Below are 57671 nucleotides of genomic sequence, written 5' to 3'. Positions count from 1 at the left end.
CGTCGAGTTGCATCACTATACGAGATGGCATCCCATTATGAGAAGCGGTTGCACGACGGTCCCTACCGGCGTGCATAGCCGCGGCCCTAGACGTACAGCGATGCGTTCGCGTAGCACTGATGCGCTCGCGTAGCACTATGGAGGTACCGGACGAGGGCAGTACCCCGCGCGGCTCACCCTTCCATCAGACCCGGCGAAAGCGAGACGGCGATGGAACAGCAGCCCACCCCTGGTGGCGAGCAGTCGGACCGGCCCGACGACATCTTCGAGGAGGCCCGCACCGCCAGGGCGACCGCCGACGAGCGAGGCCTCGTGACGCAGTGGAGCGAGGGTGCCCGGCGACTGCTGGGTTATCGGGCCGAGGAGATCATCGGCCGCCCCGCCGCTTGCCTGCTGGATGACGCCACCGCCCGCCCGCCGCGCGGGATCCAGGCGCTGCCACGATGGAACGGCAGGGTTCGGCTGCGACACCGGGACGGACACCCGGTGGACGCCGGGCTGCTCGCCCACCACCGCATGGGGGGCGACGCGAGCCCTGACTGGCTGCTGGTCTCCCCCCTCACCGATACTGCCGCCGTTCCCGGGGACGAGCCGTTGGCGCCGTGGAGCTTCCAGCAGTCGACTCGCTGCGGAATGGCCGTGTATGACGTGCGGCTGCGCCTGCGTCTGGCCAATCACTGCGCGGAAGACGCCCTGGGCCTCACCGAGGCCGAGATGCGGGGACTGCGGCACTCGGAGATTCTGGGGCCCGCCGGCGACAAGGTCGAGCGGGCCATGGTCCAGGTGCTGGAGACCGGTGAGCCGCAGTATCTGGAGAGCTACATGCCAGCCGCCGGCGACACCCGCCAGCCCGCCTGGTTGGTCTTCGCGTACCCACTTCGGGACGCCCACGGCGCCATACGCGGCGTGTGCGTGTGCGGTCACGACATGACTGAGCAGTTCTGGGCAGGCAAACGGCTGCAGTTGCTCAACGCAGCCGGCACCCGCATCGGCACCACCTTGGATGTGACGCGCACGGCCCAGGAACTCGCGGAAGTGGCCGTCCCGGAGTTCGCCGACTTCGCCACCGTGGACCTGCTCTGCGACCCGGACGCCGTCGCCTCCTCGACGGCCGCCGTGGCTTCCGTCCGGCTACGCCGCGTCGCCCACCAGTCGATACTCCCCGGAACACCGGAGGCGGTCGCCACCCCCGGCGAGGAGCACAGCTACGCCCCTGACTCCCCCATGGGCCAGTGCCTGGCCACGGGCCGGGCCGGACTACGAGCCGAGTACGATCCGCATGCCGCCGACTTCTCGTTGGGCGACCCGCAGCGGGACGCGTCGATCCGTGCGTTCGGCATCCACTCCCTCATCGCCGTGCCGCTGCGGGCTCGGGGCACCACCCTGGGGGTGGCCGTCTTCGCCCGCCATGAATGGCCGGAGTCCTTCGGCGCGGAGGACCTCCTGCTCGCCGAAGAGCTCACCGACAGGGCCGCGGTGTACATCGACAACGCCCGCCGCTTTACGCGCGAGCGGGAGACAGCGGTAGCGCTGCAGAAAGCCCTGCTGCCACAGCGGCTGCCACAGCAGGTCGCGGTGGAGGCGGCTTGGCGTTACCTGCCCACCGGCGCGCTGACCGGGGTGGGCGGCGACTGGTTCGACGTGATACCGCTGTCAGGTGCCCGCGTGGCCCTGGTGGTGGGGGACGTGGTCGGGCACGGCATCCAGGCGGCCGCCGCCATGGGGCGTCTTCGCACCGCCGTGCGCACCCTGGCCGACGTCGACCTGCCACCCGACGAACTGCTCACCCACCTGGATGACCTGGTCATCCGGCTGGCGGCAGACACCGACGACGACGCGACGCCCGACCAGGCCGCCGAAACCGCCGGGGGCCTGGGCGCCACCTGCCTGTACACCGTCTACGACCCGGTCTCCCGGGTATGCACACTGGCCCGCGCCGGCCACCCCGGGCCCGCGCTGATCAGCCCCGAAGGCACTGTCGACTTCCTCGACGTGCCCGCCGGCCCTCCACTGGGCCTGGGCGGCCTGCCCTTCGAGAACGTCGAGATCACCCTGCCCGAGGGCAGTGTGATCGCCCTCTACACCGACGGCCTCATCACCATGCGCGACCAGGACGCAGACCAGAGCCTCGCGCGGCTGCGCCAGGTGCTCGCCCGGCCCACCGCCCGCTTGGACGATCTGTGCGACGCGGTGCTCGCCACGCTGCCGCTCGAACATCGAACCGACGACATCGCCCTGCTCCTCGCCCGCACCCGCGCCCTCGACGCCCGGCAGGTTGCCACCTGGGACCTGCCGGCCGACCCGGCCATCGTGGCCCAGGCCCGCAAGCTCGTCCGGACACAGCTGAGTACGTGGAACCTGACGGAGGCGTGCTTCGTCACCGAACTGGTCGTCAGCGAACTGGTCACCAACGCGATCCGTTACGCCGAGCCGCCCATTCAACTGAGGCTGATCCACGACCGCCACCTCATCTGCGAGGTCTCCGACGCCAGCAGCACCGCCCCCCACCTTCGCCGCGCCCGGATCTACGACGAAGGCGGCAGGGGACTGCTGTTGGTCGCCCAGCTCACCCGCGGTTGGGGTACCCGCCACACCCGCAGCGGCAAGACCATTTGGGCTGAACAGGATCTGGGATCCGCCGAAGACAGCTGACCCACCTGATCGCACAACGGCCGGACAGAGGCAGAGGCCCCGCGGTCGACGCATACGGTCCCGCGTTCGCGAGTGCCGGACGGACACCCCCTCCTCCCCCAACGCACCTCACGAAGCTCGCCGGCCGTCAGAGGACCCAGCCTCGCAGGTGTCTCGCAGGCGTGACCACAGCGCCCAGGTGTCTCCGAAGAACCACGTTGACCTGCACTTTCACCAACCGGCTTCAGCGGTATGGGGAGATGTCCGCCGAGGGGCACTGCCCGGCTCTGCCCAGATCGACCCTCGACCGCCGTTTGCCATTCGAGATGGTCATCTCGCTAACCGCCCTCTGGACCCCGCTTGAGTGTCTAGGTCGAGAATCGCTGTGGGCAGGGAACATCCTCACCGAGGACCCCACGGAGGACCGCGAGGACCGGCCGAGACCGCGCGGACCGGCCGAGACCGCGCGGACCGGCCGAGACCGCGCGGACCGGCCGAGACCGCGCGGACGCCGGCGCGCCCGGCGCGCGGCGCCCGTGCCCGCCGCTCCGCCTCGTCACCGATGGGGCACCCGGAAGGGCTCACTGATGAGTGGTCCGTCGAGGCCCGGGAAAGAACCGGTTGGTGGCGCGCTGATAGCGGATGTAGTCGGGGCGTCGTTGCCGGCTGAAATACTCGGCGGGTACGGCCCCGGTGTAGTGCACGAGCATGTGGTACGTGGTCCAGGAGATCCAGGCCAGAGCGAGGGCCGTGAGCAGGCCGAAGACGATGTGATGGTGTGGCCAGCGGTCGATCAGCGCAGGCAGCGACAACAGGACGAGACCGTTCCACTGCATCCACTGACCGAAGTAGTTGGGGTGGCGGCTGTAGCGCCACAGCCCGGCGTCGCAGGTGCGGCGCACACCGTCTCGTCGGGTGCGGTCGGCGAAACGAGCCTTCTGCAGGTCCGCCACCGATTCGAAGACCCAGAACACCGCCCACAGCGCGATCGCCGCGACACTCACGGCATCGAGGCCGGCGGGGCGCACCGTGGCGAGCGCGGCCGGGACCGCGAGCACGGTGATGTTCGCGCCGCACTGGACCATGATCTCGACCTGGAGCGACACCTTCTCGTTGCGGAACCCGTCTCGCTCCCAGCGACGCCGCTGGTACTGGTACCGCGGCAACTCGCCGGGCAACCGCTTGAACACCATGAACCGCAGCGCCCAGGCGCCCATACGCATGCCCATCAGCAGGTAGATGGCCGCAGTCGCGACCGTCACGGGCGAATCCAGGCCGCCGAACGCCAGGACCTGCACCCCGATCAGGGCCAGCCCCCACGGCCAGGCCACATCCACGTAGGACATGAACCCTGTGCGGTGGGCCGGCAGACACGCACCCGCGGCGAAGACGGCCAGTTGCACAAGCAGGTTGCAGACCATGAACCCCGTGAGGTCGCTCTGAAGCGCAAGGGCCACGAACATCACGACGTAGATCACGAACGGCATTGTCCGCCTCAATGTGGCCACGGCGACTCCCCCCAAAAGTGAGACACCGATGCGCATGTGTCTCGTCAGATTGAGTGAGACACTAGGACGGTGATGTCTCAAATGCAAGAGGTTCCGCCTCCGCTGCCCGCGGACGAGCCGGTGCTGCGCGCCGCGGTCGCGATGTTCCTGCGGGACGGCTGGATCGACGCACGGGCGCTGGCCGCCGAGGCCGGCATCGGCCGCGCCACCCTGTACCGGCGTTACGGCGACCGCGACCGCCTGATCGGCGAGGCGATCTGGGCGATCGCCACAACCGAGTTCGCCCGGATCTCCCCCCGGAGCCGCGGGCAAGGCGCGGACAAGGTCGCCGACCTCGTTCACGCCATGCTGACCACCAGCGCACAACTGCCGGCCATGCGTCGCTTCGTCGCCGAGCACCCCGACACCGCACTACGGGTGATGACCTCGCGTGACGGCGTCATCCAGGACCGCATCGTCGAGACCGTCAGCCGGCTCATCCAGTCCGAGGTCGGCGAACCCGACGACATCGACGCCCCGACCCTCGCCTACGCCGTCGTCCGGGTCGCCGAGTCCTTCTATTACCGCGAGCTCCTCACCGGGCAGCCCACCGACATCAGCGCCGCCGCCACCATCATCCGCAGACTCCTGCGCTGACCGGCCGACCTGACGCTCGATCACGTCTGCGCCGTCGATGCCAGGCCGGATACGGACGGACCGGAAGTGACCGCCGTCTGTGGGCTGCGGTCACGGACAGCGGGAGGAGTCGTCCACCTGCGGGCACGGCGGCCGGCGGCTGGTCTGTCCGGTCCCGGGCTGCCGGAGGCAGACCTTCCCCGAGCAGATTCCCGGACTACGGGCGCGCCACCTCTTGCCTATGCAGGGGGGCATGGCCCCACCCTCATTTCGGCGGACGGGAGATCGTAGGCCGACCGGTCTGCGTCATCTCGGCGACCCGGGCCATCGTCTCCCGCAGCCACATGTGCGCCGCGTCGTGCATGTGGACCGGATGCCACCACAAGGCCTGCTGGATCGGCACGGCGTCATAGGGCGGTTCCATGATGCGGACGGGTGCGAATCCGTCCAGCTCGTCGGCGAGACGCCTCTGAAGGAGAGCTACCCGGCGGGTACCCGCGACCAGGAGTGGCATCAGCTGGAAACTGTCGACGGAGACCGCCACGCGCGGCTCGATGCCGAGCATGGCGATCTGCCGGGCGGCGGGGGCGTCGTAGGCCCGTTGGTACGTCACCCATGGCAGTCGGGCCAGGTCGTCGAGGGTGAGCTGCTCGCCGACCTCGGGGTTGTCGTCCGCGACGAGGAAGACCCAGCTGTCCTGGTAGAGCTCGACCGTGGGGAAGCCGCGAATGATGCCGTGGGGCAGCAGCAGCCCGTCCACGGTGCTGAGCAGCGACCCCGTGCTGTCGATGATTTCGTTCGGAACCTGTTTGAACCTGAGCCGGATGCCTGGTGCCTCGGCTTGGATGATGCGGGCGAGTTCGGTGCCGAATACGGCAACCGCGTAGTCCGAGGCGATCAGCGTGAACTCGTGTTCCTCGCGGGAGGGGTCGAATTCGGCCTGACTGGCGAAGACCCGCTCCAGCAGGTCACACGCGGTGGTGGTTCGGTCGAGGAGGGCCCGCCCGAGGGCGGTCAGTTCGTACCCCCCGCCCACCCGGGCGAGCAGGTCGTCGTCGAAATGGCGGCGCAGCCTGGCCAGGGCCGCGCTCATCGCGGGTTGACTGAGCCCGATGCGCTGGCCGGCCCTGGTGACGTTGCGCTCCTGCAGAAGGGCGCGCAGGGCAACGACGAGGTTGAGGTCCAGGCTGGCCAGATTCACGAAACGTCCCAATTCCGGAGCCGGCCCGATCGGTATTCACCGGCTGGATTCTCATATACAGGAAATCGATTTCCCTGATTGCAATCTACGGGCCAGATTAGTGGCACCGCAATCGGGAGGACATTCTCCGTGACATCCGCAGCCGCGTCGGCATCATTCACCCCCTTCTCCGGACCGTTCGCCATCGGCACCCTTTCGGCTCCGGCCGAGACCAGGTTCCCGAGCCTCGTGACGCCGGACGGCCGAGCGCTCGACCTGCGTACGGCACTGGACGAACCCGCGTTGACCGCGCTCACGCTTCTGGAGCGCTGGGACGAGGAGCTGCCCCGCCTGCACACCCTCGCCGGGGACCCGACGCGCGCCTGGCGCCCGCTGGCGGACCTGACGGTGCACGCGCCCGTCGAGCCCCGGCAGATCTTCCAGTCCGGTGCCAACTACCGGCAGCACGTGATCGACCTGGCGGTCGCGCACCGCGCCCCGGACGCCCCGGGCACCGTCGAGGAGGCCCGCGCCGAGGTCGCGGCGGTCATGGACAAGCGGGCCGCCGAGGACCTCCCGTACGTCTTCATCGGACTGCCGACCACGATCAGCGGCCCTTACGACGACGTGGTACTGCCCGCCTGGGCCGAGAAGCCCGACTGGGAGCTCGAGGTGGCCGCGGTGATCTCCCGCCCCGCCTACCGGGTCACCGTGGAGGAGGCGCTGGAGTGCGTCGCGGGCTACACCATCGCCAACGACCTCACCGACCGCGCGAGCGTCTTCCGCCGGGACATGCCCCCGATCGGCACCGACTGGCTGCGCGGCAAGAACGCCCCCGGTTTCACCCCGCTCGGCCCGTGGATCGTCCCGGCCGACTCCATCGCCGACCCCTCCGACCTACAGGTCACCCTGAAACTCAACGGGGAGACCATGCAGGACGAGTCCACCAAGGACATGATCTTCGGCGTCGCACGGCTGGTCTCCTACATCTCCCAGACCGCCCGACTGCTCCCCGGGGACCTGGTTCTGACCGGCAGCCCGGCCGGCAACGGCATCCACTGGGGCCGGCTGCTGCGCGACGGCGACGTGATGGACGGCTCGGTCACCGGGCTCGGCGCCCAGCGCACCCGCTGTGTCGCGGAGGCGGCCCGATGAGCGCCGACCGTATCGACCGTACGGATCCCGAGGCGGCGATCGCCGAGGCCGCGAAGGCGTATTCGAACTGGGGCCGCTGGGGCGAGGACGACGTGCTCGGCACGCTCAACTTCCTCGACGAGGCCAAGCGCCGCGAGGGCGCGGCCCTGATCCGCGACGGCGTCAGCTTCTCCTTGTCACAGGCCTTCGACATGGACGGCCCGCAGAAAGGCTGGCGGCGGCGTACGAACCCGGTGCACACGATGCTCGCCACCGGCACCGACGCCGCCCTGGGCGGCCAGGGCTTTCCGCACGGTTTCGGTGGCGCCGACGACGTGATCGCCATGCCCTTGCAGTGCTCCACCCAGTGGGACGGCCTCGGACACATCTTCGATCACGGCACCGCGTGGAACGGCCGCCCGGCGGAGAAGGTCGTCACCTCCGAAGGCGACCTGGTCACCGGCATCGAGCACATGGCACCGCACGTCGCCGGGCGGGGCGTCCTCCTCGACGTGGGCCTGGTCGTCGGCCAGGACGGCGAACTGCCCGACGGCTTCGCCATCACCGAGGAGCACCTGGCGGCAACCGCCGCGGCGCACGGCGTGTCCGTCGGTCGTGGCGACCTGGTCCTGGTGCGCACCGGGCGGCTGGCCCGCGCCCGTCACGAAGGCTGGGGCGACTACGCGGGCGGGCCGGCGCCGGGGCTGAGCTTCAGTACGGCCGGCTGGCTGCACCGGAGCGAGATCGCCGGGATCGCCACCGACACCTGGGGCTTCGAGGTGCGGCCCAACGAGTTCGACCACGCCTTCCAGCCGCTGCACCAGGTCGCCATCCCCCATATCGGCCTGCTCATCGGTGAGATGTGGGACCTCGACGCCCTCGCCTCACATTGCGCCGCCGACGGCCGGTACGAGTTCTGGCTCACCGCCGCGCCACTGCCGATCACCGGGTCCGTCGGCTCACCGGTGAATCCCATCGCCGTCAAGTAACGCCCTGGACTGCCGGGCGGGCCGTGTCCGGACGGCAACGCCACCTTCGCCCGCCCGGCCCGCAAGACCCCCTCTGCCGCTCGAAGTCGAGCGGCACCATCTCAGGGAGAACCCATGAACGACCCCCGTCCCCGCACCGTCCTCGTCATAGGCGGCGGCGCGTCCGGCAACGCCGTGACCGTGCTGCTGCGGCGGGCGGGCGTCGCCGTGGAACTGATCGAGGCCAAGCCCGACTGGAACGTGCTCGGCTCCGGCATCACCCTCCAGGGCAACGCGCTGCGCGTGCTGCGCGAAGTGGGCGTATGGGACAAGGTCCGGGAGAGCGGCTACGCCGTCGACGCCGTCGGCCTGGCCGCGCCCGACGGGACCGTGTTCCACGTCCAGCAGGACATCCGCACCGGCGGGGACGACCTGCCCCCGATCTTCGGCATGCGGCGGCCCCGGCTCCAGGAGATCCTGTGTGAGGCCGTTCTCGAGAGCGGCGCGACGGTACGCCTCGGCACCACCGCCGAGGAACTGGTCCAGGACGCGTCCGGCGTCACCGCCCGGTTCAGCGACGGCACCGAGGGCCGCTACGACCTTGTCATCGCCGCCGACGGCGTCGGCTCCCGCACGCGCGCGATGATCGGCGTCAGCGACAAGCCCGAACCGACCGGCATGGCCATCTGGCGCGTCCCCGTGCCCCGCCCCGAGAGCGTGGAGCGCATGACCCTGGCCTACGGCGGACCGTGCTGCATCGCCGGCTACTGCCCCACCAGCGGGAACACCATCTACGCCTACCTCGTCGAGGCCAACCGCGACCGCGCCTCCATCGACCCCGTCTCGTACGCGGACGAGATGCGGCGGCTGGCCGCGCCCTACGGGGGTGCGTGGCCGGAGATCGCCGCGAGCATCACCGACTCCGCCGAGGTCAACTACACCTGGTTCGAGCGGCTGCTCGTCGAGGGCTCCTGGCACCGCGGCCGGGTCGTCCTGATCGGTGACGCGGCCCACGTCTGTCCTCCCACGCTCGCCCAGGGCGCGGCCATGTCGCTGGAGGACGCCTTTGTACTGGCCGAGATGCTGAGCGAGGAGCAGGACTGGAGTTCCCTCGACGCCCTGCTGACCGGCTTCTACGAACGCCGGATCGACCGTGTCCGCATGGTGGTCGAAGCATCCGTGCAACTCGGTCAGTGGCAGCTGGACGGCGTCCGTGACGCCGACGCGCCCGGTCTGATGGGCCGCACGATGTCCGTCCTGAAGGAAACCCCGTGAACCCCGTGAACCCCGTGAACCCCGTGAACCCCGTGAACTCCGTGAACTCCGTGAACCCAGTGAACCCAGTGGGTCCCCGGAACAGCGCACCCACGATCGACGTCCACGCGCACGTCCTGCTCCCTCAGGTCGAGGACGCCGTCGCCGGACACCCCGGGCTGGCCGCGGCCCGCGATCTCGACGCCCGCCGCAACGGCCCCGAGGCAATCGCCGTCAGCGGCCCGATGTTCCGCGACCGCTTCCCGAAACTGACCGACGTCAAGGCCCGGCTCACCGCGATGGACGCTTCCGGGGTCGACGTCCAGCTGGTCTCGCCGTCTCCCTCGCACTACCACTACTGGGCCGACGAGGACCTGGCCCGCACGGTGTGGGAACTGGCCAACGAGGGCACCGCCGCGCACGTCGCCCAGGCCCCGCAGCGGCTGCACGGCCTGGGCCTCGTCCCGCTCCAGCACCCGGGCCTCGCCGTCGAAGCCCTTGAGCACGCCCTCGGCCTGGGCCTGCGCGGTGTCGAGATCTCAAGTCACGCGCCGGGACGCGAACTGTCGGACCCCGCGTACGAACCGTTCTGGACACGGGCCGCGGAAACCGGCGCGATCCTCTTCCTGCACCCCTTCGGCTGCACGCTCGACGAGCGCCTCAACCGGTGGTACCTGTCCAACACCGTCGGCCAGCCGACCGAGAACGCCGTCGCGCTGTCCCATCTGATCTTCTCCGGAGTCCTGGACCGGCACCCGGGGTTGCGCCTCGTCGCCGCCCACGGCGGCGGCTATCTGCCCAACCACATCGGCCGCTCCGACCACGCCTGGCTCGCCCGCACCGACACCCGAGGCTGCGCGCACCCGCCCAGCAGCTACCTCACGCAGCTGTACTTCGACTCCCTCGTCCACGACCCGGACGTCCTGCGCGAGCTGATCCGGGTGGCCGGCCCCGACCGGGTGCTGCTCGGCTCCGACTTCCCCTTCGACATGGGCACCGACGACCCGCTCGGTGCTCTGCGCGACGTCATCGACCTGCCTGCCCCCCACTTCCACGCCGTACGCGGCGGCAACGCGGCAGCACTGCTGCGTCTCACCTGAGGAGCCCGACATGACCAACCGTCTGCTCACCCACCTGCGACACGTCGACCTGGCCGTGCCGGACTACGACAGGCAACTCGACTTCTACGCCGGCGTCTGGGGCCTGACCAAGGTCGCCGAGGACTCCGGCATCTCCTTCCTGGCCGCCGAGGGCTCCCCCGAGCAGTACATCGTCCGGCTCCGCAAGGCCGAGGAGAAGCGCCTCGACCTCATCTCCTACGGCGCGGCGGAGCCCGCCGACGTGGACACGCTCGCCGAGCAACTCCTCGCGGGTGGAGTGCGGTTGATCTCCCAGCCAGGCAAGGTCGACACCCCCGGCGGCGGCTACGGCTTCCGCTTCTTCGACATCGACGGCCGCACCATCGAGGTCTCGGCCGACGTCGAGGCGCGCCGGCACCGTCGTATCGAGGAGAAGGAGTCCATCCCCGTCCGTCTCTCGCACGTCGTCCTGAACTCCCCCGACATCAACGCCACCCGCGCCTGGTACGAGCAGCACCTCGACTTCCGGCTGTCCGACACGATGACCTTGCCGCACATGGGCGACGTCATGCACTTCATGCGGATCAGCAACCAGCACCACTCCATGGCCATCGCCAGCGGTCCGCACACCTCCCTTCAGCACCTCTCCTTCGAGATGCGCGGCATCGACGAGTACATGCGCGGCTCGGGCCGCGTGATGCGCTCCGGCGCCCGCAAGATCTGGGGCCCCGGGCGGCACATGGCGGGTGACAACACCTTCACGTACTTCCTCGACCCGCACGGCAACACCGTGGAGTACACCACCGAGCTGGAAAAGCTGGACGAGGACACCTGGCACCCGCACATCTACGACCTGACGAAGCCCGAGAACGCCGACCAGTGGGGCACGTCCAACCCGATGAACGAGATGGTCGCCAAGGAGATGCTCAACGACGTCGACCGCGGCGTCTTCGTCGCTCCGCCGGTCTGACCCCTTGATCCCGGGGGCTCGGCGCACTCCCCCCGCCGTGGCATGCCGCCGCGCCCCCGGCCTGTGTCAACCCATCCAGCTCCCTAGGAATGCCATGCGTTTCGCCACGTACGAACAGCACGGCCGCACTCGTCTCGCCACCGTCGAGGACGACGGCACCCTCTCCCCCTGCCCCGGCACGGGGACGCTTCTCGACCTGGTCCAGGCCGGCCCCGAGGCACTGTGCGAGGCGGGCAACGCAAGTGTGGACGTGCCGCGCGGCCCGGACGTCACCCAGGTGCGACTGCTGCCGCCGCTCCAACCGCCGTCCGTACGCGACTTCGTCACGTTCGAGGAGCACGTCGAGGGCGTACGACGCATCATCGACGGAGTCCCGGGCGCCCCGGACGCCTGGTACGACGCGCCCACCTTCTACTTCACCAACCCCTACGCGGTCATCGGCGCTCACGACGACGTCCCGGTGCCACCCGGCAGCCAGGCACTGGACTTCGAACTCGAAGTAGCGGCCGTCATCGGCCGCGAGGGCCGTGACCTCACCCCCGAGCAGGCCCGCGACCACATCATCGGCTACACCATCTACAACGACTGGTCCGCCCGCGACCTCCAGTCCCGCGAGATGCAGGTCAGTCTCGGCCCCTGCAAGGGCAAGGACACCGCCACCACCCTCGGCCCCCACCTCGTCACCGCGGACGAGCTGGAGCCCTACCGCGACAGCGACGGATTCCTGCGTCTGGCGCTGACCGCCGAGATCAACGGCGAGGTCGTCGGCAAGGACCTGCTGTCCAACATGAGTTGGACCTTCGAGGAGATGACCGCATACGCCTCCCGCGGCACCTGGGTCCGCCCCGGCGACGTGCTCGGCTCCGGCACCTGCGGCAACGGCGGCTGCCTCGCCGAACTCTGGGGCGTACGCGGCCGCCAGGACCCGCCGCCGCTCCAGCCCGGCGACACCGTCACCCTCACCGTCGAGGGCATCGGCACCGTCTCCAACACCGTCGTACCCGGGGCCGAACCGGTGGCCGTCCCTCGCGCCCGTAGGCGCCCGCGAACGCGCCCGTGAACCGCGCGGCAAAGAGACCGAGGCTGGGACAGCCGGGACCCGCTCGACGTACACGGGCCACGCGCACACCCTGGGCCTCCTGGTCGGGCACCGACCTCGTAGGGGAGACGCCCGCCCTCACCATCTACCAGGTCAACGACGACCAAGGCTGAGGAACCCACCATGAAGAAGCTTCCCGCCCAGCGCGGCCGCGTCGCCGTCATCGGCGCCGGGCCCGGTGGTATGGCCGCCGCTCTCTCCGTCCACCAGGCCGGCCACGACGTCGTGCTGTTCGAGCGCTACCCGCACGCCAGACCGGCCGGCAACATCCTCAACCTGTGGCCGCCCCCCATCAAGGCACTCGGGCTGCTCGGCGTGAACACCGAGGACCTGGGTGCGCCCTGTACATCCGAGTTCCGCAACGCCCGCGGCCGCCGCCGGGTCCGCGCGGCCCTTCCGGAGCAGGTTGTCCGCGACTACGGCGGCGGCTTCGTCGGCCTGTTGCGCCCCGAGCTGTATGAGCGGCTGCTCGACGCGCTACCCGAGGGAGTCCTGCAGGTCAACCACACGGTGGAGCATGTCGAGCAGGACGAGAACGGTGTTCGACTGCACCTCGCGGACGGACGAGTCCACGAGGCGGACCTCGTGATCGGCGCGGACGGCATCGATTCCCTCGTCCGCCGCACTCTGTGGGGCGACAGCCCCAAGCGCGAGCACAACCTGCACATCTTCGGCGGCTACACCTTCGACGAGAGCGTCGAGACCGAGCCCGGGATGTGCGTCCTCTCCCACACCCGCACGGTGCAGGGGAGTTGGACCGCCATCCGCGACAAGGGACGTGACGGCCACCAGTGGTGGCTACTCGAAGCGTTCGACGCAAGCCGGGAATTCACCGGGGACCTGCACTCGAACGCGACCAGCCTCGGCCAGGCATTCGCCCTTCCGCTCCCCCAGCTGATCGCCGCGACCGACCCCGCGCACGTTCAGCGCTGGGTGATCCGCGACCGCAAGCCGCTGAAGCAGTGGTCCAAGGGCCGCGCCACTCTCGTCGGCGACGCCGCGCACCCCACCTCCCCGTACGCGGGGTACGGCGCCGGTATGGCCACCGAGGACGGCTACTTCATCGGCCGCCGCCTGGCAGGGGTGGACCTGAGCGACTACGCCGCTGTCCGCCAGGCACTCGACGCCTTCGAGGCCCCCCGCAAGCCGCACACCGCCCGGCAGTCCCGGCAGGCGTATGCCCTCGGACAGGTCTTCCATCACGCGCCGCGCGCTCTGCAACCGATCCGGGACGCGATCCTGGACCGCACCCCGCTGATGCAGAAGGTGGTCGGTGACTCCACCCCAAGTTCGATCCTCACTCAGCTCGGCGAGATCGACCGGGCCGAAGCCCGCTTCACCGCGGTCCTCGGCCTCGGCGAGTCGCACGACACCGCTCCCTGAACCATGTGGGAGTCCGCCGGGGCACCACCGCCACCCACCCTCACCCGGCGGTGACGGCTGCGCCCGCCGACAATGCGCGTCGAAGGCAACAGAGTTGGGCGCCGACAACCGACACATCGGCACCCGATCGGGAATCGCACTGTCACAAGACCAAATGGGAACGCTTGCGGAAGCGACGACGCACGACGAGTGGAAGGAGAGGCACGGCCACCACCACGGTCGCTGGAGCGCGTACTCGGCCGGGGGTTGTTCGATGCCGTTCACGACCGCGCGCACCGTGTAGTCGGCGGAGTTCGCGGCGCTGGCGTCCCAGTGGTTCGTCGAGGTGGTCAGGGGCGAGGGGTTGAGTCTGGTGAGGCCACGGTAGACGCTGCCACATGTCCGGTCCGTGGCCGGCCACCGCCACGACACCGGGTTCACGCCGCCGGTGTGGACGCCGGTCAGGCCCCGGTCGAGGCGTTCCACCTGCGCGTGGTCGCCGCCTGCGCGTTCTGCGGCAGGCCGGTGAGTGTGGAAAGAGACATTGTGGTGGCGGCCGTCAGACCGCCGGTCAACCGCGTACGTGGCGGCGTTGGAATCGCCATGGGCACGTTTCGCTGTGCGGACGCAGGTGCGAGTCGGTCACGATGACCTCCGGTGGGGGGAAGCGCGAGGGTGGCGGCCTGCCGACTGATCTGGGAACGCTCCCATTCGCTGCGAGGGTAGAAATCTGCCGATAGCCCGTCAAGGCTTCTGTTGAGCTTTTCTGTTTGAGCGCGTTCGGATGCGAGCGGGCGAGGTGTCCAGTGCGCAGCGGCGTCCATCGCCATCTCTCTCCGGAAATCGCACCTGAACTGGGCTGACTCCCGCAGATGCAGGCAGTTCCCGGCCAATGAGAGGCGGCGCTTGCCGCCCACAGGATCGAACTGCTTCCCGCGAATACTGGTGAGCAATGGTTGACAGGTTCGTGTCCGATCGAGAAGCTGCTGTTGCACGCCAAGCTCGTCGTGATGCGATTGCGCCCCTGGGTCGCAAGGTATCCGTGATCGTTCACAGTGCCGACCTGGAGGAGCGACCCCGGCAGGCCAAGGCCGCCTCCGTCGACATGCGTCGCCCGCAAGCTGCATTGCATCGCCCCTCGCCGCCTCGGGCCTTTGCATCTCCACATCAGTGGTGACAGGAGACATCTCCATGGGTGAGTTACGGCTGGTGGGCTCGACCTTCGCGGTGGTTCCGGACCACCGTGCGAGTTGGAGCCGCGTCGGTTCGCCCACTGGGGCCCGGTCTGCCTTGAGCACGACCGGTGCTCGCCCGAGGGCATCGTCAGCGTTCAACCAGAGCAGCCGTTCGCGATATCTGTTCGGTCACCGCCGGAGCGATCAGGGGGTTGGCCGCTCGCTCGGAAGGTGGTGCACACGCCCATGGCAGTGTCACGAAGACGGCTCCTGGTCCTGGGCGCCGGAGCGGCCGCAGGAGGGTTCTGGACGGCCGGCTGCGGGTCGCAGCGCTCGCTCGGCGACTCGGATGAGATCACGCTGTGGACCTGGGACCGGTCGGTGAGCGACGAGTTGGTCGCCCGGGCAGAGACGAAGGGCATTCCCGGGGCCGAGGGCTTCAGACTCAGCCGCACCAACATCGGCGGCCATTTCAACACCAAGGTGCGTACCGCGCTCGCCGGCAAGTCGCTGGTGCCGGACATCATCGGCATCAACTCCGACGTGGCCACCTACTTCCCCAACCAGGACGTGTTCGTCGACCTGAACGACTTCGGCGCGGCCGAGCTGAAGAGCCGGTACCTGGACTGGAAGTGGAAGGAGTGCATCACGCCCGAGGGCCGGATGATCGCGTTCCCCATGGACACCGGCCCCACCGGGCTGTTCTTCCGCACCGACCTGCTTCGGGAAGCCGGGATCACCACCGACCCGAAGGAGCTGGCCGCCCGGGCCCCGGACTGGGACGGCTTCATCGCCCTGGGCAAGGAGCTGCAGAAGTCCCGGAAGCGCGCGGTGATCTGCCCCAACATCCGCCACGTCTGGAGCATCCGGCTCGGCCAGCTGGCCAGGAAGTTCATGACCGAGGACGGCCGGTACGTCGGCGACCGGGACGAGCTGCGCGAGGCATTCGAACTGGCCTACCGGGTCGGCAGGGACGGCCTGTCGGCCGGCGCCCCGGAGGGCTCCACCGACTTGTACGGCGTGGTCACCAGCGGCCGCCAGCCGGTCGGCATCGGCGCGGTGTGGTGGGGCCTCGCCTTTCCGGAGTCGGCCGCGCCGAAGACCGAGGGCGAGTGGCGGGTGGCCGACCCGCCCGGCGGTGCCGGCAACGTCGGCGGCTCGTTCCTGGCGATCACCAAGTACTCCAAGAACCCCGAAGCGGCCTACCAGTTCATCACATGGCTGCAGTCTCCGGAGAACCAGGTCAAGGCCTTCACGGAGATGTCGCTGTTCCCGTCCTCCCCGCGTTCCTTCGCGAGGCCGGAGATGCGTGAGCCCCGGCCCTTCTACGGCGGGCAGCGCACCATCGAGGTGTTCGGCCCGTCGGCGCGGCAGGTCAAGACCGTCTACAAGAGTCCGTACGACCGGGTGATGGACCCCGTGTTCGCCGCCGAGCTCGCCAACGTGGAGTCCGGCAAGAACGTCGACACGGCATGGAGGGACGCCCAGGACACCATCGAGCGCGAGCTGACCCGCGAGGGGGTGATCTGAATGGGCCTCGCCGATGCGCCACCCGGGACGACCGTCAAGCGGCGCGGGAGCGCCGTGGGGCCGCCGCCGGACGGGTCCAGACCGCTGCCCGGCTGGCGCCGCTACTGGCCGATGTACACGGCGGTCTCCCCGTTCTTCATCCTCTTCGCCGTCTTCGGTATCTTCCCGGTCGGCTTCTCCGTCTACCTGTCGTTCATGTCGTGGGACGGCATCGGAGAGATGCGGTCGATCGGCTGGGAGAACTACGCGTACCTGCTGACCGACCCGCACTTCTGGCAGTCGATCGGCAACACCCTGATCATCTGGGTCCTGTCCACCGTCCCGATGATCTTCCTGGCGCTGGTCATCGCCTACGCGCTGCACACCGCCGTGCGGTTCAGGGCGTTCTACCGGGTGGCCTACTTCGTCCCGAACATCACCTCGATCGTGGCGATGACCCTGGTGCTCGGCTCGGTCTTCAGCGACAGCTCCGGGCTGCTCAACAGCGCGCTGCGGGCGATCCACGCCGGCGAGGTCGGCTGGCTGTCCGACCCGTGGGCGATGAAGCTCTCCGTGGCGGCGATCACCACCTGGCGGTGGGTCGGCTACAACGCCATCATCTGCCTGGCCGGTCTTCAGGCCATCTCCAGCGACGTGTTCGAGGCGGCCAAGGTCGACGGCGCCGGCAACCGCCAGACCTTCTTCCGGATCACCCTCCCCATGCTCCGTCCGGTGATCCTGTTCGTCACCGTCACCTCCACCATCGGCGGGCTGCAACTGTTCACCGAGCCGCAGGTGCTGTTCCCGCTGGACGACAACGGGAACGTCGGCGGGCCCGGCGGCGAGGCCACCACCATCGTGCTCTACCTGTACCAGCAAGCGTTCGTCTTCAACCGGTTCGGCTACGGCGCGGCCGTCGGCTGGGCGTTGTTCCTCCTGATCGCGGTGTTCTCCGTCATCAACTGGCGGCTGATCGGCGGCCACGACGAGGACGCGATCGGCACCGGCAAGCGGAAGGGGAAGTCCCGTGCGCGCTGAGACGGCCGCCAGGTCGCGGACGATCGTGGGCCACGCCGTACTCCTGCTGGGCGTGCTGATCACGATCTTCCCGTTCTACTGGATGTTCGTGATGGCCTCGAACAGCACCGGGGACATCTTCGCCTACCCGCCCAAGCTGGTCCCCGGTCCCCACCTGTGGGAGAACATGACCAAGGTGTTCGACGGGATCGACTTCTGGCAGTCGATGGGCATCACCGTCGTGGTCGCCACAGCCGTGACGTTCCTGGTGCTGCTCCTCGACTCGCTGGCTGCCTTCGCCTTCGCCAAGTACGACTTTCCCGGGCGGAGGGTGCTGTTCTGGATCGTGCTGGCCACCTTCATGATTCCGATGCAACTGGCGCTGGTGCCGCAGTTCGTCACCCTGGCCTGGCTCGGCTGGGTCGGCTCGCTCAAGGCGCTGATCATTCCCGGTGCGGCCAACGCGTTCGGGATCTTCTGGATGCGCCAGTACGCGCAGGGGGCGATCGCCGACGAGCTGATCCAGGCGTCGAGGGTCGACGGGGCCGGGTTCTTCCGCCAGTGGTGGACGGTGGGGTTGCCGGTGCTGCGCCCGGGGCTGGCGTTCCTGGGGATCTTCACCTTCTTCCACATCTGGAACGACTACCTGTGGCCACTGATCGTGATGACCGACCCGGGGAAGGTGACGCTGCAGGTGGCCGTGCAGCAGCTGAACGGCGTCTACACCACCGACCAGTCGATGGTCATCGCCGGAGCGCTCATGTCGGTGATCCCGCTGATCGGGGTCTTCCTGATCGGCTCACGCCACTTCATCGCCAATCTGGCCGCCGGCGCCATGAAGTTCTGAAGAAGCGAGCGTGTGGTCCGCGCCGCCCGAAAAGCAGTCTCCGCACCTGCGTCGAGTTCGTCAGGCAGGCATGAGCCCTGCCGCTGCGTGGGAAATCACCTGACTCGGGAGATGACGCTGTGAGAACCGCGAAGTTCGTCACCCCTGCCCTCCTGCTCTCGGTGGTCACGGCGAGTTCCGTCGCCATGGCCCCCGGCCCGGCGTCCGCGAGAGCCGCAGCGGCCGGAAACACCTACTATGTCGCTCCGAACGGGAACGACAGCGCAGCAGGTACGCAGGCCGCTCCGTGGGCATCGGTCGCCCGCGCGCAGGCCGTCGCCACGGCGGGTGACACGGTCTACTTCCGAGGCGGCACCTACGCCTACACCCGCGCGAACAGCGCCTGTTCGAGCCAGACCGCCAGAGTCGACGCGATCACCCTCAACAAGAGCGGCAGCTCGGGCAACCCGATCCGGTACGTGGCCCAGCCGGGCGAGAAACCGGTCTTCGACTTCTCGCGGATGACGGACAACTGCCGCATCAAGGGCTTCGACGTCACCGGCAGCTGGATCCACCTCAAGGGACTGGAAGTCAAGGGCGTTCCGCAGAACAACAACCGGAACGCCGAGTCCTGGGGGATCTGGGTCTCCGGCAGCAACAACGTCTTCGAGCAACTCAACATCCACCACCACATGGGCACCGGCCTGTTCATCAGTGGCGGTGGCGGCAACCTCGTCCTCAACTCGGACTCGCATGACAACTACGACCTGCGCAGCAACGACGGTCCTGGCGAGAACGCCGACGGGTTCGGTTCGCACTACACGCCGGCCGGCCGCACCGCGAACGTGTTCCGGGGCTGTCGCGCGTGGTGGAACGCCGATGACGGGTTCGACCTCATCTCCACCTACTCGCCCGTGATCATCGAGAACTCGTGGGCCTGGCGCAACGGGTACGTGCCGGGGACGACGACGCCGTCCGGCAACGGAGCCGGCTTCAAGTCGGGCGGCTACGGCGGCGACTACGAGGCGAACGCGCCCAAGCACACCGTCCGTTTCTCGGTGGCGTTCCTCAACAAGGCGGCCGGCTTCTACGCCAACCACCATCCGGTGGCCAACGACTTCTTCGACAACACCGGCTACGGAAACCACCCCAACTTCAACATGCGTGGCGTCGACTCGAGCGGCGCCGCCGTCGGCCGGGGCAACCTGCGCAACAACATCGCCTACACGGGAACGCCGACGTCGTACATGACCGGCACGAACGCGGCGTACAACTCCTGGAACCTCGGCGTCCCCCTGTCGGACTCCCAGTTCCAGAGTGTGTCGACATCGGGCTGGGACGCGCCCCGCCAGACCGACGGAAGCCTGCCCGTGCTGCCACACCTCCGTCTCGCGGCGAACAGCGCCCTGATCGACAGGGGCACCGACGTGGGACTGCCGTTCAGTGGAAACGCGCCGGATCTCGGCGCCTTTGAGAACGATGGAAGGTGACTCTATGAGGCAAAGATCGCGCGTCGTTTCGAAGTACTGGAAGGTGGCCGCCGCCACACTGTTGTCCGTGGCGTTGGCGGCACCGCTCTCGGCGAGCACCGCTGCGGCGGAGACACCCGCAACGACGACATCGGCCTCGAAAGCCTCGGCGACAGCGCTCCAGGACCAGGGTGCCGCTGCTGGACCGGTGGATCGCGGCCTCGAGTACCTGGTGTCCGACTACCAGACACGCACTCCGACGAAGTACACGGCTGACTCCTGGAAGCCCTTCGCCAAGGCGTTGACCGCCGCGGCCGATGTCGCCGGCGACACGTCGGCCACCACGTCGGACGTCGCCGACGCGAAGACGGCCCTGATGACCGCCGCCGCCGATCTGAAGGCCGCCGACGAGGGCACGTTCCAGACCATCACGAACAACACCTTCTGGAACGACACCAGCGGCAACCCCATCTACTCGCAGGGTGGTGGGGTCTTCAAGTTCGGCGACACCTACTACTGGTACGGCGTGCACTACACCGGCGCCGAGCTCTACCGGGCCAACCCGACGAGGAAGTACGACGGCAACGTCAGCTTCGCCTCGATCCCCGTGTACTCGTCCAAGGACCTGGTGAACTGGAAGTTCGAGAACCGCGTCGCGACGCGCTCCACCGGCGTGGGCAGCGGCGCCAACCTGGGTGGTGCCGGCTGGGTCGGGCGGCTCGGCGTCTCGTACAACGAGAACACCGGCAAGTACGTGCTCGCCGTGCAGATGTGGCACACGGGCAGGGGCGGGCACGGCGTTCTGCTGCTGCAGGGTGACTCCCCCACCGACACCTTCGACTACGGCTACTTCCAGACCCAGATCACCAACTCGCCCACGACCGGCACCGGGGATCAGACCGTCTTCACCGACGACGACGGCAAGGACTACCTGATCTTCTCCAACCGCGAAGGACGCTCTCGCGGCTTCGTGGCCAAGTTCCGGGAGTCCGACTCGCTGCGGATCGAGCCAGCCGTGCAGATCCGCAGCGGTGCCGGTCGCGAGGGCAACGCCATGTTCAAGCTCGACGGCAAGTACTACCACGCGGCGTCGGACCTGCACGGCTGGAACACCTCGGTCAACTACGTCAACGAGTCGACCGGCGGCAACGTCCAGGGCTCCTACAGCAGCGAGTACGTCCTTGCCGGCACCGAGATGGACTACAGCCACGTGACCCAGACCGGCTTCTTCGTGACGGTCAAGGGCACCAAGCAGAACACGGTGATCTACGCCGGCGACCGCTGGGCCGACTTCGCCTGGAACGGCATCGGGTACAACCAGTGGGTGCCGATCACCAAGACCGGCGCACGGCCACAGTTCCACTCGGTGAGCCAGTGGCAGTTCAACGCCACCACCGGGGAGTGGCGCGTCGGGCAGGCGAACAACCACATCCTCAACCCCGACATCCAGGCCGACCGCATCATCGTCTCCAGCGTGCGCGGATGGCGGAACCTCGGCGGTTCGGTGACCAACGTCAACGGTGGTGTGAACGGGTCTCGCTTCGCCCTCCAGGTGAGCAACAGCGGCGGCGTCGAGCAGCGGATCGAGTCGGTGCCCGCAGGCACCTACACCCTGTCCCTGCACGCTCGGGGTAGCGCCGGACAGGTCGTGATCACCGGCGCCAACGGCAGCCGCACCCTCAGCATCCCGGCGTCGAGCGGGTGGGCCAAGCGCGAACTCACCGGCATAGCGCTGCCCGGCGGGGCCGCCACCGTCACCGTACGGGCGTCGGGTTCGGGCGGCGTCATCGTCGACCAACTCTCACTGGTCAAGACCTCTGCCGACGCGCCATCGGGACAGCGTTACGAGGCGGAGACCGCACCGGCCCAGTGCCAGGGCACGATCGACTCGAACCAAGCGGGCTATTCCGGTAGCGGATTCTGCAACGGCACCGCCGCCGCGGGGGCCTTCGCGCAGTTCACGGTCACCTCGGCGGCCGCCGGCAGGGCGACGGTGGGGGTCAGGTTCGCCAATGGCGCCACTGACGCCGCGAGGCCGGCGAACCTGATCGTCAACGGATCCACGGTGGGGACGGTTTCGTTCGAGTCCACCGGTGCCTGGACGACGTGGTCGACCAAGACCGCGACCGTCCCGCTGAACGCCGGCAGCAACACCATCCGGTTGGATCCGACCACGGCAGCCGGACTGCCCAACGTCGACTACCTCGATGTCGGTGCCGCGACCGGCTGACCTCCCCCGCTCTGCCGGTCTTCTCGACCGGCAGAGCGTGCGGGGTCGCGTCCTTGCGACCACGACACCGTCACCTCGTCAGGAGAAGGAATGAGCATCAAGCGTCCGGCCCGGGTCATCGCGGGCACGACGACGTTGGTCACCATGGTGTCCGCGACGTTACTCATGGTGCCCGCGCCGGCCCATGCGACCTTCGGGACCGCGGACATCAAGCCGATCGAGAGCAACATCGCTGCCAAGGACTGGGCCTCGGCGACAGCCGGCAGCGGCGCGTCGAACGCCGGACTGGCCATCGACGGCGACCCGACGACGTCCTGGTACCCCGGTCGTGCCGGCGCCCGGCAGTGGCTCACCGTCGACCTCGGTGGAACCTACGACAACCTGCGCAAGGTCAAGGTGATGTTCCCGGACCGTGGCGTGGCCCACCGGTACGTCGTCGAGGCCTCATCCGACGGTCGCCGGTGGAAGACCATCGCCGACAGGTCCCACAACAGAGCCGTGTCGCGTGGGGAGGTGCACCTGTTCACCCGGCCGGGAACGCGCTTCGTCCGGCTGGTGTTCACCGGTGGGCCGGGTGGTGCGCGGGCCGGTGTCAGCGAGCTCCAGGTGTTCAACTACCTGCGCGACGACCTTACCATCGGCGCCGATCTGTCCTGGATGGACGACGTCCAGGACCAGCAGTACTGGGTCGACCCCCTGGCCCAGGACCGCGGCGCCGGGCCACACCTGCTCGACGTGGCCAAGGATCGTGGCATGCAGCACACCCGGCTGCGGATATTCAACGAACCGCGCAGCGAGAGCACCGGTCTGCCGACGCCGATACCGCGCCAGGGTCCGGAGCGCTCACTGGTCTCGGCGAAGGGGATCAAGCAGCGGGGCATGGGCCTGGGGATCGACTTCCACTACGCGGACTCATGGGCGGACCCGAGCAAGCAACCCAAACCGCGCGCCTGGGCCGAGCTGGAGTTCGCGGATCTGTCCCGGGCCGTGTACGACTACACCGCCGACTATCTGAAGCGGTTGGTCCGGCAGGGCACCACGCCGGAGAAGGTGGCCGTCGGCAACGAGATCATCAATGGCTTCATGTACGGCAGCGAGGCGGCCCACATCGGCACGACGAATCCGCCGTACTTCGTCGACCAGGCCGATGTCTACCAGTCGAAGCCCGGCGGCGGCCTGCTGTGGAAGTACTGGCGGTCAACCGACCCTGCGGAGCAGAAGCTCTACGACCAGTCGTGGGACCGGTTCACGACCCTGGCCGCAGCCGGGATCAAGGCCGTCCGCGACGCGTCACCGAAATCCAAGGTCGAGATACACGTGATCGTCGACAAGGACAAGCTCGCCAAAACCATGGAGTTCTGGCACCAGTTCCTCACCCGGGTGAAGGCAAAGGGCCAGAACCCTGACGTGCTGGCCATCTCGTACTACCCGGAGTGGCACGGTACGCCCGAGGCGCTGGATCGCAACCTGAACACCATGGCCACCACCCATCCCGGCTACGAGATCGACATCGCCGAAACCGCCTACCCCGCCTCGGGAGGCGACGGCTCACCGTTGCCCAACTCACCCTACCCGCGAACGATTCAGGGCCAGGCGGACGCCATCCGGAGGGTGTTCCAGGCCGCGAACGACGTCGTCGACAACCGAGGTTCAGGTGTGCTGGTGTGGGAGCCGGCCGGCTATCAGCCGATGTTCCGGGCCGTGCCCGGACTGGCGAACACCTGGGAGCCGCACGCGTCCATCAACGTCTTCAACGCCAGCCGCGCCAAGCACATCCTCCAGGACACCATCCACACCGCCACCGTGGTGGGAACCGCCCCGAAGCTGCCCTCCTCCATCCGCATGCTCACCACCGCCAACAACACGATCACCGGTGTCCCCGTCCGCTGGCAGTCGTTGCCACCTGGCGCGACCGACAGGCCGGGTGAGGTGACGGTCACCGGAATGACCGGCACAGGACCGGTCAAGGCGGTCATCGACGTCGTGCCCGGACACGGCGAACACGACTGACCACCTCAGACGGGCTTGCCGACGTCGAGGCTCTCCACGGCGGCGAGCTCGTCCGACCGTTCGCGCACCAGATGGGCCACCCGGTGCAGCACGCGGGCGCGAGGTTCGGCCTTGCCAGCTCGGCCTGCTGTCAAGTGGCGCGCCTTCGCGGTCCGTGCTCCCACCGGCCCGGCAGGTTTCCGTCCGATAGACCGAGGAGAGTCAGGACATTCGTCGCTGTGCACAGGTACTTGAACTCTCAAGAATTGGTCCAGGAGCCCAGCCGGACCGGCACGGCCCGTCTTGTTTTCCGTGGAAGGACGATCGATGACAGGTTCTCTCGCACGCAGGCAGCTTCTCGGCGCGGGCATCGCCCTGGGAACGACGGCCCTGATCGGTGGTACGGCACAGGCCGCCCCGGGCACCGCCAGATCCTGGCCCGGGGAGTTCTCCCTGCCCAACGGCTGGGGGCCGGAGGGAGTCGCGATCGGCTCCGCGCCGTACGCCTACTTCGGATCGATCGCCACCGGCGGCGTGTACCGGGTGAACCTCGCGAGCGGCAAGGGCAAGGTCGTCCACCGCGGCCTGGGGCGCATGACGGTCGGCCTGAAGGTCGACTCCTGGGGCCGGCTGTTCCTGGCGGGCGGCAGCAGTGGCGAACTGCGGGTCGTCGACGCCCACAGCGGCGCGCTGCTCGCCGACCACGTGGTCGCAGGGGAGGGCAGTTTCGTCAACGACGTCCTGCTCACCCGCGACGCCGCCTGGTTCACCGAGTCGTTCAGCGCACGGCTTTTCAAGCTGCCGCTCGGCAGGAAGGGGCGTATCGGCGCCCCGGAGAGCCTTACGCTGAGCGGTGACTGGGTGCAGTCCGGTTTCACGTCCAACGGAATCTCACTCACCCCCGACGGCAGCGCCCTGCTCGTCACCAACGCGGCCGTGGACGGCGGTTCGCTGATGCGCGTCAACCCCCGCACCGGCGTAGCCCGCAAGGTAGACCTGGGTGACACCACGCTGCCCAGCGGCGACGGGCTCGTACTCGTCGGCCGCACCCTCTACGTCGTCCAGCCCAACCCCAACCAGGTGGACGTGATCCGGCTCAACCGGTCGGGTACGCGGGGCACCGCGGTCGGGGTGATCAGGGACGACCGCTTCGACCTGCCCACCACGGCCGCCGCCTACCAGGGTCGGCTGTACCTCCCCAACTCCCGCTTCACCACCCCGGACCGGGATGAGAACACCCCTTACAACGCGGTGTCCGTGCCGTTGGTGTGACGTACGGCCGGAGCACGGCTGGACCCTGTCCGCTCGAAGCGGGCGGGGTCCAGCCGTGCTCGCAGTTTCTATGTTCCTCGGTGACGATCCGCTGGCCGGTGTCCGGGTCGAGGACGAGGATGGGGCGCAGACCTGAGCGGCCTGCCACTGCCCCTGTTACGGACCTGGGGGCCGTAAGAGGGGCCGCGTGCGTCAGGCCTCCTCAACGGCTTCCAGATCGAGGGGTGTGGGCCTGAAGTCCTGGAGTCGGTCCGCATAAGCGCCTGCGAAGAGTTCCGCGACCGATCCGGCGGTCCAGCCGTCCTGCCGGAACCGCTCCTCGACCTCACCGGGGTGCGTCCACAGGGCGATCCGGTCGCCTCCCGCCGCGATGGCCTGTCCGGTGACGTGGGCCGACTCCTTGGACGCGAGGTACACGATCACCGGTGCCACGTCTTCCGGCGATCCCAGCCCCTGCCGCCGGATGGCGTCGGGAACGGGCTCCCCGGCATCGACCTTCGCCACGAGGTCACCGACCCGGGGCATGGTCGCCACCATGCGGGTCAGCGCGGTCGGCACGATGGCGTTGACGGTGACATCGATCTTCGCGAGCTCGAGCGCCCAGGTGCGCGTCATCGCGACGATCGCGCCCTTGGACGCCGAGTACGCGGTCTGGCCGAAGCTGGCGCGCTGCCCAGCCGGTGATCCCACCAGGATGAGCCGACCGCCCTCGCCCTGTTCGCGGAAGCGGGCAGCCGCCGCGCGACCGCAGGTGAACGTGCCGCGCAGATGACTGTTGACGACGAGGTCGAAGTCGTCGTCGGTGGCGTTGCGCAGGGTCCGGTCGCGCAGCGCACCGGCGTTGGTGACCATCACGTCCAGTCGGCCGAACTCGTCGACCGCGCGCCGCACCAGCGCGTCGGCGAACTCGGAACCTCCGACCGCACCGACATGGGCGACGGCCGTTCCGCCCGCGTCCGTGATCAGGTCGACCGTCTCCGTGGCCACATCGGCGTCCAGGTCGTTCACGACGACGGCGGCACCCGCCGCGGCCATCGCGCGAGCATAGGCACGTCCCAGGCCTCGGCCCGAACCTGTGACGATGGCGACTTTGCCGTCGAGCATGCTGTCCTCCTGAACTGGGGGCGATAGGGCGTCTCCCCTGAGCGTAGGAACGCCTGGGCCCGTGAGGATCCCGCTGATGACGGCACCTGCGGCCGACCTGTGTCCCGGCCGGTCCGGGACATCCGTCGCGGTCGGCAGGGCGGTCAGCCCTTCGGGGGCACCAGTCCTTGCCGCACCGCGAGCAACGCGGCCTGGGTGCGGGAGGTGAGCCGGAGTTTGCGCAGAACGTTGCTCACGTGGGTGCGGGCGGTGCGCTCGCTGATCACCAACTCGTCGGCGATCTGCTGGTTCGACCGGCCCTCGGCGACGAGGACGAGGACGTCGCGTTCCCGGCTGGTGAGCGAGGCGATCCCGGTCGGCGGCGAAACGATCTCCTGGGTGAGTCCCCTGGCCACCGCGGGGTCGAGGAAGACCTCGCCCCGGGCGGCCGCGCGGATCGCGGCGACCACCTCACTTGCGTCGGCGTCCTTGAGCAGGTAGCCGGCGGCCCCCTGCGCGAGCGCCGCATGAACGCGTTCCATCTCGCCGAAGCTGGTGAGCACCACAAGTCGGAGACCAGGGTGGCGCTGCTTGATCGCTCCGATCGCCGTCGCCCCGTCCATCTTGGGCATGAGCAGGTCCATCAGGACCACGTCCGGCAGTTCCTGGTGAGCGGCCATCACGTCGAGCCTGGTGAGTGCCTCCTGGCCGTCGGCCGCCTCCGCGGCCACTTCCATGTCGTCCAGGACTTCGAGGTAGGCGCGGATTCCGCGGCGTACGACGGCGTGGTCGTCGACGATCAGGACCCGGACCGGGCGGGGTTCTCCGTTTCCCGGAGCGGAACCGCCGATGGGATGCTCCCTGATCCCTCCGAGCCCGGGGGCGACTCCGGCACTCGTACGGGAAGGGGTATGACGACCCGTACGGTCGTGCCGCTCCTCGCGCCGGATCTGATCCTCATGGTGCCGCCCCATCGCTCTGTCCTTTCCCGCATGGTCCTCAGTCCGTAGCCGTGGTGTCCGGTGGCAGTGGCCGCCTCGGCGTCCTCGTTCTCCTGTGCGGCCCGGCGCCCGCCGGATTCCGTGATCCCGCGGCCGTCGTCGCGGATGGTGGCGGTCAGGGTGTGGTCGTACACGGCGAGGCGGATGCTGACGGTGGTGGCCTCCGCGTGTTTGACCACGTTGTGGATGGCCTCCCCGACGATCCGGTACATGTCCTCGGCCAGTTCCGGTTCGACCGTGTCCACTTGTCGTCCGCACTCCAGCCGGATGCTGAGGCCCGTCCGGTTCTCGGTGCTTTTGACGAGCGTGGTCACCGCGTCCTCAAGGCCGAGCCGGAGGGAGGAGGCGGGACGTAGCTCGTGCACCATGGCCCTCAGGTCGGCGAGGACGGTTCGCGAGAGGGTCCCGACCTCGTCCGCGAAGGCCCGGACCGCTTCCGCCGACACCGCTTCGCCCCGCGCGCCCAGCACTCCCACGGCGTTGGCCTGCATGCCGATGGAGAACACCTGCTGCACGATCGAGTCGTGCAGGTCGCGGGCGAGGCGCTGACGCTCGTTGCGGCGGGCGCCCTCGCGCTCACGCTGAAGCAGCATGGCGTGGTCGACGGCGAGGGCGGCCTGTTCCGCCATGGCGGCGAGGAACTCCAGGGTCCGGCTCCCGATTTCCTGCCCGGGGGCGAAGTAGGCGTTCAGCACCCCCTCGGGACGACCGCGCGCCATCAACGGCACACTGACGAAGGAGTCCCAGTTCAGCTCCCCGAGGTAGGCGTGCAGCGGTTCCCAGGCCGGGTCCTCGAGGATCTGGGTCCACCGGTGCGGGACGACGATCGGCCTGCGCTCCCTCAGGGTGTCCAGCATGCACAGCCGGGCACCCCGGTCACGGCACTCCAGCAGACGGTCGAGGAACGCGTCCCAGTGGCGCAGTCCCGCGGAGCCCATCAGCCGCAGTTCCCGGCCGGTGCTGTCGAGGGTGAGGATCTGCACGCCGGCCAGGCCGTCCGCCTGGACGATCTGCTGGGCCACGGCGTCCAGTGTGGAGCCGAGCGAGCCCTCCGAGGCCAGTGCGATCGACGTCCGGGCGATCGCCGCGATCCTGCGCTGCCGGTGCCATTCGTCGGTGACGTCGCGGAACGACACCACCGTGAACTTCGGGTCGGCCGGCAGACTGCGGGCGCGGTAGGCGAACTCGCGTCGGGGCCCGCGGGCGGGCTCCCAGTGGGCCACCTGCTCGTCCGACCGGACCTCCAGCAGCCCCGCGCGGCACTCGGCGGCTCCCTCCACCAGGGTGAACGGGGACGGCGTACCGATGAGGTCGCCCTCTGTGTCCGCCCGAAGCAGCGCGGCCGCCGCCGGGTTCAGCCGTACGAACCGGCCCACGCAGTCCAGAACGGCGAGGCCGTCCGGCGCGACGGCGGCGATGTCGTCCCACCCCACGAGCGGCGACGCGGACATGACCGTTCTCCTCAACATCGACGAAGAACCCGCCCCGCAGACTGCTGTGCGATAGGGACGCGTTCGAAAACCGCGGGCCTGCGTCGTACGGGGGCCGGTTGGGGGACGACGGCGACTTGCGCCCGGCCACAGCATCGTAGCCCGGTGTATTCGAGGTGGTCCTACGTCATTCGACCTGTTCGTCGGCGGGTCGAAGCGCCGAGCCGCTTCAGTCATTGCTCGCGTTCCCCGCGGGGAGGGCGCCTGCCTAGGTTGAGAGGAAGCCCCGCGGATCGTTACTCCCCCCAAAGGATCCGCGGGGCCCTACGAGCGGCCTGCTCGGCCGTGCGCTCCGCGTAAGCCATCGAGGACGAGGAGGTCCGAGACGTGAACGTGTCCATCGGCACGATCTGGGAGGCGGTCTGCCGCGCGCTGCCCGATGCCGTCGCCATCACGGAACCCGGTCGTGAGACCACGTACCGGAAGTTCGACGAGCGCGCGTCACGGCTGGCCGCCGCACTGGAAGCCGCCGGGGTGGGCGAGGGCGACACCGTGGCCTGCTATCTGTACAACGGCGCCGCCTACCTGGAGACGGTCTTCGCCGCCTTCAAGCTGGGTGCCGTACCGGTGAACGCCAACTACCGCTACACCGGCGAGGAACTCTCCGAACTGCTGACCGACGCCGACGCCGCCGTGCTCGTCTTCAGCGGCGCCCTGGCCGACCGCGTCACGCATGCAGCGAAGCATGTGCGCACACTGAAGCTGCTGGTGAGGGTGGGTGAGCCGCCCGCCGACGGTCCGGGCGGGCCAGCGGTACCCGAACTGGAGGAGCTGCTGACCGCGCACGCGCCGCGCGAGCCTCGGCGACGGCCCGGAACGGACCAACTGTTCATGTACACCGGCGGGACCACGGGCAAGCCGAAGGGCGTCATATGGCAGCTGAGCGACCTGCTGCACGCCCACGTGGTCCCGTTCTACCACCCGCTCGGAGTCACCGAGCTCCCCGCAAGCCTCGACGAGGCCGTGGCCGTCGCCGTCGAGGCACGCCACGAAGGCCGCGCGCCGACCACGATGCCCGTCGTACCCCTGATGCACGCCACCGGGCTGTTCAACACCATGGGCGCCCTGATGACAGGGGGCCGGGCTGTCACCACACGAGCGGGCGGCCTCGGCCCGGAACATGTCTGGCACATGATCGCCGAGCAGCAGGTCGATACGGCCATCGTCGCGGGCAACGCCGTGTGCCGCCCGCTCGTCGACGAACTCCTGCGGGCTGAGAAGGCCGGGACGCCGCACGACCTGCGCTCGTTGCGCAGGATGATCAGCTCCGGCACCGCGCTCAGCGATCCGCTCAAGAAGGCACTGCACGAACGTGCCGACGTCACCATCACCGAAGCCATCGCATCGAGCGAAGGGGGCCCTTTCGCCTTCGCGATCACCTCCTCGGCAGAGGATCTGCCCTCGCGTTTCCACCCCGTTCCGGCGACGCGGGTGATCGGCCCCGACGACCGCTTTCTCGAACCAGGCAGCGAGGAGACGGGCGTCCTCGCCTATTGCGGGCCCATGCCGCTCGGCTACTACAAGGACACCGAGAAGAGCGCGAAGGCGTACCGCACCATCGAGGGGGTCCGGTACGCGATCCCCGGCGACCTGGCTCGACTTGAGGCCGACGGCGCGATCCGGTTCCTCGGACGTGGTTCGGGCGTGATCAACACGGGCGGGGAGAAGGTGCACCCGCAGGAGGTGGAGAACGTACTGCTGGGGCACCCCGAGGTGACGGACTGTGCCGTCGTCGGCGTCCCCGACGAGACCTGGGGCGAGCGTGTGGCGGCCGTCGTGGCGGTCCAACCGGGCAGTACCGTCACCGGTCACGAACTGCGCGACCTGGTCCGGCGGAGTCTCGCCGGGTACAAGGTGCCGCGTTCCATCGTCCTGACGGACAGACTGCCGCGGACCCCGACCGGCAAGCTCGAGACCGCCTGGGCCAGGAAGACGGCCCAGGAAGCCGGCTCGGGCGACGGAACGTGACCGTGACGTCTGCCTCGGCTCGCGCGGTGCCGACCTGCTTCGAGCATCCGGAGGGCCTCCACCGCAGTGGCGACATGGTCCCGCATGGCCGCTTCGGCCGTCGGGTCCTTGGCGGTGATCGCCTCGATGATCCGCTGGTGCTGAGGCAGCGACACACGGGCCCGCCCCGGCACCAGGGAGAGCACGAATCGGTACCGCACCACCTGGGCCCGCAGCCGTTCGAGAACCTGGTCGGCCGCCTTGAGGCCGGCGATGTCGCGCCCGTCATTCGGACGGCCTCGGCGAAGCTGTTCTCCCCGACGCGCGCTCCGCGGTCGCGCTCGATCTCGACCAGCGCCTCCGCCGCCGGCAGCCGGAGTGCCGACCTGACGCCGGCGCGGCCGGCGCCGAACCGACGGCACTGCGCACCACGCCGGTCACCCCACTCGATCCCAAGGAGTCCTGATGACCTCCCCCACCTCCACTCCGTCCGAAGGGGCGCTGCTGGTGATCAGCGCGCACGCGGGCGACTTCGTCTGGCGGGCCGGCGGACCTCGGCCTCTCGCACGGAACCATGGGAGAGGCGTACCTGCGGCTCTACCGCAGACGACGGGTGTTCTGGCGTGACGGCACAGGGCGGGACGGGTGTCCAGGGGGCTACGCACATCTGGGTTCCCTTCCGGGACACGTCCCTTTACGTGCAGTTCGCGGACGAACCCGACGCGGCGAACGGACCGGCCCCGACGTACGACCGCCGGAGCGTGTTGGCCGATGCCGTCGCCGAGGACGCGCTGACACGCGACGACCGCTACGGCGTACCGATGTGGCGCACCGACGTCCGACGGCTGCACGCCGTCGTGGAAGCCCTCTGGAACGAGGACGACCGCCAGGTGCGGATCCATCTCGACCAGGCTCCGCGGCCCGACGGGCTTGCCGGGACACCCGGCCCGCGCGACGGATGACGTAGTCGGGGCCACGACCATGCGCCGCCCCGATCCGGTCATTCGAGCGATGACCTGGGCGTTGTCCGGTGGCTAGCGTCGATCGTGGCGCCGCCGACCGCGGCCGGAGCGATCCCTGCCGACCGTACCGAGGAGATGACCAACGTGACGAGCCCCCCAACCACCGCCCCGGACACGCACACCCTCGGTTCCGCCGAGGCCGGAACACCGTCCGCCGCCCGGCGCGGCACCGATTTCGAAGGCACCGCCACCGTATTGGCCCGCCGGACGGTGGCGGACGGTGTCGTGTCGCTGGAACTCGCAGCGAGCTCCGGCGAACCGCTGCCGCCCTGGCAGCCGGGAGCACACATCGACGTCGTCCTGCCCACGGGCGTCACCCGGCAGTACTCGCTCTGCGGCCCGGTGAAAGACACGGCCCGCTGGCGCGTGGCGGTGCTCCGAGAGCCCGACGGACGCGGTGGATCGCAGTGGATCCACGACCACCTCGTGGAGGGCGGCGAACTCCGGGTGCGCGGCCCGCGCAACAACTTCCCGTTGCGGCCGGCGGCCCGGTACCTGTTCGTCGGCGGCGGCATCGGCATCACCCCCCTGCTCCCGATGATCGCCGAGGCCGAGGCGGCGGGCGCCGAGTGGTCCCTGCTCTACGGGGGCCGCACGCGCGCGTCCATGGCGTTCCTGCCCGAACTGGAGGGCTACGGCGAGCGCGTGACCGTACGTCCGCAGGACCAGTACGGTCTGCTCGACCTCGCCGGTTTCCTCGGCGATCCGGACCCGTCCGCCCTGGTGTACTGCTGCGGCCCCGCGGGGCTCATCGACGCGGTCGAGGCACACTGCGCCGGCCGGCCGACCGGAGCGCTGAACGTCGAGCGGTTCGCCGCGGCGGCCGTGCGACAGCCGGCGGACGACGAGGCAGAGCAGCCGATCGAGGTGGAACTGCGGGCGTCCGGGACGACGTTGACCGTGCCGCCCGGGCTGTCGGTCCTCAAGGCCGTGGAGCAGGCGGGCGTCCCCGTCCTGTCGTCCTGCGAGGAAGGCATCTGCGGCTCGTGCGAGACGCCCGTCCTGGAGGGCGAGGTCGACCACCGCGACTCACTGCTCACCGACGACGAGCGGGCAGCGAACGACACGATGCTGATCTGCGTCTCCCGCGCTCGGGGCCGACGCCTCGTCCTGGATCTCTGATACCTCGCCAATTCGACAGGTGGACCGCCCCGTTGGGCCGACGCCAAAGGAAGAACCGCCATGACACTGACACAGCACGTGCGCAACGGCTGGTACCTGGGAGCCTGGTCCGACGAGATCGGCCGAACCCTCAAGCAGCGCTGGATCACCGACATCCCGGTCTGCTTCTACCGGCTGCCCGACCAGACCGTCACGGCCGTCGAGGACCGCTGCCCCCACCGCAAGTACCCGCTGTCGCTGGGCCACCTCGACGACGACGGAACCCTCCAGTGCGACTACCACGGCTACCGCTTCGACGGCCAGGGCGTGTGCGTCGGGGTCGCCGAGCAGGCCGACAAGCCCAAGGCGGCACTGCGCCGGTTTCCCCTGGTCGAGCGGGACGGTGCCATATGGATCTGGCCCGGAGACCCCGAACTGGCCGACGAGAGCCTGCTGCCCGACACCTCGTGGCTGACCGACCCGAGCTGGACCCATGTGCACGGCGTCGTCCCGCTGAAGGCACGGCACATGCTGCTCCTGGAGAACCTGCTCGACCTCACCCACGAGACGTTCCTGCACCCGACCAGCATCGGCAACGCCGCCGTCGCCGCGACCCCGATCGACGTGACGGTGGACGGCGACCGGGTCGGCTTCAGCCGCCGCATGATCGGCATCGAGGCGCCGCCGTTCTACGAGAAGTCCTGCGGGCTGACCTCTCCGGTGGACCGCTGGCAGGACGGCGACTTCTACCCGCCGGGCATCTTCGTCCTCAACATCCGCGTCGCGGCCACCGGCACCGAGGAGCCGGACGGCTTCCACATGAAGGTGCTCTACGGGATGACGCCGGGGCGCGGCAACGAGACGCACGACTTCTACGCGCTCGGCCGCGACTACCTCATCGACGACGAGGAGCTCACGAGGTTCCAGCACGAGCAGCAACTGGCCGTGATGCAGGAGGACGTCGACGCCCTGGAGGCGCAGGAGATCATGTACGCCACCGATCCGGGCGGCACCGCCGAGTCCAGCATCAAGTCCGACCTCGCCGCACTCCGCGGACGCCGGGCGGTGGCGAAGATGCTCACCCGCGAGCAGCAGGCCGGCACCGCGCGTCCCCGGGCGTCCGCATGAGCGGCCGCCACGTCTTCGTACTGCTCCACGGAGCCTGGCACGGCGGCTGGGTGTGGCAGCGTGTCGCCCCGCTGCTGCGCGCGGCCGGACACGAGGTGCACACCCCCACGTTGACCGGGGTGAGCGACCGCGCCCATCTGCTGAGTCCGCGGATCGGACTCGGCACGCACGTCGAGGACGTGGTGGCGCTGATCGAGGCCCATGACGCCCGGGATGTCGTGCTCGTCGGCCACAGTTACGCGGGCCAGGTCGTCACCGGCGTCGCGGACCGGATCCCGGACCGGCTCGCGAAGCGGGTCCACCTCGACGCCTTCGTCGGCGACGACGGTGACGCGGCGATCGATCTGCTGCCCGACCGCATCGCCGGGCACTACCGGGAGTCCGTGGCCGGACCCGGGTTCGGCTGGCTCATCCCGGTGCGCTCGCTGAGCGTGCTCGGCGTCGAGGACCAGGCGGACCTCGACTGGCTCGGCCCGCGACTGACCCCGCACCCGTGGCTGACCTACACCGAGCCGCTGCGGCTGACCGGCAAGGCCGACCAGGTCCCCGGTGCCTTCGTCGAGTGCACCGACTGGATGCGGGTGTTCACCCCGCACGCCGAGCGCGCCGCCGCCCGCGGCTGGCCGGTCCACGAAATCGCCACCGGACACGAAGCGATGGTCACCGCCCCCGGCCGACTCGCCGAACTGTTGCTGGAGATCGCGGCAGCCTGACCCCGTGAAGGACATCCCCGTGGAATTCCTCGTACGCACCGAGAACACCCTGCCCCCGGACACCCCCGACGACGTACGCGAGGAGCTGCGCAAGGGCGAGCGGGAACGGGCCATGCAGCTCAGGGAGGCCGGCATCCTCAAGCGGCTGTGGCGGGTTCCTGGCCGCAACGCGACCATCGGCCTGTACGAGGCGGCCGACCCGGCACAGCTGCACGACGCGCTGGTCTCCCTGCCGATGTGGAAGTGGATGGACATCACCGTCGAGGCGCTCGCCACCCATCCGCAGGAGAAGGCACCATGACCGGCCCGGCGAACCGCAGCCCCCGGGTCGCCGTGGTCACGGGCGCCGCCGGCGGCCTGGGGCTCGCCATCGCCCGCAGACTGGCCGGGGACGGTTTCACGGTCGCCGCCCTCGACGTCGACGAACCCGACGACACCAGCTCGATCCCGGGCGGCCGGGCCTGGCGTTGCGACGTCGGGGACCCGGCCGCGACCCGCCAGGCCGTATCCGAGATCGCCGAGGCGTACGGCGGGGTCGACGTCCTCGTCAACAACGCCGGCCTGCTCTCCGACCGGGCGCCGCTGCTGGAGACGACCCCGGAGGAGATGCACCGCTTCTTCGCCGTCAACGCCGTCGGCCCGCTGCTCATGGTGCAGGCGTGCGTGCCCTGGCTGCGCGGCAGCCCGCACCGCGGGCGGGTGGTCAATGTCGCGTCCCGCACCTTCTTCACGGGGTCCCCGGGCCAGATCGCCTACGTCGCGAGCAAGGGCGCGCTCATCGGGATGACCCGGGTGATGGCACGCGAACTGGGCGAGCACCGGATCACGGTCAACGCGGTGGCGCCCGCGCAGGTGGCCACCCCGGGGACCCGGGCGCACTCCGGCGACGAGGTGTTCGCCGCGACCATGAGCCGGCAGGCGATCAAGGAGTTCGTCACCCCGGAGCAGTTCGCGGGGCTGGTCTCCTATCTCGCCTCACCGGGGGCGTCCATGGTCACCGGCCAGACGCTCGTCTGCGACGGCGGCGGGCTCCTGCACTGACCGTCATCAACACCGGAGAGGAGAAGAACGGCATGCCCAGCACCACACCCCGGGTCCCCGGCACCTACGTCTTCGACGCCGCGGAGAACCGCCGCGGCCGAGCGTTGAACCGGCTCTGCGGGTCACTCAAGGACGCCGGGAACCGGGAGAGGTTCAAAGCCGACGAAGCCGCGTACTGCGAGACGTACGGGCTCACGGCCGAGCAGCGGGACGCCGTTCTGCGGCGGGACTGGAACCGGATGATGGAGCTGGGCGGTTCCATCTTCTACGTCTTCAAGCTCGCCATGGTCGACCAGAAGTCCATGCAGTACCTCGGCGGGGTCTTCACCGGCATGACCACCGAGGAGTTCACGCAGGCGCTGAAGGCGGGAGGGCGGAACTTTGGCTGAGGTGATCTGGGGTCTGGCGACCTCGCACGTGCCGTCGATCGGTGCGGCCATGGACCACGGGAAGACACAAGACCCCTACTGGAAGCCGCTGTTCGACGGATACACACCGGCGCGGGAGTGGATGGCCCGCCACACCCCTGACGTCGCGGTCGTCATCTACAACGACCACGCCAACGCCGTCGACATGAGCGTCACCCCGGCCTTCGCGCTCGGGACGGCCGAGTCGTACCGGGTGGCCGACGAAGGATGGGGCAGCCGCCCGGTGCCCACGGTCACGGGCGCCCCCGAGCTCTCCGACCACCTCGTCAAGAGCCTGATCGACGCCTCCTTCGATCTGACCGTCTACCAGGAACTCGACGTCGACCACGGCCTGACCGTTCCGCTGTCGGTCTACTGCCCCGACCCCGGCGAACGCTGGCCCTGCGCGGTGGTCCCCCTCCTGGTCAACGTCATCCAGTACCCGCAGCCGACCGCCGCACGGTGCCTGGCCCTCGGCCGCGCGCTCGGCGAGGCCATCCGCTCCTTCCCCGAGGACCTCAAGGTCGCCGTCTTCGGCACCGGCGGCATGTCCCACCAGCTCGCCGGCGCTCGCGCGGGACTGATCAACCAGGACTTCGACCGGATGTTCCTCGACGCGATCGAGCACGACCCCGGGAAACTGGCCGCGCTGACGCGCGAGGAGTACATCCGCGAGGCCGGCTCCGAAGGCATCGAGCTCATCATGTGGCTGATCATGCGCGGCGCGCTGGGACCCCGGATCCGCCGGGTGTACGAGGCCTACCACGTTCCGGCGTCCAACACCGCGGCCGGGATGGTGCTGTTCGAGAACCTGAGCCGGTGATAGGCCGCCAGCCCGGCTGGGCCGGCGCCCGTGCCGCTCGGGTGATGTGGCACCCAGCCCCATGGTGCCCTCGTGTTGTATTTCTCTGAGTCGGTGTGGACCGCCGCAGGCGTGCCGGCCGGCGGGGCCGAGCCCGGACGTCCTCCCCGACCGGACGCATCAGCCGGGGCGGTGGCGGAGCCCGTCGAGCAGGAGGTCGAGCATGCGGCCCGCGCGGTCGCGCAGCCCTTTGTCGCTCGTGATCAGCAGGACACCCCCGAGACTGAACCCGACATCGAGCGGGTCCACGTCCGAGCGCAGAACTCCCACTTCGGCCCCGGCGTGCAGCAGCGTGCTGATGGCCGTGCTGATCCGGTCGAGACTCTCGGCGAACGGATCCTCGTCACCGGAGGCGATGACGGCCTTCAGTGCGTCCCCCATGCCCTGCTTGGTGGCCAGGTAGTCGATGAACAGGTCCATCCACCTCCGCATGGCCTGGTCCGGCGGGAGCTGTGTGAGCAGTTCCGTGACGCTGTCGCAGACCCGGGCGAGTTCGTTGCGGTAGGCGGCCTCGAGCAGTGCTTCGCGGGTGGGGAAGTGCCGGTAGAGCGTGCCGATTCCCACGCCGGCGTCCTTGGCGATGGCCTCGAGGGACGCGTCGGTGCCGGTCTCGGAGAACGCGCGCCCCGCGGCTTCGAGCAGGCGTTCCCGGTTGCGTCGCGCGTCAGCACGCAGTCCGCGTGTGGTGGCGGTCACAGCTTTCCTTCCTTCTGGACAATCGGAGGACCCTCCGCTTAGGGTCTGGGAGTAATCGGAGGCACCTCCGGTTTCGAGGGTAGCAAACAGGGAGCATTGCGAGAATGGCCACGAGGACAGGCATCACCAGTCCGTTCACCAGCCGGTCCACGGCTGCCGACGTCATCGCGGGCATCGATCTCACGGGCCGCCGCGCCGTCGTCACCGGGGCGGCGTCCGGCATCGGCGTGGAGACCGCCCGAGCGCTGGCCGACGCCGGCGCGGAGGTCACGCTGGCCGTGCGGGACACCGCCGCCGGCGATCGCACCGCGAAGGACATCCGGGCCACCACCGGCTCCGAAGGCGTACGGGTCGCCGCCCTGGACCTGACCGATCCGGCGTCCGTCCGCGCGTTCACCGCCGCCTGGCAGGGCCCGCTGCACATCCTCGTCAACAACGCCGGTGTCATGGCGGCCCCGGAGAGCCGCACACCCCAGGGCTGGGAGTTGCAGTTCGCCACCAACCACCTGGGACACTTCGCCCTGACCACCGGGCTGCACGAGGCCCTCACGGCGGCCGGCGGCGCCCGGGTGGTGTCGGTGAGTTCCAGCGGGCACCTGTTCTCACCCGTCGTCTTCGACGACCTCCACTTCACCGAGCGGCCCTACGATCCGTGGCTGGCGTACGGCCAGTCCAAGACCGCAAACGTGCTGTTCGCGGTCGAGGCCGGCCGGCGATGGGCCGCCGACGGGATCACAGCCAACGCGCTGATGCCCGGAGGCATCCAGACCAACCTGGGGCGCTACATGGACGACGCCCGGATGGGCCTGTTCATGACCCACCTGCAAGCCGTCCTCGGCGAAGGAACGCCCCTGCCCGAGATGTCCTTCAAATCGGTCGAACAGGGCGCCGCGACCTCCGTCCTGCTGGCCACCTCACCCTTGCTCGACGGCATCAGCGGCCGGTACTTCGAGGACTGCAACGAGGCACCACTGCACCAGCCGGGCACCAACACCGGGGTCGCGCCGCACGCCCTGGATCCGGAGGCGGCCGAGCGACTCTGGCAGGTCTCCGAGCAACTCCTGGGCTGACCCCATCCCGCTCTCCGCCCACCGCTGAGCCCGCGCACGCCCGTAGCGACCCCTCACGTCCCAGGGCGACCCGCGACCACATACTTGAAACTTCAGTTGAATTACGAAAACATATGGGAGGCATCATGGCAGGCAGCATCCGCAGGCACTGGAAGCGCTGGCTCATCGCCGGTGTGGCCACCGTCGCCGTGCTGTGCACGGCGGGCCCCTACGTCTACATCAACTACGTCGAGGACAAGCCACCGGCGGCCCTCTCGCTCGACGACCCGCCAGGCTCGGACTCCTCCGCCAGTTCCTCGGGTTCCGGGGACGTCGAGGGTGCCTGGCGGGTGGGCAGCGGTTCGCAGGCCGGTTACCGGGTCGACGAGGTCCTCTTCGGCCAGAACGTCACGGCGGTGGGGCGCACCGAGAAGGTCACCGGAGAGCTGGAGATCGAAGGCAACCGGGCTGTCAACGGATCCTTCACCGTCGACCTCGCCTCGGTGAAGAGCGACTCCGACCAGCGCGACGGCCAGTTCCGCGGCCGGGTCATGAACACCGAGCGGTACCCGGAGGCCACCTTCGAGCTCACCGAGCCCGTCGACTTCGGCTCTGCTCCGGCGGTGGGCGAGCAGGTCAGCGCCAAGGCATCAGGTGAGCTGACCGTCCACGGAGAGACCAACTCGGTCTCCTTCGAGCTCGACGCCCAGCGCACCGCCGACGGCTTCCGGGTCAACGGCTCCATCCCGGTCACCTTCGCCGACTACGGCATCGAGGCACCCAACTTCGGCGGGATCGCGGTGGAGGACGAGGGAAACATCGAGTTCCTCCTCGCCTTCGACCGCGCCTGAGCCCACACGGGCACCCTCGCCCTTTACTCCCGATCCCCCACCAGACACCCGCGGACGCGTCCACCGCCGTCCGCACAGCATCGGAGAACCCCCATGTCGAACAGCGCCAGCCGGCTGCCCCGTAAGGCCATAGCCACCCTCCTGGCCGCGGCGACCGTAGGAGCCGTGGCCGGCTTCGCGCCCGCCGCCACGGCCACCGCCTCCGCGCCGTCCCACAGCGGCCTGGGCCTCGGCCTCGACGCCCCGTACACGAGCCCCGCCACGCAGGAGCGCAACAAGCGCGTCGCCGTCCACGTCCTCACCCAGCTCTTCGAGGAGGGCAACCTCAAGGTCGCCGACCGGTACATCCGCGAGGACTACGTCCAGCACAACCCCGCCGCGCCCAACGGCCGGGAAGCGATCAAGAACTTCATCCGCGACTGGACCGCGCGCTTCCCGGACCACCAGTACAACGTGAAGCGGGTCCTCGCCCAGGGCAACCTGGTCCTGGTGCACTCCAACCCCGTCTACGAGCCCGGCACCCGTGGCACGGCCGTGGTCGACATCTTCCGCTTCGACCCCAGGAGCGGCATGATCGCCGAGCACTGGGACACGGTCCAGGACGTGCCGGCGACCAGCGTCAACGGCAACGACATGTTCGGTACGGTCAGCAATCCGCACACGAACCAGCCCAGCGGCCCGCGCTGGAGCACAGCGCTCAGCGAGAAGATCGCCACCAGTTACTTCGACACCCTCCTCGTCGACAAGAACCCCGAGGCCGTCAAGTACCTCGCGCCTGAGTACTACCAGCACAACCCGACCATCCCCAGCGGCTCGGCCGGTCTGCGTGAGCAGTTCACCGATTTCTTCCGCCAGTTCCCGAACCTGATCGTGGAGCGCAAGCGCGTCATCGCCGACAAGGACTACGTCGCCATCCACGCCCACTACCGCCTCAGCCCCGAGGACCGCGGTCAGTCGGTCGTGGACATCTTCCGGGTCACGAAGCAGAAGAACGGCAAGCTCAAGATCATCGAGCACTGGGACGCCGTACAGGACGTCCCGGCCACCTCCGCCAACGACAACACGATGTTCTGACCTCTCCGGGTCCCCCGCGACCCCTCGGCCCGTCACCGGTCGGTGACGGGCCACGTGCTTCCGACCGCGGACATCGGTCCGACGGCACGCACTTGTGCACCCGCGGCAAGGTCGCCGGCACCCGCTGGCCCGACAGCTCAGCCTGGTCTTCGACGGCGCCAGCGCCCGCGCGGGGATCGGAGCCGACGATCCGACAGGGCTCGTCACGCCCACCGCGACCACCCCCTCGACGCGGCAGGCATGCACTGACGCATCCCCTTTCGAGCAGGCGCCGCGACCGCGCCCTCCCCAGGCCGATGGCTCCCGCCCTCGATTCCCCGCAACCACGCGGAGCCCAGCGGCCGTAAGGGTGTTGACGGGCGTGCCGTGTAGCCCTCGAGTGCGGAATCGGCGACCGCTGCACGGATGACACTCTCGCGCCTCTCCTGTGCGCCGACCCTGTTGCTGCGGATGGCAACCTCAGCCTTGCACTCGGAAACCGATCGGTTTACGATGATGGAAACCGGTCGGTTTCTCAATGAATCCAAGGGCTGGTCAGTGGTCACGCCCCCTTCGGGCGGGCCCGATCCGAATCACCCGTCCGCAGCAGTTCACACACAGGGAAGTCAGCGAGATGCCCAGCCCAGAGCCACGTCCCACGATTCACATCCCGGGAACCACCAGAGCCACACCATCGCCCCGCGCGCAGGACACCGCAGCGACGAGGGGACCCTGCGCTACCTCAGAGCGGGCACCGGCGCTCCCGTGGTCCTGCTGCACACCGTGCGCACCCAGGCCGAGCACTTCCGCTCCCTCATCCCCCTGATCTCGGACCAGTACACCGTGTACGCCCTCGACCTGCCGGGGATGGGCTACTCCGAGATCGTGCCCGGGGCGTCGTACGACGAGCCGGCCATGCGCGCGGGCGTCAAGCGACTCCTCACCGAACTCGACCTCCACGACGTGACCCTGGTCGGGGAGTCCATGGGAGCGGTGCTCGCCCTGACCACCGCGGCCGACCTGCCCGAGCGGGTCCGGCGCGTCGTCGCGGTGAACACGTACGACTTCCCCGGCGGGATCGCCCGGTCCAGTCTTCTCGCCCGTGTGGTGGTCGGCGGTGTCCTCACTCCGGGGGTGGGCCCGGTGGTCGCCGGGGTGGAGCCCAAGGCCGCCCTCCGCAGGATCCTGCAGGGCGGGCTGGTCGACAAGAGCGCGCTGCCGGAGGACTACGTGAACGAGCTCCTCCAGGTGGGCAGCCGCCCCGGCTACCCGACCGTCGCCCGGGCCGTGTACCAGGCCCTGCCCAGTCTCATCGCCGCCCGCTCCCGCTACCCCGAGGTCAAGGCACCCGTCCACCTCGTCTACGGGGAGAAGGACTGGTCGCGGCCGTCGGACCGGCAAGCCGACAAGGAGCTGCTGCCGGCCGCCGATTTCACGCAGGTGCCGGGCGCAGGCCACTTCATCGCCTTGGAACGGCCCGACCTGCTGGCCGACCTGCTGAACGCGGAGGCGTGACCGCACCCGAGAGCGCCGTAGCCACCCCCGTTCGGGTGTAGTGCGGGACGGGGACCAGGTTCGACCATGTGCCTGACAGCGTCGTGGCATGCAAACGAGCAGCGCGTGGCAGAGATTCAGATCGAGTTCGATGTTCCGCCGGAGAAGGCCCGGCGGGTCATGCCCGAGGACCGCTATACCCCGGGGCGATCCCCTAGAGCCGTTAAGCCCGTTTCCCACCGTTCTGCTCCCGGACGGTGTCGAACAGGGAGGTCAGAGCGGGGCTTCCCGCGAGACCGTCCAGCAGGACGTGAAGCGACTGTCGTTCCGTGGTGCCCAGGTCTGCGAGGATTTCGCCGTCGAGATCGACGAGTGTGCGGTTGAGGCGGGCCAGGACCTTGCGCCCTTCGGCGGTGATGTCCACGGCGTAGCGGCGACGATCCTGCGGATCTCGTGTCCGCTCCGCGTATCCGGCGCGCTCCAGGTCGTCGAGACTCGTCACCATCGTCGCGGGGTCGATGCGCAGGAACGAGCCAAGTGCCAGTTGCGGCATGGCACCGTTGTCCGCCAAAGCCTGCAGGACGCTGTAATGCCGCACTCGCAGGCCGGTCCCGCCGATGCCGTCCTCGGCGATCCTGAACGCCACCTGTCCGAGTTTGACCAGCAGGCAGATGGTGTGTTCGGCCACTGTCCCCGGTACCAGCGGAGCCTCGGACATCGTTTAACCCGCCCATGGTTAGTCGTACGTATGGTCCTGTCCATCGTACGAGAAAGCCCGAGGCGCCAGGACCGCCGCAGGCCGGCGGGACTCCCCACCCTCCGCCGACTTACGGCCGGTGTGTCCTGAGTCGTCAGCCGACGATGGCCCGACCGAAGATCTGCCGGGCTATGACCCACTTCTGGATCTCGTTGGTGCCCTCATAGATCTCGCCGATCTTGCTGTCCCGGTAGATCGCCTCGACGGGGCCGGGGCTGCCGTCGGCACCCAGTTCGCGCGCGAAGCCGAGGCCTCCGAAGGCCTGGACGGCGTCGCGCGCCATGTCCACCGACAGCTTGGTGGCGTAGTACTTCGCCATCGCGGCCTCGGGCTCCGGGGACGGGTTGCCCGCGTCCAGGCGCAGGGCGGCCTTGGTGTAGAGGGTGCGGGCGTTCTCGATCTCGGTGGCCCGTTCGGCGAGCAGGAACTGCCAGTGCTGGTTGGCGGCCACCGGCTTGCCGAAGGCGTGTCGCGTCGACAGGTGGGCCACCGTGTGGTCGAAGGCGGCCTGCGCCATGCCGACCCCGGCAGCCGCGATGCCGATCCGGCCATAGGTCAGGGTGGACAGCGCATGGCGCAGTCCGTGTCCCTCGGCGCCGCCGAGAAGGTCGTCGTCGGTCAGGTGCACATCCGTGAAGCGGATGTCCGCGGTGAGCTGGCCGCGGTTGCCCATCTTGCGGTCGGGAAGGCCGACTTCCACTCCGGGAAGTGCCGTGTCGACGATGAACATGCTCAGCCGGGTGCCGGTGCGGGCGAGAACCACCACGAACCCGGCGACGGGCGAGTTGGAGATCCACCGCTTGTGGCCGTTCAGCACCCAGCCGGCCTCGGTGCGAATCGCCTCGGCCTGAACCGCCTGCGGGGACAGGTCACTTGAGGCGTTCGGCTCGGTGGTGGCGAACGCGCCGACCACTGAGCCCTCCGCGACCTTTCGCAGCCATCGCTGCTGCTGCTCCTCGGTGCCCTGCCGCAGGGCGTTGCCCGCCAGGATGCAGTGCACATCGAAGACGGCCGCGACGCTGCTGGAGTAGTAGGCCAGTTCCTCGACGGCCGCGGCGGTGGCGGTCGCCGGGTGGGTCAGACCGTCGCCGCCGACCTCGCCGGGGAAGGGGATCCGGAAGACCCCCGCCGACGCAAGCCCGTCAAACACATGCCGGGGGAAGCCGTCCGTGCGCTCGTCGCCCCCCGCGATCGCCACGGCGTGCGGAGCCACTTCGTGCTCTGCGATCCGGCGCACGGCAGCGCGAACGGACTGAGTCTCTTTGGGGGCGAGGAGCTCGTGGTAGAGCCGGTCGATCTGGCGTGTGGGAGTGGAAGTCATACGGGGAAGATACCATTAGCATCACGTATCATTAGCTCAGCAATCAATTTCGGAGGTTCGACCATGACACAGACGCTGGCCGACAAGACCATCCTGATGTCGGGAGGCAGCCGCGGCATCGGACTCGCCATCGCCCTGCGCGCGGCCCGCGACGGGGCGAACGTGGTGATGCTCGCCAAGACCGCGGTGCCGCACCCGAAGCTGGAAGGCACGGTGCACACCGCTGTCGATGAGGTTGAGCGGGCGGGCGGCAAGGGGCTGGCCGTCGTCGGTGACGTCCGAAACGAGGTCGATGTGCGCACCGCTGTCAACGCGGCGGTCAGTGCCTTCGGTGGCATCGACATCGTGGTGAACAACGCCAGCGCGATCGACCTGTCGTCGTCGGAGCAGCTGGAGATGAAGCGGTACGACCTGATGCAGGACATCAACACGCGTGGCACGTTCCTGCTGAGCAAGGCCGCTATCCCGCACCTGCGCGAGGCGGAGAATCCGCATGTCCTCACGCTCTCCCCGCCGTTGAACCTCGCGCCGCACTGGGTGGGGAAGCATCTCGGTTACACGCTGTCGAAGTACGGCATGAGTCTGTGCACCATCGGGCTCGCGGAGGAGCTCGCCGCCGACGGTATCGCCGCCAACTCGTTGTGGCCGCGAACCCTGATCGACACGGCTGCTGTACGCAATGTGGTCGGTGGCGCCGGGCAGGCCCGCAGCCCACAGATCATGGCCGACGCCGCGTACGCCGTCGTCACACGTGACGCGCGGAAGTGCACCGGCAACCTGTTCATCGACGACGAGGTCCTGTCGGACGAGGGCGTCACCGACCTGTCCGTCTACAGCCCTGCCGGCTTCGAGGGTGATCTCGCGCTCGACATATTCGTCGATCCGGCCTGATTCCGCACTGCTCAGCACATTCACGCGAGGGTGTTCTCGATGCCCTTCTCGAGGACCTCAACGGCGAGCTTCGAGTCGAAGGCGGCGCGGGACAGTTGCAGCGACCCAAGCGCCTGCTTGGTCGCGTCCGCGCAGCGGTCGATGTCGTCGAGCAGGGCGGCCGAGGTGCGTCAGAGGATCCTGTGGCATCAAAGGACGACCTCGTCGTCTACGTCGTCGCACGCACACCTTCTTGCGGCGGACCGTCGACGATCCCCTGCATCGAGAGCTGATGGCCCCGGCGCCCTTGGTGCTGGTGGAGCAGTGCCGGCTCATCAACGACACGGTGGCCCAGCCGCCGATCGAACGGCTCCTGACTGTCCTGGCCGAACGCGGTGACGTGCCGCTACCGTGCCGCCTCGTCCTCGATGTCACGGACCAGGTCGATGGCCCGGCCGAGAGTGGTGAGCCGAGCGTCGAGGGTCTCTCCGGCCGGATAAAAACGTACGGTGTCCACACCGGCGTCGCGCCACACACGCAGCCGCTGGCGCACCATGGCCTCGGTTCCGATCAGAGTGGTCGCCAGGACCATTTCGTCGGTGACCAAGCCGGCCGCGCCGTCCCGGTCCCCAGCCTGCCATCGCGTCCGGACTTCGGCCGCCACCTCGGCCCAACCCTGGCGGCTGTAGGCGTTGTTGTAGAAGTTCGTGGACGCGGAACCCATGCCGCCGAGGCTGAAGGCCAGTTCCTTCTTGCGTCCGGCCACCATCGCGCTCAGCGCGTCCTCGTCGTCCGCGAAGGCGACCTCGGCACCTTGGCAGATGTCGAGGTCGGCACGGGCGCGACCGGCGGCGGCCAGGCCCTGGTCCAGGTGGTCGAAGTACGCCTCCTTGGCGCCCTCGGGCACGAAACTGGTGCCCAGCCACCCATCGGCGATCTCACCGGTCAGGTGCAGCATCTTCGGCGAGAGGGTGGCGAGGTAGACCGGAATGTCATGCTCGGCACGCATCGACAGACGCATGGGCTTCGCCTCCGCGCCCGGCAGTGGAATCCGGAACTCCTGTCCTGAGTAGGAGACTTTGCCGCCCGCGGCGGCCTCCCGCACGATCTCGACGGTCTCCCGCATCCGCACCAGCGGCCGGGCGAAGGGCACGCCGTGCAGCCCCTCGATCACCTGCGGCCCGGAGGGGCCCAGTCCGAGAAGGAAGCGCCCCTGGGAGATCTGCGACAGTGTGATCGCGGCGCGGGCGATGGCCATCGGCGTGCGGGTGCCGAGTTGGATGATTCCGGATCCGAGGAGCATGCGCTCGGTCTTCGCCGCGAGGTAGCCCAACGGCGAGGGAGCCTCGGAGCCCCACGCCTCCGCCACCCAGCAGATGTCGAGACCGAGCTTCTCCGCCTCGGTGACATAGGCGACGATCTCCCGCCAGTCGCTCCCGGAAGCTTCGATCGTGGTGGAGGTACGCATCAGAGCCTCGCCTCGCCCGCGGGCCGGGCCCTCTCGGCCAGCTTCTTGATCTCTTCGAGGGTGATGGTCATGTTGGCCTCGAACTCCCGCATGCGCACGAAGACGATCTTCTGCTCCTTCTCCGGCATGCGATCGATGGCGAAGGAGAGGCCCGAAGGGGCCGGCCCCATCTGCATCCATTCGCTCAGCAGAGTGCCACCGCCCTGCGGCTCCAACGTGAACCGCCAGATCGCCGTTGGGTTCTGCGGGTTCTCGACGCCCCAGGCAAGCAGCCTCGGCGGCTCGTACTCGACGATGTGGGATGTGGTGGTCCACTCCCCGAGTGCCTCGTGCTTGCTCCGGCCGATGAACCTGGCTCCCAGAGCAGGGGCGGTCCTGCCGTCCAGCCATTCGACGTGCTGCAGTTCGGAGCTCATACGCGGCATCAGCTCGATGTCGGACACGAGCGTCCACACCTGTTCGGGCGGAGCAGCGATCCAGGTGCGGACCTCCACCGTCGGCTTGTCCGCATAGCGCGCGCCTGTCCACTCCATGTTCCTGCAGCCTCCATGCCGATCCGAGAACTTCCACGACCAGACGTGACCAGTAAAGTTGCGTAGATAGACTCGCATGTCAAGGGAAACCGCAGCCCCGGCAGAGCCGCTGAGTCAGCCGGCGAAACGCTCCCGCACATCCGGCCGTTCGGCCAGATGTGGCGGATAGCCGGGGCCCATCCGAGGACTGGTGTTCTCCGCGGTCATCTGCTCGCCGCAGGAAGAACACACCACCTCGGCATGGGCTTCCTGTCCGCAGACCTCGTGATGCATGACTACCGGAGGGCCCTCTTCACCGGACAGCCAGCGGTCCCCCCACCGGTTCATCACCAGCAGCACACCGTAGAAGTCGCGCCCCTTCTCCGTGAGCACGTAGTCGTACCGAACCGGCTCCGTCTGGTACGGCCGTTTCTCCAGCAGCCCCTCGTCCACCAGCCGGCGCAACCGGTCCGTCAATGTGTTGCGCGCGATCCCCAGTGACACCTGGAACGCGTCGAACCGCCGGATCCCGTAGAACGCCTCACGCAGCACCAACGGCGTCCACCAGTCCCCGAGCAAGTCCATGGTGCGCGCGATCGAACAGGGCCAGTGCGCAAAGGATGTCCGCCTCATGACCGTCAGCATAGGTTCGTGCAGTCGTGAGACCCAGCAGGTGGAGCGGCGACAGTTCATCCACGCGACATCTTGCGCTCAATAAATAACGAAGTTATGTTGCGGCCATGAAACGTGACTTGCTGGGCAGAAAGCTGGTTGTCACCGGAGCGGCGCGCGGCATCGGCGAGAAGGTGGCCCGTCTGGCCATCGCCCGAGGCGCTCAGGTGACCCTGATCGGACTGGAGCCCGATCGGCTCCGTGACCTCGCCCGCGATCTGGGCCCCGCCGCTTCCTGGCGTGAGGCCGATGTGCGCGACGGCACCGTCCTGCGGTCAGCGATCGACGAGGCCGCGCAGGTCATGGGCGGCATCGATCTCGTCGTCGCCAATGCCGGCGTCGTGGCGTACGGGACCGTGCGACAGACGGACGAGGCGTCGTTCGAGCGGGTCCTGGACATCAATCTGAACGGTGTCTTCCGGACCCTCAAGTACGTGACGCCCCATCTGGAGCGCAGCCGGGGGCACGTGCTGGTTGTGGCGTCCGCGCTGTCCTTCATGCCGCTGGCGGCGATGGCCTCCTACGGCGCCAGCAAGGCCGCGGCCGAGCTGCTCGCCCTGACCTACCGCCAGGAGGTGGCGCACCTCGGCGTCACGGTCGGCCTGGTGCACCCCTCCTGGATCGACACGGATCTCGTCCGAGGCGCCGAGGTGGACCTCCCCTCGTTCCGGGGCCTGCGCAACCGGCTCCCCTACCCGGGCAATGTCACCACGAGCGCCGACCGGGCGGCTGCCGCGATCGTCGACGGGCTCGTGCGCCGGCGCAGCCGCGTGTACGTCCCGCGCGCGGTCGTCGTGGCCAACTGGGCCAAGGCAGCGCTGAATTCGCCACTGGCCTGGCCATGGGCGAGGCGCTTCGCGGCCCGTGCCGTTCCGTCCCTCGAACGGGAGGTCGCGGCGCTGGGGAGGCATGACCAGCTCACGCCGGGCACCGGTACCTCTGCCGCGGAGACCAAGTCGCCCTAGCCGCACACGGGTACTCCCGCGCGGGACAGCGACCCGCCCTACCGACTTTCACCGACCTTGAACGATCGAGTCGTAAAGGCGCGCGCCCGCCTCGTGCGAGGCTTCGGCCCGTTCCCGCTCGTCGCCCAGACCGACAGAGAAGTTCACGCCCATCGGCAGCAGCACCTGCTCCACGGGGTCCTCGAACTCGCCGAAGTGCTCGGCCAGTTCAAGGGTGATGTACCCGTGGACCAGACTCCACAACTGGGCGGCGATGACTTCAGGTTCCTGCCGCTCGGCCCTGCCCGAGTCCACGAGCCGTCGACATGCCGCGGTGATATGGACGTGGGCGTCCCGGAAGGCCGGCGAATGTCCGCTCAAGCGAAGGTCCGCGTCCGACAGCGGCCGGTACGTCGCACGAGTGGACAGGCCGAACATCAGGTCGTACAGGTGAGGGTTCTCGTGGGCCACTCGGCGGCAGGTCAAAGCCATGGCGAAGAGATCCGCGATCGGATCATCCGTCACCGGCACCTGGGCGAACGCCGCGCCGAGCTCCCTGAAGCCGTGGTCGGCGACGGCGCGCATCAGTTCGGGGATCCCACCGAAGTGGCCGTAGACGACCATCGTCGACAGCCCGCTCGCGGATGCCACCGTACGCGCCTTGATGGCCGACGGCCCCTGTTCGGCCAGCAGGCCGACAGCGGCTCGCACAAGCCGCTCCGGTGCGTCATCGAGCCTCGGCCGCCCTGCCATGCCTCTCGCGCCTCCACCATTGACACTCTTGAAATAACTTGGTTATCTAACTCGACACGGCAATAGTACACATCTCGAGTGACGTGCCGTTTCGGACACGGGCGCGCCTCCCCGGACGGGCTTTCACGCACTGTCCCAGATTCCTGGCGCCGGTAGCCCCTCCCTCACTCGCCTTGCACTCCCCCATGAACTCAGCACGGGAGCAGAATCCATGCCATACAAAGACAAGGGTCATCTGGAGATCGAGGACCGCGGAGCCGTCCTTGTCGTCCGGGTCGACGGCGGCCCGCACCAGTTGTTCGGCCTCGATATCGCCCATCAGCTGGACAAGCTGGTGAACCGGGTCGACCGCGATCCGAGCATCCGTGCCGTCGTCTTCACCGGGGCACATCCCGAGCGGTTCGTCAGCCATGCCGCGGTCCGGTGGCTGCAGGAAGAGGGCGCCGCGAGCCCGACGGTCGGCCGACGCGGTGCCGCCGCCGTCGTACGCATGGCCAAGCACGTGGACCGGTCCCGTCTCCTCGGGCCCGTGATGCGCAGGACCCCGATGCGCGGGGCCCTCCAGCTGGAGCGTCTGCACACGACCTTCCTCCGGATGAACGCCAGCGGTGTCCTCTTCGTCGCCGCCCTCAACGGTTCGGCTCTCGGCCTCGGCGCCGAGTTCGCCTGGGCCTGCGATCTGCGGGTCATGGCCGACGGGGACTTCTTCATCGGCCAGCCCGAAATCCTCCTCGGCATCATCCCGGGCGGAGGCGGCACCCAGCGGCTGACCCGCCTGATCGGCACCCACCGGTCCCTGGCCGCGATCCTCGAAGGCAAGCCGTTCACGCCCGCGGAGGCGCTCGCCAACGGGGCGGTCGACAAGGTCGTACCCCAGGACAAGGTCGTCGCGCAGGCGGTCGAACTCGCGGAGCACTTCGGCCGACGGTCGAAGGGGTCGGTCGCGGCCGCCAAGAGGTCGGTGTACTTCGGCGGCTCGATGTCCCTGGAGGACGGACTCCACGTCGAACGCGCCGAGTTCTTCACCAGAGTCATGTCGAAGGACGGCCAGGAACTGATGCTCGACTACATGAAGACGACGGACGCCACCGGCGAGCTCCCGCTCTACGACCCGGACACCTACGCCCAGGCGCTCGCCTCGGGCAGCGTGCCGGGGCACCGCTCGACGAAGACGACGCGGCGGTGAGCAGACGATGACCACTGCGCACTCCTTCACCCGCCACGACATCACCTTCCCCTCCGGCGACAGCACCTGTGCCGGATGGCTCTACCTCCCGACCGGCGTCACCTCCCCGCCCGTCGTCATCCTCGGGCACGGCCTCGGCGCCACCCGCGAGATGCGCCTGGACGCCTTCGCCGAGCGTTTCGCTCAAGCCGGCATCGCCGCCGTGGCCTTCACCTACCGGCACTTCGGCGACAGCGGCGGCCACCCGCGCCAGCTCCTGTCGATCAAGCGTCAGCTCGCCGACTGGGACGCCGCCCTCGCCTACGTCAAGGCCCGCCCCGACGTCGACCGCTCCCGCATCGCGGTGTGGGGCAGCTCCTTCGGCGGAGGCCACGCCATCACCGTCGCCTCTCGGCATCCCGAACTGCGCGCGGCCGTGTCCCAGTGCCCGTTCACCGATGGTCTCGCCTCCGCGCTCGCGCTCGGCCCGGTCGCCTCGCTCAGGATGACCCCCGTGCTCGCTCGGGACATGGCGGCCAGAGTGCGCGGCAAGGCGCCCGCGATGGTTCCCATCGCCTCCGCCCCCGGTTCGCCGGCCCTCATGAACGCTCCGGACGCCCTGCCCGGATATCAGGCGCTGCAACCGGCGGGGACGACGTTCCGCAACGAGGTGGCGGCACGGGTCATTCCGACCATCGCCACCTACCGGCCTGGGCGTGCGGCGAAGAAGGTCGCCATGCCGATCCTCTTCTGCGTCAGCAACACCGACTCCGTCACGCCTCCCGCCCAGACCCTCCGGTACGCGCGCACCGCACCCCGGGGAGAGATCAAGAGGTACGACGCCGGCCACTTCGACTTCTACACCGGCGAGACCTTCGAGACCCTGGTCCGCGACCAGATCGAGTTCCTCACCCGGCAGCTGCGCCCCGCGCCGGCATCGACTCCTTGACCGGATCGCACAACACCGAGACAGGTACGCCCGCCATGAACTTCGCTTCACTGCCCGACCGTCGCGCCGCTCACGACCCCGATGGGGCAGCGGTCTCGGACGGGCGCCAGTCACTCACCAACACTCAGTTGCTGGACCGCGTCCGTGCGGCAGCGCGTCAGCTCCAGGACCTCGGCATCGGTCCCGGCGATGTCGTGGCCCTCAAGCTGACGAACCGCATCGAGTTCGTGCTGCTGTTGTTCGCCGCCTGGCGGATCGGCGCCACCGTCACGCCGGTCAACCCGAGCATGACCGACGTCGAGGTGGACCGACAGGTCAAGGACTCCGGTGCGCGTCTGCTGGTGGTCGAAGACCACGCGGCGCCCGTCACGGACGGTACTGCCGTACTCGCCGTCGGCGCACTGGCCAAGGAAGGCGTGAGTTCGGATCACGCACCGCATGTGGACTCGTCCGCGCTGGCTCTTCTCATATACACCAGCGGCACCACCGGGGTGCCCAAGGGCGTGATGCTGGACCACGCCAACATCGACGCCATGACCGAGATGGGCCGTCTGTCCCTGGACATCGGGCCAGCCGACCGGTGCCTGCTGATCCTGCCGCTCTTCCACGTCAACGGCATCGTGGTCAGCATTCTCACGCCTCTTCTCGCGGGGGCGAGCGTCGTCATCGCGGGCCGCCGTTTCGACCCACACAGCTTCTTCGACCTCGTCGAGCAGGAGCGCCCCACCTTCTTCAGCGCCGTGCCGACGATCTACGGCATGCTCGCTGCGCTCCCGGACGACGTGCGGCCCGACACATCGTCGCTGCGGTTCGGAGTCTGTGGCGCCGCACCTGCCTCCGCCGAGCTGCTGAACCGGTTCGAAGCCCGGTACGGGTTCCCTCTTGTCGAGGGGTACGGCCTGTCCGAAGGAACCTGCGGGTCCACCGTCAACCCCGTCGCGGGCCCCCGACGTGCCGGCACCGTGGGACTTCCCTTCCCCGGCCAGGAGATCCGGATCGTCGACGCCGAAGGTACCGAGGTGGGGCCGGGCACGGACGGTGAGGTCCTCGTGAAGGGCCCCAACGTCATGCGTGGCTATCTCGGCCGCCCCGAGGAAACGGCCAGAGTCATCGTCGACGGCTGGTTGCACACGGGCGATGTGGGTCACCTCGACGCCGAGGGCTATCTGACCCTGGTCGGGCGCTCGAAGGACATGATCATCCGTGGTGGGGAGAACATCTACCCCAAGGAGATCGAGGACGTCCTCACCGGCGACCCGTCGGTGCTCGAAGCCGCCGTGATCGGCGTACCCGACGAGAAGTGGGGAGAGGTGGTCGTGGCCTACATACAGCCGCGACCAGGCGTGACCGTCGATCTGACGACGCTGCGGGAGCTCTGTGCGCGCAGCCTCACCGGCTTCAAGCGTCCGACCGGGTTCTTCGTGGTAGAGGCCATAGCGAAGAACGCGGTCGGGAAGATCGACAAAGTCTCCTTGCGCGCTGCCCACGTCGCGGCTTCCTGAGATTCACCGCGCGCCGAGCCTGGATGCCCAGGCAGCGCATATCCGTCAGCGCGGCGCCGCGGGGCACGCTTCGGCGGGTGTCCCGGTCTCGACCAGGATCTGACTGAGTGGCGGCCCAACCGGAAGCAACTGGGCCGCCCCTCGGTTCGGGAGGCTCTCGGACGACTTGCCCCGGCCGGCCAGTGAGGCTGTGGACCCGCAGGGGCGCCGTTCTCGTCACGGTGGCAGGGGCACCGACGAGCCTCGTCGGCCAGGAACGACCGCAAATGGCGCAGCAGCGCCTCCGGTTGCTCTTCCGGGACGAAGTGGCCGCACTCCGGGATTTCTGCTCCGGTGACGTCGTCCGCGCAGGCGCGCCAGATCTCCAGCGTCGGCAGGCGGGAGGGCAGCCCTGCGGAACCCCAGAGCGCCAGTACCGGCATGGTGAGGCGGTGGCCCTCGGCGGCGTCGATGTCGTCGAGGGCGCCGTCCTGCTCCATGGCGCGGTAGTCGTCGAAACTCGCGCGCATGGCACCCGGGCGGGGCCGTACTCGCGGTCTCGACGGCCGACTGCCCTCCTCCAGCGACGTCGTGCTGCACACCCGGCGGACGGCGTCCTGCGCTTCAATGACGCCCGACGGCAACTGAGATCAGGCCGGCCACACGGCATCCTCCTGGCACGATCACGCGGGGCCGACGACGCGACGGCAGGGGCGAGAGATGCTCGCCGCGCCGGGCGGAACAACATCGACGGCTCGCGCGTCTCGACGCCCATGACGGACACGGGAGTTGTCCAACGGCGCCCTCTGCTCCGACCCCGAATCCGAGGGCTGCCGACTGCCGCGGCAGTCTACGGAGCCCCGTGCCCCGCGTGCCTTGTTGTCGCGCCTGCCGCCCAGGCGGTGTCGAGGTGATCACTCTCGGTCGCCCGCACAGCGCCGCCGCGCCCCCGCAGCCAGAGGTGATCCCGATCTACCTGAGTTTACTTTTCTATACTCAGCCAGTAGCGTCACGACCAGCACATCAATCTGGCTGCAACACGCGGGACGTGGGCGTGGCAGCAACCTGCGAAGGAGCACCACCATGGGAGCAAGCCCAGAGGCACGGCAGTTCGCCCAGTTCCTCGAGAGCGTGAGCGCGAAGTCCTCGACGCCGGGCCTCGACCTGGCCATCGTCCGCGACATCGTCGACTCGAACCACAAGGCGTCGACCGAGCCGGAAGGCGTCACGTACGCCGAGGTGGACGCGGGCGGCGTCCCCGCCCTCTGGGCCATCCCCGAGGGAGCCGATCCCGACCGGGCTCTGCTCCACTTCCACTTCGGCGGGTCGGTCACCGCCTCGATGCACTCGGACCGCAAGGCTGCGGGCCACATCGCGAAGGCGGCCGGTGCCCGCTCCCTCGTCGTGGACTTCCGCCTGGCACCCGAACACCCTTACCCGGCGCAGCTCGACGACGCCGAGACGGCGTACCGGTGGCTGCTCTCGCAGGGCTATGAGCCGCGGAACATCGGCAGCACGGGCCATTCGATCGGCGGCACCCTCGCGGTGATGCTCCCGCTGCGCCTGCTCGCGCAGGGGGAGGCGACCCCGGGCGCGATCGTCAGCGTCTCGCCGTGGACCGACCTCACCATCCAGAACGCGTCGGTGGACGAGAACGAAGACAACGACAAGATGCTCAGCAGGAACACTCTTGAGCTCTTCCGTGGAGCCTGGCTCCAGGAGCCCGGAGTGGACTTCGCCGATCCGAAGATCAGCCTCGTGAACGCCGATCTGACCGGCCTGCCTCCCACGATCGTCCTCTACGGCGAGTACGAGACCCTCGCCGACGACGGCGCCCAACTGGGCCGTCGCCTCAAGGACTTCAAGGTCACCTCCGAGGTCCACCCGCTGCCCGAGGGACAGCACTCGTTCGTCCTGGGCGCGGGGCGCGTACCCGAGGTGGACGAGGCGATCCAGCAGATGGGTCAGTGGCTCCGCAAGCACCTCGGCGCGTGAGCTGAAGCCACACCGGGCGGAGCGGCCTTTCGGCCGGACCGCCGCACCACCGCCATGCCGGTGACCGGTCCGCCGGTCGCCGGCATCCTGCTCGACCATGTCGGCCGGCATGCGGTACTTGTGTCCGACACGGTTCCGCACACAGCCACACGACCGTCCCTTGATGCCACAAAGGAGTGCGCGATGGGAACGTACGAGGATGTCTTCCGCGCCAGTAACGAGGACCCTGAGAGCTTCTGGCTGAAGGCGGCGGAGGGCATCGACTGGGATGTCACCCCACGACGCGCCCTGGACTCCTCGGGCGCCCCCTTCCACCGCTGGTTTCCCGACGGTCGGCTCAACGTCTGTTTCAACGCGGTCGACCGGCACGTCGAGGCCGGCCGCGGTGAACAGGCTGCGCTCATCTATGACTCACCGGTGACCGACACCCGGCGCACCTACACCTATGTGCAGCTGAGGGCCGAGGTGGCGGCTTTCGCTGGAGCACTCGCGCGGCTCGGTGTCGGGCACGGCGACCGTGTGGTGATCTACATGCCGATGGTCCCCGAGGCCGTTGTCGCGATGCTGGCCTGCGCACGTATCGGCGCGGTGCACTCGGTCGTCTTCGGCGGGTTCGCCCCGCGCGAACTCGCGCTGCGCATCGATGACGCGGCCCCCAAGGTGGTCGTCTCCGCCTCCTGCGGCATCGAGGGCAAGCGTGTCATCGCGTACAAGCCCCTGCTCGACGAGGCGATCGAGCTCGCGGCCCACAAGCCGGAGAAGAGCGTGATTTTGCAACGCCCGCAGGAGACGGCCGAGTTGGGGCCTCACGATCTCGACTGGGCCGACCTGGTGGCTGCCGCGCCGCCGGCCGACTGTGTTCCCGTCCCCGCAACCGACCCCCTCTACATCCTCTACACCTCCGGAACCACCGGAAAGCCCAAGGGAGTCGTGCGTGACTGCGGCGGTTACGCGGTCGCCCTCCACTGGTCGATGGGGGCCGTCTACGACGTGGGGCCGGGCGAGACGATGTTCACCGGCTCCGATGTCGGCTGGGTCGTCGGGCACTCGTACATCGTCTACGCGCCACTGCTGGTCGGCGCGACGACGGTGCTGTACGAGGGCAAGCCGGTGGGCACCCCGGACGCGGGCCAGTTCTGGCGCGTCGCCGCCGAGTACGGGGTCAAGACCATGTTCACGGCACCCACCGCGTTCCGGGCGATCAGGAAGGAGGACCCGCAGGGAACTCTCACCGCGGGCTACGACCTGACCGGTCTGCGCCACCTCTTCCTCGCCGGCGAGCGCCTCGATCCCGAGACCTACCACTGGGCGAGCGATCTCCTGGGCATCCCGGTGATCGACCACTGGTGGCAGACCGAGACCGGCTGGCCCATCGTCGCCAACCCGGTGGGCATCGAGGCGGCTCCCCTCAAACCCGGGTCTCCCACCCGCCCGCTGCCAGGATGGGACGTCCGGGTCCTCGACGCCTCGGGTGAGCCGGTGCCCGCAGGCGTCGACGGCGCGATCGTCGTGCGGCTCCCGCTGCCGCCCGGCGCGCTGCCCACGCTCTGGCAGGACGACGACCGGTACGTCGCCTCCTACCTCTCCGCCTACACGGGCTACTACCTGACCGGCGACAGCGGTCACATCGACGACGACGGCTACGTCTTCGTCATGGGCCGCACCGATGACGTCATCAACGTCGCCGGACACCGCCTGTCAACCGGCAGCATGGAAGAGGCCCTGGCCGCTCATCCCGACGTCGCCGAATGCGCCGTCATCGGCGTCGCCGACGCCCTGAAGGGGCAGGTACCGCGCGGCTTCGTCGTCCTGAAAGCCGACGTCGACCGCGAACCAGGCGAGGTCGAGGCCGAACTCGTCCAGCTCGTGCGCGAGCGCATCGGTGCCGTCGCCTCCCTCAAGGACGTCGCGGTAGTAGCCGCCCTGCCCAAGACCCGCTCGGGAAAGATCCTCCGCAAGACGATGCGCGGCATCGCCGACGGGCACGACGAACCCATCCCCTCCACAGTGGACGACCCCGGCGTCATCGAGGCCCTGCGCCCTGTTCTCCGCCGCGCTGGCCACACCCCGTGATCGACTGTCGCCTTCCCTGGCTGACGGTGGGCGGGCGCGCCACTGCGGATGATCCTTCAGCCCGCCCTGACGTGCGAAGTCTCCGACGCCAGCAGCACCGCCCCGCACCTGCGCCGTGCCCGAGTCTTCGACGAGGGCGGCCGCGGCCGCCTGCTCCTCGTCGCCCCAGCTCACCGAACACTGAGGCACACGGCACAACCGCGAGGGCAAGGTCATCTGGGCGCGGAGCAGGCGATTCCAGCTTCCGTTGCAGAACCCTCATCCGCTCTGGCGTGAGGTTCTTGCGCGAGCTGCGCCACAAGGCTTCGTAACCCACCCGGGGACCCCACTTGCGACGGCCCGCCCGACTACATAGTATTACGATCGTAATTTGATAGTCCCGACGCCGGCTCGCCCGGCGGGGGTAGGGCGGGTGCGTCTTCGGGCCCAGGAGCAGAAGAGCCCGGTGCCCACGTCCACGCGGCGTCCGCCCCCGCCCCTTTCGCA

At 69.0% G+C, this 57671-nt stretch carries 48 protein-coding genes and 4 pseudogenes; 37 read left to right on the top strand and 15 right to left on the bottom strand.

Going from position 1 to position 57671, the window contains the following annotated elements:
- The first annotated feature begins 210 nt into the window (after window positions 1-210).
- Window positions 211-2652 carry an ATP-binding SpoIIE family protein phosphatase gene (locus tag AQJ84_RS09080; RefSeq protein WP_053190130.1) on the top strand — a complete coding sequence of 814 codons (2442 nt, stop codon included), beginning with the start codon at window positions 211-213 and terminating at the stop codon, window positions 2650-2652.
- Between the two features lie 560 nt (window positions 2653-3212).
- Here the strand turns inward: AQJ84_RS09080 and AQJ84_RS09075 are convergent.
- The gene (locus tag AQJ84_RS09075) at window positions 3213-4175 is read right to left on the bottom strand and encodes a DUF1295 domain-containing protein (RefSeq protein ID WP_078631797.1); all 963 of its coding nucleotides are present in this window, start codon (window positions 4173-4175) and stop codon (window positions 3213-3215) included.
- 45 nt (window positions 4176-4220) lie between these two features.
- On the opposite strand from AQJ84_RS09075, the gene AQJ84_RS09070 reads away from it, so the two are divergent.
- Window positions 4221-4775 (top strand): QsdR family transcriptional regulator, encoded by a 555-nt coding sequence (locus AQJ84_RS09070; protein ID WP_030039779.1) that lies wholly within the window; start codon window positions 4221-4223, stop codon window positions 4773-4775.
- A 244-nt stretch (window positions 4776-5019) separates the two neighbouring features.
- Here the strand turns inward: AQJ84_RS09070 and AQJ84_RS09065 are convergent, their stop codons facing one another.
- Window positions 5020-5955, bottom strand: a complete 936-nt coding sequence (locus AQJ84_RS09065) for a LysR family transcriptional regulator (protein ID WP_030039780.1) — start codon at window positions 5953-5955, stop codon at window positions 5020-5022.
- 129 nt (window positions 5956-6084) lie between these two features.
- Between AQJ84_RS09065 and AQJ84_RS09060 the strand changes: the two genes are divergently transcribed.
- The 7 genes from AQJ84_RS09060 (at window position 6085) to AQJ84_RS09030 (ending at window position 13821) form a co-directional block, all read left to right on the top strand.
- Window positions 6085-7089 carry a fumarylacetoacetate hydrolase family protein gene (locus tag AQJ84_RS09060; protein WP_030039781.1) on the top strand — a complete coding sequence of 335 codons (1005 nt, stop codon included), beginning with the start codon at window positions 6085-6087 and terminating at the stop codon, window positions 7087-7089.
- The gene (locus AQJ84_RS09055; RefSeq protein ID WP_030039782.1) at window positions 7086-8057 is read left to right on the top strand and encodes a cyclase family protein; all 972 of its coding nucleotides are present in this window, start codon (window positions 7086-7088) and stop codon (window positions 8055-8057) included. Before AQJ84_RS09060 ends, AQJ84_RS09055 begins: the two co-directional genes overlap by 4 nt.
- A 114-nt stretch (window positions 8058-8171) precedes the next feature.
- The gene (locus AQJ84_RS09050) at window positions 8172-9311 is read left to right on the top strand and encodes an FAD-dependent oxidoreductase (RefSeq protein ID WP_030039783.1); all 1140 of its coding nucleotides are present in this window, start codon (window positions 8172-8174) and stop codon (window positions 9309-9311) included.
- 68 nt (window positions 9312-9379) lie between these two features.
- Complete coding sequence (locus tag AQJ84_RS09045) at window positions 9380-10390, top strand: amidohydrolase family protein (protein WP_030039784.1); 1011 nt, start codon at window positions 9380-9382, stop codon at window positions 10388-10390.
- Between the two features lie 10 nt (window positions 10391-10400).
- Window positions 10401-11339, top strand: a complete 939-nt coding sequence (locus tag AQJ84_RS09040; protein ID WP_053190129.1) for a VOC family protein — start codon at window positions 10401-10403, stop codon at window positions 11337-11339.
- Between the two features lie 94 nt (window positions 11340-11433).
- Window positions 11434-12399: a fumarylacetoacetate hydrolase family protein gene (locus AQJ84_RS09035; protein ID WP_053190128.1), complete on the top strand. Its 966-nt coding sequence runs from the start codon at window positions 11434-11436 to the stop codon at window positions 12397-12399.
- Window positions 12400-12561: 162 nt separating this feature from the next.
- Window positions 12562-13821 (top strand): FAD-dependent oxidoreductase, encoded by a 1260-nt coding sequence (locus tag AQJ84_RS09030; protein ID WP_037802686.1) that lies wholly within the window; start codon window positions 12562-12564, stop codon window positions 13819-13821.
- 294 nt (window positions 13822-14115) lie between these two features.
- Here AQJ84_RS09030 and AQJ84_RS44690 read toward each other — a convergent pair.
- Window positions 14116-14232 (bottom strand): annotated as a pseudogene (locus tag AQJ84_RS44690) (hypothetical protein); the annotation flags it as partial.
- Between the two features lie 989 nt (window positions 14233-15221).
- Here AQJ84_RS44690 and AQJ84_RS09025 point away from each other — a divergent pair.
- From AQJ84_RS09025 to AQJ84_RS09000, 6 genes are all read left to right on the top strand, one after another.
- On the top strand, window positions 15222-16505 hold the full coding sequence (locus AQJ84_RS09025; RefSeq protein ID WP_030039788.1) for an ABC transporter substrate-binding protein: 1284 nt from the start codon (window positions 15222-15224) through the stop codon (window positions 16503-16505).
- The gene (locus AQJ84_RS09020) at window positions 16506-17522 is read left to right on the top strand and encodes a carbohydrate ABC transporter permease (protein ID WP_030039789.1); all 1017 of its coding nucleotides are present in this window, start codon (window positions 16506-16508) and stop codon (window positions 17520-17522) included.
- On the top strand, window positions 17512-18348 hold the full coding sequence (locus AQJ84_RS09015; protein WP_030039790.1) for a carbohydrate ABC transporter permease: 837 nt from the start codon (window positions 17512-17514) through the stop codon (window positions 18346-18348). The genes AQJ84_RS09020 and AQJ84_RS09015 overlap by 11 nt, the downstream gene beginning before the upstream one ends.
- Before the next feature lie 119 nt (window positions 18349-18467).
- Complete coding sequence (locus AQJ84_RS09010) at window positions 18468-19817, top strand: right-handed parallel beta-helix repeat-containing protein (protein WP_030039791.1); 1350 nt, start codon at window positions 18468-18470, stop codon at window positions 19815-19817.
- A 187-nt stretch (window positions 19818-20004) separates the two neighbouring features.
- Complete coding sequence (locus tag AQJ84_RS09005) at window positions 20005-22026, top strand: family 43 glycosylhydrolase (RefSeq protein WP_053190127.1); 2022 nt, start codon at window positions 20005-20007, stop codon at window positions 22024-22026.
- A 90-nt stretch (window positions 22027-22116) separates the two neighbouring features.
- A complete protein-coding gene (locus AQJ84_RS09000; protein ID WP_030039793.1) occupies window positions 22117-24036 on the top strand; it encodes a glycosyl hydrolase 53 family protein in 1920 nt (639 codons plus the stop codon).
- Window positions 24037-24041: 5 nt separating this feature from the next.
- On the opposite strand, the gene AQJ84_RS42955 is transcribed toward AQJ84_RS09000, so the two are convergent.
- Window positions 24042-24170: an aldehyde dehydrogenase family protein gene (locus tag AQJ84_RS42955; protein ID WP_128092243.1), complete on the bottom strand. Its 129-nt coding sequence runs from the start codon at window positions 24168-24170 to the stop codon at window positions 24042-24044.
- Window positions 24171-24342: 172 nt separating this feature from the next.
- Here AQJ84_RS42955 and AQJ84_RS08995 point away from each other — a divergent pair, with 172 nt between their 5' ends.
- Window positions 24343-25287 carry an NHL repeat-containing protein gene (locus tag AQJ84_RS08995; protein ID WP_030039794.1) on the top strand — a complete coding sequence of 315 codons (945 nt, stop codon included), beginning with the start codon at window positions 24343-24345 and terminating at the stop codon, window positions 25285-25287.
- A 192-nt stretch (window positions 25288-25479) separates the two neighbouring features.
- On the opposite strand, the gene AQJ84_RS08990 is transcribed toward AQJ84_RS08995, so the two are convergent.
- The 3 genes from AQJ84_RS08990 to AQJ84_RS08980 form a co-directional block, all read right to left on the bottom strand.
- Window positions 25480-26391 (bottom strand): SDR family NAD(P)-dependent oxidoreductase, encoded by a 912-nt coding sequence (locus tag AQJ84_RS08990; protein ID WP_030039795.1) that lies wholly within the window; start codon window positions 26389-26391, stop codon window positions 25480-25482.
- Window positions 26392-26534: 143 nt separating this feature from the next.
- A complete protein-coding gene (locus AQJ84_RS08985) occupies window positions 26535-27221 on the bottom strand; it encodes a response regulator (RefSeq protein ID WP_051869792.1) in 687 nt (228 codons plus the stop codon).
- Entirely contained in the window at window positions 27170-28822 is a 1653-nt protein-coding gene (locus AQJ84_RS08980) for a sensor histidine kinase (RefSeq protein ID WP_030039797.1), read from the bottom strand. The genes AQJ84_RS08985 and AQJ84_RS08980 overlap by 52 nt, the downstream gene beginning before the upstream one ends.
- Window positions 28823-29188: 366 nt before the next feature.
- On the opposite strand from AQJ84_RS08980, the gene AQJ84_RS08975 reads away from it, so the two are divergent.
- Complete coding sequence (locus tag AQJ84_RS08975; protein ID WP_030039798.1) at window positions 29189-30829, top strand: AMP-binding protein; 1641 nt, start codon at window positions 29189-29191, stop codon at window positions 30827-30829.
- Between the two features lie 128 nt (window positions 30830-30957).
- Here AQJ84_RS08975 and AQJ84_RS44685 read toward each other — a convergent pair.
- Window positions 30958-31029: pseudogene (locus tag AQJ84_RS44685) on the bottom strand (GntR family transcriptional regulator); the annotation flags it as partial.
- 402 nt (window positions 31030-31431) lie between these two features.
- On the opposite strand from AQJ84_RS44685, the gene AQJ84_RS08970 reads away from it, so the two are divergent.
- From AQJ84_RS08970 to AQJ84_RS08935, 8 genes are all read left to right on the top strand, one after another.
- Complete coding sequence (locus tag AQJ84_RS08970; RefSeq protein WP_051869777.1) at window positions 31432-31770, top strand: hypothetical protein; 339 nt, start codon at window positions 31432-31434, stop codon at window positions 31768-31770.
- A 144-nt stretch (window positions 31771-31914) separates the two neighbouring features.
- Window positions 31915-32952 (top strand): PDR/VanB family oxidoreductase, encoded by a 1038-nt coding sequence (locus AQJ84_RS08965; RefSeq protein ID WP_107082592.1) that lies wholly within the window; start codon window positions 31915-31917, stop codon window positions 32950-32952.
- A gap of 60 nt (window positions 32953-33012) precedes the next feature.
- Entirely contained in the window at window positions 33013-34059 is a 1047-nt protein-coding gene (locus AQJ84_RS08960) for an aromatic ring-hydroxylating dioxygenase subunit alpha (RefSeq protein WP_030039801.1), read from the top strand.
- Complete coding sequence (locus AQJ84_RS08955; protein ID WP_030039802.1) at window positions 34056-34772, top strand: alpha/beta hydrolase; 717 nt, start codon at window positions 34056-34058, stop codon at window positions 34770-34772. The genes AQJ84_RS08960 and AQJ84_RS08955 overlap by 4 nt, the downstream gene beginning before the upstream one ends.
- Window positions 34773-34776: 4 nt before the next feature.
- Complete coding sequence (locus AQJ84_RS08950; RefSeq protein ID WP_225877192.1) at window positions 34777-35073, top strand: muconolactone Delta-isomerase family protein; 297 nt, start codon at window positions 34777-34779, stop codon at window positions 35071-35073.
- Window positions 35070-35813 (top strand): SDR family NAD(P)-dependent oxidoreductase, encoded by a 744-nt coding sequence (locus AQJ84_RS08945; RefSeq protein WP_030039803.1) that lies wholly within the window; start codon window positions 35070-35072, stop codon window positions 35811-35813. Before AQJ84_RS08950 ends, AQJ84_RS08945 begins: the two co-directional genes overlap by 4 nt.
- A 32-nt stretch (window positions 35814-35845) precedes the next feature.
- The gene (gene ligA, locus AQJ84_RS08940; protein ID WP_030039804.1) at window positions 35846-36202 is read left to right on the top strand and encodes a protocatechuate 4,5-dioxygenase subunit alpha; all 357 of its coding nucleotides are present in this window, start codon (window positions 35846-35848) and stop codon (window positions 36200-36202) included.
- Window position 36203: 1 nt separating this feature from the next.
- Window positions 36204-37043: a class III extradiol dioxygenase subunit beta gene (locus AQJ84_RS08935; protein WP_198536251.1), complete on the top strand. Its 840-nt coding sequence runs from the start codon at window positions 36204-36206 to the stop codon at window positions 37041-37043.
- 159 nt (window positions 37044-37202) lie between these two features.
- Here AQJ84_RS08935 and AQJ84_RS08930 read toward each other — a convergent pair whose 3' ends face one another.
- A complete protein-coding gene (locus AQJ84_RS08930; RefSeq protein WP_030039805.1) occupies window positions 37203-37778 on the bottom strand; it encodes a TetR/AcrR family transcriptional regulator in 576 nt (191 codons plus the stop codon).
- A 104-nt stretch (window positions 37779-37882) separates the two neighbouring features.
- On the opposite strand from AQJ84_RS08930, the gene AQJ84_RS08925 reads away from it, so the two are divergent.
- The 5 genes and pseudogenes from AQJ84_RS08925 (at window position 37883) to AQJ84_RS08910 (ending at window position 42246) form a co-directional block, all read left to right on the top strand.
- Window positions 37883-38848, top strand: coding sequence for an SDR family NAD(P)-dependent oxidoreductase (locus AQJ84_RS08925; RefSeq protein ID WP_030039806.1), 966 nt, complete (start codon window positions 37883-37885; stop codon window positions 38846-38848).
- 125 nt (window positions 38849-38973) lie between these two features.
- On the top strand, window positions 38974-39678 hold the full coding sequence (locus tag AQJ84_RS08920; RefSeq protein ID WP_030039807.1) for a YceI family protein: 705 nt from the start codon (window positions 38974-38976) through the stop codon (window positions 39676-39678).
- A 93-nt stretch (window positions 39679-39771) separates the two neighbouring features.
- Complete coding sequence (locus AQJ84_RS08915; RefSeq protein WP_053190125.1) at window positions 39772-40752, top strand: nuclear transport factor 2 family protein; 981 nt, start codon at window positions 39772-39774, stop codon at window positions 40750-40752.
- A 124-nt stretch (window positions 40753-40876) separates the two neighbouring features.
- A pseudogene (locus AQJ84_RS44010) lies at window positions 40877-41001 on the top strand (TetR/AcrR family transcriptional regulator); the annotation flags it as partial.
- Window positions 41002-41365: 364 nt separating this feature from the next.
- A pseudogene (locus AQJ84_RS08910) lies at window positions 41366-42246 on the top strand (alpha/beta fold hydrolase).
- A gap of 202 nt (window positions 42247-42448) precedes the next feature.
- On the opposite strand, the gene AQJ84_RS08905 reads toward AQJ84_RS08910, so the two are convergent.
- Both AQJ84_RS08905 and AQJ84_RS08900 read right to left on the bottom strand, forming a co-directional pair.
- Window positions 42449-42943, bottom strand: a complete 495-nt coding sequence (locus AQJ84_RS08905) for a MarR family winged helix-turn-helix transcriptional regulator (protein WP_051869782.1) — start codon at window positions 42941-42943, stop codon at window positions 42449-42451.
- 133 nt (window positions 42944-43076) lie between these two features.
- The gene (locus AQJ84_RS08900; protein WP_030039810.1) at window positions 43077-44303 is read right to left on the bottom strand and encodes an acyl-CoA dehydrogenase family protein; all 1227 of its coding nucleotides are present in this window, start codon (window positions 44301-44303) and stop codon (window positions 43077-43079) included.
- Window positions 44304-44366: 63 nt separating this feature from the next.
- On the opposite strand from AQJ84_RS08900, the gene AQJ84_RS08895 reads away from it, so the two are divergent.
- Window positions 44367-45194, top strand: coding sequence for an SDR family oxidoreductase (locus AQJ84_RS08895; protein ID WP_030039811.1), 828 nt, complete (start codon window positions 44367-44369; stop codon window positions 45192-45194).
- Between the two features lie 385 nt (window positions 45195-45579).
- Here AQJ84_RS08895 and AQJ84_RS08890 read toward each other — a convergent pair whose 3' ends face one another.
- From AQJ84_RS08890 to AQJ84_RS08880, 3 genes are all read right to left on the bottom strand, one after another.
- On the bottom strand, window positions 45580-46641 hold the full coding sequence (locus tag AQJ84_RS08890) for an LLM class flavin-dependent oxidoreductase (RefSeq protein WP_030039812.1): 1062 nt from the start codon (window positions 46639-46641) through the stop codon (window positions 45580-45582).
- Window positions 46641-47174 (bottom strand): SRPBCC family protein, encoded by a 534-nt coding sequence (locus AQJ84_RS08885; RefSeq protein ID WP_030039813.1) that lies wholly within the window; start codon window positions 47172-47174, stop codon window positions 46641-46643. Before AQJ84_RS08885 ends, AQJ84_RS08890 begins: the two co-directional genes overlap by 1 nt.
- A 114-nt stretch (window positions 47175-47288) precedes the next feature.
- Window positions 47289-47786 carry a winged helix-turn-helix transcriptional regulator gene (locus AQJ84_RS08880; RefSeq protein WP_030039814.1) on the bottom strand — a complete coding sequence of 166 codons (498 nt, stop codon included), beginning with the start codon at window positions 47784-47786 and terminating at the stop codon, window positions 47289-47291.
- Window positions 47787-47893: 107 nt separating this feature from the next.
- Between AQJ84_RS08880 and AQJ84_RS08875 the strand changes: the two genes are divergently transcribed.
- Window positions 47894-48790 carry an SDR family oxidoreductase gene (locus tag AQJ84_RS08875; RefSeq protein WP_030039815.1) on the top strand — a complete coding sequence of 299 codons (897 nt, stop codon included), beginning with the start codon at window positions 47894-47896 and terminating at the stop codon, window positions 48788-48790.
- Between the two features lie 48 nt (window positions 48791-48838).
- Here AQJ84_RS08875 and AQJ84_RS08870 read toward each other — a convergent pair whose 3' ends face one another.
- On the bottom strand, window positions 48839-49480 hold the full coding sequence (locus AQJ84_RS08870; protein WP_225889077.1) for a TetR/AcrR family transcriptional regulator: 642 nt from the start codon (window positions 49478-49480) through the stop codon (window positions 48839-48841).
- A 253-nt stretch (window positions 49481-49733) separates the two neighbouring features.
- On the opposite strand from AQJ84_RS08870, the gene AQJ84_RS44005 reads away from it, so the two are divergent.
- The 5 genes from AQJ84_RS44005 to AQJ84_RS08845 all read left to right on the top strand — a co-directional run bounded on the left by AQJ84_RS44005 (window position 49734) and on the right by AQJ84_RS08845 (window position 57185).
- On the top strand, window positions 49734-50708 hold the full coding sequence (locus AQJ84_RS44005; RefSeq protein ID WP_037802689.1) for an enoyl-CoA hydratase/isomerase family protein: 975 nt from the start codon (window positions 49734-49736) through the stop codon (window positions 50706-50708).
- 7 nt (window positions 50709-50715) lie between these two features.
- A complete protein-coding gene (locus tag AQJ84_RS08860) occupies window positions 50716-51636 on the top strand; it encodes an alpha/beta hydrolase (protein WP_030039818.1) in 921 nt (306 codons plus the stop codon).
- A gap of 35 nt (window positions 51637-51671) precedes the next feature.
- A complete protein-coding gene (locus AQJ84_RS08855; RefSeq protein ID WP_030039819.1) occupies window positions 51672-53138 on the top strand; it encodes a class I adenylate-forming enzyme family protein in 1467 nt (488 codons plus the stop codon).
- Between the two features lie 1062 nt (window positions 53139-54200).
- The gene (locus AQJ84_RS08850) at window positions 54201-55112 is read left to right on the top strand and encodes an alpha/beta hydrolase (protein WP_030039820.1); all 912 of its coding nucleotides are present in this window, start codon (window positions 54201-54203) and stop codon (window positions 55110-55112) included.
- A 183-nt stretch (window positions 55113-55295) separates the two neighbouring features.
- Window positions 55296-57185, top strand: coding sequence for a propionyl-CoA synthetase (locus tag AQJ84_RS08845; RefSeq protein WP_030039821.1), 1890 nt, complete (start codon window positions 55296-55298; stop codon window positions 57183-57185).
- Window positions 57186-57671: the final 486 nt, after the last annotated feature.

The sequence above is a fragment of the Streptomyces resistomycificus genome (assembly GCF_001514265.1).
Taxonomy (GTDB): Bacteria; Actinomycetota; Actinomycetes; order Streptomycetales; family Streptomycetaceae; genus Streptomyces; species Streptomyces resistomycificus.
This window is presented reverse-complemented; position numbering and strand designations above follow the sequence as displayed.

Coding starts and splice junctions, on each gene's coding strand:
- AQJ84_RS09040 (WP_053190129.1), top strand. CDS start 10,401: ATGACCAACCGTCTGCTCACCCACCTGCGACACGTCGACCTGGCCGTG.
- AQJ84_RS08875 (WP_030039815.1), top strand. CDS start 47,894: ATGAAACGTGACTTGCTGGGCAGAAAGCTGGTTGTCACCGGAGCGGCG.
- AQJ84_RS08925 (WP_030039806.1), top strand. CDS start 37,883: ATGGCCACGAGGACAGGCATCACCAGTCCGTTCACCAGCCGGTCCACG.
- AQJ84_RS08885 (WP_030039813.1), bottom strand. CDS start 47,174: ATGGAGTGGACAGGCGCGCGCTATGCGGACAAGCCGACGGTGGAGGTC.
- AQJ84_RS09030 (WP_037802686.1), top strand. CDS start 12,562: ATGAAGAAGCTTCCCGCCCAGCGCGGCCGCGTCGCCGTCATCGGCGCC.
- AQJ84_RS09025 (WP_030039788.1), top strand. CDS start 15,222: ATGGCAGTGTCACGAAGACGGCTCCTGGTCCTGGGCGCCGGAGCGGCC.
- AQJ84_RS08920 (WP_030039807.1), top strand. CDS start 38,974: ATGGCAGGCAGCATCCGCAGGCACTGGAAGCGCTGGCTCATCGCCGGT.
- AQJ84_RS08915 (WP_053190125.1), top strand. CDS start 39,772: ATGTCGAACAGCGCCAGCCGGCTGCCCCGTAAGGCCATAGCCACCCTC.
- AQJ84_RS08980 (WP_030039797.1), bottom strand. CDS start 28,822: ATGTCCGCGTCGCCGCTCGTGGGGTGGGACGACATCGCCGCCGTCGCG.
- AQJ84_RS09050 (WP_030039783.1), top strand. CDS start 8,172: ATGAACGACCCCCGTCCCCGCACCGTCCTCGTCATAGGCGGCGGCGCG.
- AQJ84_RS08905 (WP_051869782.1), bottom strand. CDS start 42,943: ATGTCCGAGGCTCCGCTGGTACCGGGGACAGTGGCCGAACACACCATC.
- AQJ84_RS08880 (WP_030039814.1), bottom strand. CDS start 47,786: ATGAGGCGGACATCCTTTGCGCACTGGCCCTGTTCGATCGCGCGCACC.
- AQJ84_RS08995 (WP_030039794.1), top strand. CDS start 24,343: ATGACAGGTTCTCTCGCACGCAGGCAGCTTCTCGGCGCGGGCATCGCC.
- AQJ84_RS08895 (WP_030039811.1), top strand. CDS start 44,367: ATGACACAGACGCTGGCCGACAAGACCATCCTGATGTCGGGAGGCAGC.
- AQJ84_RS09080 (WP_053190130.1), top strand. CDS start 211: ATGGAACAGCAGCCCACCCCTGGTGGCGAGCAGTCGGACCGGCCCGAC.
- ligA (WP_030039804.1), top strand. CDS start 35,846: ATGCCCAGCACCACACCCCGGGTCCCCGGCACCTACGTCTTCGACGCC.
- AQJ84_RS08855 (WP_030039819.1), top strand. CDS start 51,672: ATGAACTTCGCTTCACTGCCCGACCGTCGCGCCGCTCACGACCCCGAT.
- AQJ84_RS09075 (WP_078631797.1), bottom strand. CDS start 4,175: ATGCGCATCGGTGTCTCACTTTTGGGGGGAGTCGCCGTGGCCACATTG.
- AQJ84_RS08860 (WP_030039818.1), top strand. CDS start 50,716: ATGACCACTGCGCACTCCTTCACCCGCCACGACATCACCTTCCCCTCC.
- AQJ84_RS09070 (WP_030039779.1), top strand. CDS start 4,221: ATGCAAGAGGTTCCGCCTCCGCTGCCCGCGGACGAGCCGGTGCTGCGC.
- AQJ84_RS08960 (WP_030039801.1), top strand. CDS start 33,013: ATGACACTGACACAGCACGTGCGCAACGGCTGGTACCTGGGAGCCTGG.
- AQJ84_RS09055 (WP_030039782.1), top strand. CDS start 7,086: ATGAGCGCCGACCGTATCGACCGTACGGATCCCGAGGCGGCGATCGCC.
- AQJ84_RS44005 (WP_037802689.1), top strand. CDS start 49,734: ATGCCATACAAAGACAAGGGTCATCTGGAGATCGAGGACCGCGGAGCC.
- AQJ84_RS08890 (WP_030039812.1), bottom strand. CDS start 46,641: ATGCGTACCTCCACCACGATCGAAGCTTCCGGGAGCGACTGGCGGGAG.
- AQJ84_RS08845 (WP_030039821.1), top strand. CDS start 55,296: ATGGGAACGTACGAGGATGTCTTCCGCGCCAGTAACGAGGACCCTGAG.
- AQJ84_RS08850 (WP_030039820.1), top strand. CDS start 54,201: ATGGGAGCAAGCCCAGAGGCACGGCAGTTCGCCCAGTTCCTCGAGAGC.
- AQJ84_RS09000 (WP_030039793.1), top strand. CDS start 22,117: ATGAGCATCAAGCGTCCGGCCCGGGTCATCGCGGGCACGACGACGTTG.
- AQJ84_RS08900 (WP_030039810.1), bottom strand. CDS start 44,303: ATGACTTCCACTCCCACACGCCAGATCGACCGGCTCTACCACGAGCTC.
- AQJ84_RS08990 (WP_030039795.1), bottom strand. CDS start 26,391: ATGCTCGACGGCAAAGTCGCCATCGTCACAGGTTCGGGCCGAGGCCTG.
- AQJ84_RS08955 (WP_030039802.1), top strand. CDS start 34,056: ATGAGCGGCCGCCACGTCTTCGTACTGCTCCACGGAGCCTGGCACGGC.
- AQJ84_RS09035 (WP_053190128.1), top strand. CDS start 11,434: ATGCGTTTCGCCACGTACGAACAGCACGGCCGCACTCGTCTCGCCACC.
- AQJ84_RS08945 (WP_030039803.1), top strand. CDS start 35,070: ATGACCGGCCCGGCGAACCGCAGCCCCCGGGTCGCCGTGGTCACGGGC.
- AQJ84_RS09020 (WP_030039789.1), top strand. CDS start 16,506: ATGGGCCTCGCCGATGCGCCACCCGGGACGACCGTCAAGCGGCGCGGG.